We start from the raw sequence: 56,090 nt of genomic DNA, 5'->3' as shown, positions 1-56,090 counted from the left end.
GGGCTGAGCCACATCGACAGCATCCGCACCGAGGTTGGCTCGGGGAAGCAGGAGCCGATCCGGACCGAGACGGTCTCGACGCCGTGCTTGTCCCAGTAGAACTGGGCCAGGTCCTCGCCGAACGCCTTGGACAGGCCGTAGAAGGTGTCGGGCCGGTGCGGGGTGTCGACCGGGACCGGGGGCTCGCCGGGCCGCGGCCGCCGGGTGAAGCCGACGGCGTGGTTGCTGGAGGCGAAGACGACCCGCGGCACGCCCTCCTCGCGCACGGCCTCGTAGAGGTGGTGCAGTCCGGTGATGTTGGCGGCCACGATCGAGTCGAAATCGGCCTCCAGGGAGATTCCGGCGAGATGGACGACGGCGTCGACGCCCCGCACGGCCTCCCGCAGCGCCTCGCGGTCGGCGAGGTCGGCGACGACCGCGTCCGGGGCGCCGGGGACGGGGACCACGTCGAGCGGGCGGAGCGCGTAACCGTGGCCGGGCAGCAGCTCCCGCATCAGGGTGCCGACGCCGCCCGCGGCGCCGGTGAGCAGGACGGTTCGGGGTGCGGGGTTCAAGGAGGACATCTCCGTCCGTAGACCGTATTCACACACATGGATGAGCCGCCACGCTAGGGACTCGGCTCTCGCACCGTCAAGAAGCGAGCCTCCGACGGAAGTTCGTACCGCCACGGATTATTGACCCGCTCTTCCTCTCTGCCTTAGCGTGAGGGTGTTCAAGAATATGGACAGCAGTCAGAATCTTGTACGACAGGGAGTGCCCGTGACCACACCCCCGCTCGCCGACCGGCTCGACGGCCTGCTCTTCTTCCCCGTCACCGCCTTCGGCCCGGACGGCGGCGTCGACCTCGACACCTTCCGCGCCCATGTCCGCGCCGGCATCGACGCGGGCGCGGGCGCGGTCTTCGCCTGCTGCGGCACCGGCGAGTTCCACGCGCTCACCCCCGAGGAGTTCCGCGACTGCGTCGCCGCCGCCGTCGACGAGGCCGCCGGGCGCGTCCCCGTCCTCGCCGGCGCCGGATACGGCACCGCCCTCGCCGTCCGCTACGCCCGGCTCGCCGAGGAGGCCGGCGCCGACGGACTGCTCGCCCTGCCCCCGTACCTCGTCGTCCCCGACCAGGCCGGGCTGCTGCGCCACTACACCGAACTCGCCGCCGCCACCCCGCTGGACGTCATCGTCTACCAGCGCGACAACGCGGTCCTCACCCCCGAGACCGCCGTCGCCCTGGCCCGCACCCCCGGCGTCATCGGCCTCAAGGACGGCCTCGGCGACCTCGACCTCATGCAGCGGATCGTCAGCGCCGTCCGCTCCGCCGGCCTCGACCTGCTCTACTTCAACGGCCTGCCCACCGCCGAACTCACCGGCCTCGCCTACCGCGGCATCGGCATCACCCTCTACTCCTCCGCCGTCTTCTGCTTCGCCCCCGACATCGCCCTCGCCTTCCACCGCGCCCTCGCCACCGGCGACGACACCACCGCGCACCGCCTCATCGACGCCTTCTACCGCCCCCTGGTGGAACTGCGCGGCAAGGGCCGGGGCTACGCCGTCTCCCTCGTCAAGGCGGCGGTCCGGATGAACGGCCTGGACGTCGGCGAGGTCCGGCCCCCGCTGAGCGAGCCGGCCCCGGACCACCTGAAAGAGCTGGCCGCGATCATCGAGCGCGGCCGGGCCGCCCTCGCCCCGGGCGCCGGGGAGACCCGATGAGGGCCGGCGCCTTCCTCTACCCCTGGGACGTCGACGGCGACCCCGACGCCCCCGCCCGCCTCGCCGACCTCGGCCTCGCCCAGGTCACCCTCGCCTCCGCCTACCACTCCACCCGCGCCCTGACCCCGCGTCACCCGCGTCGGCGGATCGTCACGGCGGCGTACGCGGCCGTCCTCTACCCGCCGGACCCGGCCCGCTGGGCCGGCCGCACCCTCGTCCCGTACCCGGCGGGCGACTGGGCCCCGGGCGACGCCTACGCGCGGGCCGCGGACGCGCTCGCGGACACCGGCCTCGCCGTCCATAGCTGGGTGATCCTGGCCCACAACTCCCGCCTCGGCGCCGAGCACCCCGAGACCTCCGTCGTGAACGTCTACGGCGACCGCTACCCCTGGGCGCCCTGCATCGGCCAGGACGCCGTCCGCGCGTATCTGGTGGAGCTCGCGGCGGAGGCGGCGGTCCGGCCGGGCGCGGCCGGCACCGAGCTGGAGTCCTGCGGCTGGTACGGCCTCGCGCACCTCCACGCCCACGACAAGACGGCCGGCGTGCCGCTCGACGACACCGCCCGGTACCTGATGTCGCTGTGCTTCTGCCCGGCCTGCCGGGAGGGCTACGGCCGGCACGGCGCCGACCCCGACGAGCTCGCCGCCGCCGTCCGGGCCGCCCTCGAACCGGTCTGGCGCGGCGCCCCCGCGCTCTGGCGAGGCCGCCTCGCCGACGCGGCCCTCGCCTGGCGCCTCGCGGCCGCCCGCGGCCTCCAGGAGGCCGCCGTCGCCGCCGTACGGGCCGCCGCCTCGCCAGGCTTCCGCGTCCTGCTGCACGCGGACCCGGTCCCGTACCGCTGCGGGGCCGACGTGGGCACCGACCCGGCGCACATCCTGGCGGTCGCGGACGGCGTGGTGACCCCGGCCGCCACCGTGGCCCCCTTCGCCGTCCACGCCCGCGAGCGGACCGTCCTCGCCGCCAACCTCCCCGTCGTCACCGGCATGGGCGGCTCCCCGCACACCCTGGCCGAGGACGCCGCACGGGCCGCCGAGGCGGGCGCCACCGAACTCCGGCTCTACCACGCCGGGCTGGCCTCGGACGCGGACCTGGAGGCCGTACGGAAGGCACTCGGGGCACGGTGACGCGGCGGGGCCGGAAGCGGACCCGGCCGTACGAAGGGCCTCACCGCCCCCTGACGCGGCGGGAGCGGGAGTGGGAGCGGGGGCGGGGGCGGGTGGCGGCCAGGGCCAGCGCCCCGGCCGCCCCGGCGACGCCGACCACCGGCAGCAGCGTCCACACGTCCACCAGGGCCGTCAGACCGGCGCCCAGGCCGAGGGCCACCGCGTTCGGCACGAAGACCAGCGTGCTGGCGGTGCCCGCCGCCCGGCCCACCGCCTCCGCCGGCACGCGGCGCTGGACCGCCGTCATCGTGGCGATCAGGACCCACGGCAGCCCCACCCCGATCAGCCCGCTCGCACCCAGGACCACCACGTCGTACGGCAGCACCCTCGCCGCCGCGCCGACCGCGAACAGAGCAAGCCCGGCCACCGCGAGGGTGCGCTCGGCGACGCGCCGCAGCAGCGGACCCGCCACCAGGCCGGCCGCCACGGACCCCGCGCCCTGGACCGCGTACAGCACGCCCGCGTACGCGGGGGCGTGCCCGAGTCCCCGGTCCACCACCGCGTAGACCGCCGCCCCGTTGAGCCCCGCGAGCAGCATCGTGAAGCCGCCCGCGAGCACCAGCGGGCGCAGCGCCGCCGACGCCCACAGCATCCGGGCGCCGTCGGCCACCGGCGCCCGCCGCCCCGGCACCGGCCGTCCCTCCCGCACCCGCAGCAGCGCGAACACACCCGCCGCCACGGCGAAGGTCGCCGCGTCCAGGAGCGCCACCGGGCCGCCGCCGTACCGGGCGAAGAGCCCCGCCGCCACCAGCGGGGCGACCAGCTTCATGGCCTCGTTGACCGTCATCCGCAGCCCGTTCAGGTCCCCGAGCCGCTCCCGGTCGAGCGCCCCGGCCGCCAGCGCGGCCTCCGCCGCCTCGTGGACCGCGCCCTGCGTGCCGTACAGGACGAGCACCACGAACAGCAGCCACACCCGGTCCGGCCGGTCGACCCACAGCAGCAGCGGCAGCAGCGCGGCCATGGCCAGGTTCACCGCCACGAGCAGGGGGCGCCGGCGCACCCGGTCCACCACCGAACCGAGCAGCGGACCGAGGAGCGCGGGCGCCCACAGGGCGAAGGCGGTCAGCGCCGCCAGACCGTCGGAGCCGGTGAGGGACTTGACCCAGATCCCGGAGACGAGCCACATCGCCGTCGTGCCGAACCCGGACACGAGGACGGCGGTCAGATAGAGAGGAACGCGCATGACCGCAGGCTGGCGTCTGAGGAGGCCCGCCCGGATCGGTCAGGTGCCCTAGAGAACCGTGCGGATTTTTCCGTTCCGCTCGCCCGCGGGCGGGGTCGCCAGCGCGATGCGCCGGTGCGCCCGGCGCAGCATGCGGCGGACGGCGTACGGATGGATCCGGCGCACCACCGCGAAGTAGGCGCGGCCGTAGGTGTTGTGGAGCCGTACCGCCGTCGCCAGGGTGACGCTCTCGTCGTCGACCACCAGCGAGCCGCGGAAGTCGAGGTGGAAGGCGTCCTCGCCGAGCATGAGCTCCGGGCCCTGGGCGCCCCGCTCGGCGAAGGGCAGCACATGGCGCCAGGCCCGCGGGTCGCGGGGCATGCCCGGGGCCAGCGGCAGGCGCCACGCGTCGGTGAAGTCGGGCCGCTCGAACGCCTCGCGGAGCAGGTGGGCCCCCTCCGGGACCGGGACGGCGGTCGGCCGCACCCAGCGCATCCGGTGGGCCAGCATGGCGCGCCGCGAGCGGCGGACCGGCGGGTGGGGCAGGGAGCCGAGGGCGGCCCGCTCGGCGTTGTCGAAGATCTCCTCGACCATCGTGTCGTGCACGGGCTCGATCAGCAGCTTGAAGAGGACGAACGCCCGGAGGGGCATGGTCACGTCGAGGACGTGCGAGATCCGGCACCGGTCGGGACCGAGGGGTTCGACGTCGAGCCGGTGGAAGCCAACGCCCAGGTCGTCGTCGGTGTCGAAGCGGACGGACCGCCCGGGCTCGTAGGCGGCGACGTGATAGCGGACCGGGCCGTGTCCGCCGTCGGCGCCGACGGAGAGGGGCCGGTCGAGGACCATCGCGGGCCAGACCGGGGTGGGGAACAGGGGGTCGTCCGGCGCGGAGAGCCGGTCGAGGAGGGCGCCGACGGTCTCCGCCGGGGCCTCGACGATCCTCTGGTGGACGTTGCGTACCGTGCGCTTTCCGCGCATACCGCACCTCCATACGGGAGCGTATGTTCACCGTACGGTACCGTACGGACATGCGCGAGCACGAGGACCCCCAGGAACGAGAGGCCCGCCGAGAGACCCGCCGGAAGGGCGAGGGAGAGACGGGCGGCGGCACCCGGCGGAACGGGACCCGAGGAGCCGGGGCCGGGGCGGGAGCCGGACGCAAGCGGCTGACCGCCGACGACTGGGCGGACGCCGCCCTCACCGCGCTCGCCGAACGCGGTCTCGCCGGAGTCGCGGTGGAGCCCCTCGCGGCTCGCCTCGGCGCCACCAAGGGCAGCTTCTACTGGCACTTCGCCAACCGGGACGCCCTCGTCGCGGCCGCCCTCGCCCGCTGGGAGGAGCTGTCCACCGAGCGGATCATCACGGCCATGGAGGCGGCCGAACCCGACCCCGCGGCCCGCCTCGGCACCCTCCTGCGCGGCGCGACCGCCTCCGCCGCCGAGGACCCGCTGGAGGTGCGGCTGCTCGCCGCCGTCGACCATCCCGAGGTGGCGGCGGCCCTCGCCCGCGTCACCGAACGCCGGGTCGGCTATCTCGCCCACCTCTTCGAGCTGCTCGGCTTCCCCCCGCCGGAGGCCCGCCGCCGCGGCTTCCTCGCCTACACCAGCTATGTGGGGCACGCCCAACTGGCGCACGCCGTCCCCGGCTCCGTCCCCACGGACCCGGAGTACCTGGCGGCGGTGGCGGACGCTCTGCTCAAGCCGTGACGCGGGCCGCCCGCCGGGACTCGACGCGCAGCGCGACCCCCGTCGCCAGGGCGCCCGCCGCCTCCCACAGGCCCACGCCGAGGAACCCGGCCGGGGCGCGGTCGGTGAGGACCGCGAGGGTGAAGACCGCGAAGGTGAGGAGGCGGAAGGGGACCGTCCAGCGGAAGAAGGCCCTCCAGTCGGCGAGCGCGGCCAGCACGTAGTAGACGCCCATGTTGAGGGCGGCCATCGAGGAGGCGGTCAGGAAGAGCACGGTGTGGTCCCCGGCCGGCCGCTCGGCCCGCGGGACCAGGCCCATCAGCCGGAGCGTCGCGTCCGGCGAGACCAGGCCCACCAGCCCCAGGGCGGCGGCGAGGACACCGAAGACGGCCATCGTCCAGCCGGACGGGGAACGGGGCAGACGGGCGTTCGAGAGCATGCCCCCTGCATATCGTGCGGCGCGCGCCGGCCCGCAACCGACCCCCGCGACCGGCTGCCGGGACCGGCCTCCGGGACCGCAACCGGCCCCCACCTCACCTCACTTCAGCGCGGCCTTCATCATCTTCTGCGCCACCGGCGCCGCGAGGCCGTTGCCGCTGACCTCCGAGCGCGCCGCGCCCGAGTCCTCGATCATCACCGCGACCGCGACCTCCTTTCCGGTCGCCGGGTCCTTCGCGTAGGACGTGAACCAGGCGTACGGCGTCTTGCTGTTGTTCTCGCCGTGCTGGGCCGTGCCGGTCTTGCCGCCGACCTCCACCCCGCCCCCGATCGCCGCGTTGGTGCCGGTGCCCTCCTCGACGACGGTCCGCATCGCGCCGCGCAGTTGCTCCGCCGTCGACGAGGAGACGATCCGCCGGGTGTCGCCGTCCTCGTACGTCCGCAGGGCGTCGCCGTCGGAGTCGACGACCTGCGACACCATGTGCGGGCTCGCCATCAGGCCGTCGTTGGCGAGGGCCGCCGACACCATCGCCATCTGGAGCGGGGTGGCCGTCACGTCGAACTGGCCGATGCCGCTCAGGCCCGTCTGCGCCTTGTCCATGCCGGACGGATACACGCTCGGATACGCCCGCACCGGGACGTCCAGCTCCTTGTCGTTGAAGCCGAACTTCTCGGCCATTGCCTTGACCTTGTCCTGACCGAGATCGACGGCCAGCTTCGCGAAGACGTTGTTGCAGGAGTAGCGCAGGGCGGTGCGGAGGGTGGCGTTCTCGCAGGGCGCGGACGCGTTCTCGTTCCTCAGCACGGTCCGGGTGCCGGGCAGCGTGTACGGGTTCGGGCTGTCGGTGGCCGTGTCCACGGAGCCGTACAGGCCCTCCTCGAGCGCCGCCGCCGCGACCACCAGCTTGAACGTCGAGCCGGGCGGCAGCGGCTGCCGCAGCGCCCGGTTGACCAGCGGCTTGTCCTCGTCCTCGGTGAGCCGGCGCCACTCGTCGCCGTCCGTCAGACCGGCGATCTTCGACGGGTCATACGAGGGCGTCGACACCATGCCGAGGATCCGGCCCGTCTTCGGGTCGATCGCCACGGCGGCGCCCTTCTTCTTTCCGAGGGCCCGGTAGCCGGCCTTCTGCACGGCCGGGTCGATCGTCGTCAGGACCGTGCCCGGCTTCGCCTGCTCGCCGGTGAGCACGGCGAGCGGGTTCTTCAGCCGGGTGTCCGTGCCGTCGAGGACGTCGGCGTAGATGCCCTCGAGCTGGGTCGCCCCGTACGCCTGCGAGCTGTAGCCGGTGACCGCCGCGTAGAGCGCGCCGTCGGTGTAGTCCCGCTTGTACGCGAGGTCGCCGCCCTTCGTCTCCTTCGATCCGGTGACCGGCGAGCCGGCCACGACGATGTTCCCGAGCGGCTGCGCGTACTGCGCGATGGTCTTCCGCCGGTTGTTCTTGTCGTTCGCGAGGGCCTGGCCTTCGTACGCCTGCACCCAGGTGGCCCGCCCGAGCAGGGCGAGCACCAGGAGCAGCGCGAAGACCGAGGCGCGCCTGATCGTCTTGTTCATCCCATATGCGGGACGAGCGGGCCGGCGGCCGGCGTTCCGGATGTGTCCGGTTTCTCAGGGAATCTTCATGTACGGGAGCGGGGGCGGGGGCGGGGGCGGGGGCGGGAGTGGGGGCCGGGGCTGGGGCCGCCCCGGTCCTCAGGCGTTCGGCCGGATGAAGCCCGACTCGTACGCCACGATCACCGCCTGCGTACGGTCCCGGGCGCCGGTCTTCGCGAGGACGGCGGCCACGTGGGTCTTCACGGTCGCCGGGCCGACGCCGAGCAGGCCGGCGATCTCGGCGTTCGTCAGGCCCTTCGCCATGTGCCGCAGCACCTCCGCCTCGCGGTCGGTGAGCCGGGACACCCACGCGGGGGCGGCCGGCGGGTGCCGGCGGGCGTGCTCGGCGGCCAGGCCGCGGACGGCCGCCGGATAGAGCAGCGAGTCGCTGCGGGCCACCAGGCGCACGGCGCCGACCAGCTCCTCCGGCGCCGCCCGCTTGAGCAGGAACCCCGCCGCGCCCACCCGCAGCGCGTCGTACACGTAGGCGTCGTTCTCGAAGGTGGTCACCACCACGATCCGGGGCGCGTCGGGTCCGGCCCCGGACAGGATCCGGCGGGTCGCCTGGATGCCGTCGATCTCGGGCATCCGCACATCCATCAGGACCACATCGGGCCGCAGCTCCCGCACCACCGACACGGCCTCGGCCCCGGTCGCCGCCTCCCCGACCACCTGAAGGCCCGGCTCCGCGTCCAGGATCACGCGCAGCGCGGTACGGACCATGCGCTCGTCGTCCGCGAGCACGATCCTGATGACAGGGGCGGACGGGACGGCCACCGGGCTCGACGGCGCGGGCATCGGGCTCCCCGGCGTGGCCAGGGGGCCGTCCGGCGCGGGCAGCGCATTTTCGGCCGCGGTCGCCGGGCTCCCCTGCGCGGTCATCGGGCACCCCCCGTCGGGCCCACCGGCAGGCGGGCGGACAGCAGCCAGTGGCCGTTCACCGGGCCGGCCTCGGCCGTGCCGCCGAGGAGACGGGCGCGTTCGGTGATGCCGCGCAGGCCGCGGCCGCCGTCCGGGCGGGCGACCGGGGCCGTGCCGGTGAGCGGATTCTCCATGGTGATCTCCAGTTCGTCCCCCGACAGCGCGATCCGCGCCGTCACCGTCTCGCCCCGCGCGTACCGCACGGCGTTGGTGAGTCCCTCCTGCACGATCCGGTACGCCTCGCGCGACACCGCCTCCGGCAGCCCCGTCGGATCGCCCCGCACGGTCAGCTCCACCGCCGACCCCGCGCCCCGCACCAGCGCGTCGAGCGCCTCCAGGCCGGGAGCGGTGAGCTCGCCGTCGTCCTCGCCGCTGCGCAACAGGCCGAGCACGGAGTCGAGTTCGCCGACCGTGCGCCGGGTGGTCTCCTCGATCGCGGTGAGTGCCTCCCGTACGAAGCCGAGGTCCGCATCCGCCTCCGCCTCCGCGTCCGCGTTCGTGCCCGCGCGCGCGTGGAGCACCCGGCGGGCGGCGCCCGCCTGGAGGGTGACGGCGCTCAGCGCGTGGCCCACCGAGTCGTGGAGCTCGCGGGCCAGCCGGTTGCGCACGGCCAGTTCGGCGGCGCGCCGCTCGGCGGCGGCCAGTCGGTCGGCCGGGCTCGGCCCGAGCAGCCGGGGCGCGGCCGCGGCGAGCAGCGCGCCCGTCGCCGCCGCGGCGGCCGCGAGCCCGAGCAGCATCAGCAGCCCCAACGGCAGCCCGGCCCAGGCGAGCCAGGGCCGGTCCAGGTGCCAGAACTGCCCGAGCTCCGAGCCCCGCAGTTCCGCAGAGAACGGCAGTGCGGCCACCGCGAGCGCGAACGGCGGCAGCGCCAGGCTGGCGCCGCTGACCAGGGCGCCCGCGCCGAGGTGGAGCGTGAACCAGCCGGCGGTCCGCGCCTTCGCGTCCCGCCCCCGGGCGGGCCCCTCCGCGAACCGCCCGGGCGCAACCCCGCACAGGGCCCGCGCCGCCGCCACCGACATCGGGCGGGTCAGCGGGAAGAGCGCGGTGAGGGCGGCGAGGGGCAGCCCGACGGCGTACGCGCCGAACTGGACGGCGAGGCTGTTCGTGAACATCGATCCGCTGTCCGTCAACGGCCCCATGACCACCGTGCCCACCAGCCAGTACGGCATGAACACCGCGCCGCCGAGGATCAGATGGAGCCAGCGGCGCCTGGCCCGCTGCCCGAACAGGGCCTCCGCCGCGCGTCTCATGCGGTCCGGCCCCGCCGGTTCAGGACGACGGCCAGGCAGCCCGCCAGCAGGAATCCGGTGATCATCTCGCCAGCGTACGCGGCGGTCATCAGGCCCGTCGGCTCCTTTCCGGGATCGGCGAGCGGCAGCAGCGCGACCAGCGACATGTACGCGCCCCAGCATCCGGTCGCGCCCGAGGACACCCAGGCCAGGGCCATGGTGGTCCGCACCCGAAGGCCGGCCGGGCGGCGCAGGACGAGGGCGAGCGTGGCGACGGCGGCGAGGAGGAGGAAGACGGCACGCACGGCGTCCACGACCGCCCGGTCGGCGTCGTAGGCGCCGGTGAGCTCGGGGGAGAGGCCCCGGGCCATGCCGGCGGCCCACAGGACGTGCAGGGCGGCCGGCGCGAGGGCGAGCACGGAGCCGGCGACGGCGCAGGCCCGCAGGACGGGGCCGCTCGCGCCGGCGGGCAGCTCGCCGAGGCGCCCGCGCCAGACGTGGCCCCAGCGGTCGCGGGCGTACAGGACGAAGAGGATGCCGAGGTTCAGGCCCTGGACGATGAAACCGCCGTAGACGACGGGGAAGACCCAGGCGTCGAGGAAGGGCTCGTCGGGCGGCCCGGCGGAGGCGGAGCCCGGCCCGCCGAGGAGCGCGACGGCCACCTGGGCCGGATAGGCCACCATGATCGGGGCGAGGAGTCCGATCGCCGCCCACACGGGGAAGGCGAGCAGCCAGGCCCGCACCCGCAGCCCCCAGGGCCGGGTGAGGAGCAGCGCGAGCAGGACGACCGCCGCGTCGGCGAGCACGGAGATCCCGTTGACGACCGCCATCATCGCCGGGTGGTCGAGCAGCACGCTGCCCTCGGGGATGCCGACCGTGCTGCCGGCCACCCAGGCGACCTTGAGGCCGATGTACGGCAGGGTGCCGAGGACGGCGAGGACGCGCAAAGTCCGGCGGAGGCGGCTCGCGGGAGCGGGTGCGGACGCGGCGGCCGGGGTGGGAGCGGAAGCGGGTGCGGCGGCCGGTGCGGGGGCGGGGGGAGTGGGGAGGGTCGGTGAGGTCATGCCCCTACGGTCCCGTCCGGACCGGTCCCCGCGCCTCCTGCCGTACGACGAACCGCCTCCGCCGCGCGGGGGAGGCGCCCCGCCCTCAGGGATCAGAGCCGGCGGGTCGCGAGGGTGAGGCGGTCGCGGGCGTCGAACAGGGCGTCCTTGATGAGCTGTTCGTGGCCGGGCGTCAGCCGGGCCACCGGCACCGAGCAGCTCATGGCGTCCCGCGCCGGGGTCCGGTAGGGGATCGCGATGCCGAAGCAGCGCAGCCCCAGGGTGTTCTCCTCGCGGTCCACCGCGTACCCCTGCTCGCGGATGACGTGGAGCTCCTCGATCAGCTTCTCGCGGTCGGTGATCGTGTGCTCGGTGAGCGCCGGCAGGGTCTCCGGGAGCAGCTTGCGGACCTGCTCGTCGCTGTGGGTGGCGAGCAGCGCCTTGCCGAGCGAGGTGGAGTGGGCGGGCAGTCGGCGGCCGACGCGGGTGAAGGGGCGCAGGTAGTGCTGGGACTGGCGGGTCGCCAGATAGACCACGTTGGTGCCGTCGAGCCGCGCCAGGTGGATGGTCTCGGTGGTGTCGTCGGAGAGCCGGTCGAGGGTGGGCCGGGCGGCGGCCACCACCTCGTCGCCGTCGATGTAGGACGTGCCGACGAGCAGCGCCCGCACCCCGATGCCGTACCGGGTGCCGGTCGCGTCGGTCTCCACCCAGCCGAGCTCGACGAGGGTGCGCAGCAGCATGTACAGACTGGACTTGGGATAGCCGACCGCCTCCTGGACGGCGGCGAGCGAGTGCATGCCCGGGCGTCCGGCGAAGTACTCCAGCAACTCCACGGTCCGCACGGCGGACTTGACCTGGGCCCCGCCCGCGTCGTTGGTCGACATCGCCCTCGCCCCTCTCCCCGAACCCTCTTGTGGAGACGGCTGGGCCGTCCATAGAGTCCCTGTCGGGTTCACCTACAAGGACCGTGTTCAGAATAGCGAACAACGTGGGCGAGAGGTGTGGCGTGGCAGCAGAATCAGCCGTGACGGCGGAACCCGTGGCGGAACCAGTGTGGAGCGTGGACCCCCGGACGGGGAAGCCGCGGGAACAGGTCGCGGTCGAGGCCACGGCCGAGGACGTCGACCGGGCCGTACGGGCCGCGCACGCCGTCCGCGGCGCGCTCGCCGACCGCGCCGCCCGCGCCGCGCTGCTGCGCACGGCGGCCGACCTGCTCGACGAGGCGCGGGACCGGGTCATCGAGGCCGCCGACGCCGAGACCGCCCTCGGGACGGCCCGGCTCACCGGCGAACTCGCCCGCACCACGGGCCAGTTGCGCTACTTCGCCGGAATCGTCGACGAGGGCGCCTTCCTCGACGTACGGATCTCCCGGCCCGACCCCACCACCACCCCGCCCACTCCCGACCTGCGGCGCATGAAGATCCCGCTCGGCGTCGTCGCCGTCTACGCCGCCAGCAACTTCCCGCTCGCCTTCTCCGTCCCCGGCGGCGACACCGCCAGCGCGCTGGCCGCCGGCTGCCCCGTCGTGATCAAGGCGCATCCGGACCACCCGGCCACCTCCGAACTCTGCGCCGCGCTGCTGCGCAGGGCCGCGGCCGAGACCGGACTCCCCGAGGACGTCGTCTCCCTGGTCCACGGCTTCGACGCGGGCGTCACCCTGGTCCGCCACCCGCTGGTCGCGGCGGCCGGCTTCACCGGTTCCGTACGCGGCGGGCGGGCGCTCTTCGACGCCGCCGCCGCCCGGCCCGTACCCATCCCCTTCCACGGCGAACTCGGCTCGCTCAACCCGGTGGTGATCACCGAGGCCGCCGCCGAGGAGCGGGCGGAGGAGCTCGGCGCCGGACTCGCCGCGTCCATGACCCTGGGTCAGGGCCAGTTCTGCACCAAGCCCGGCTTCGTCCTGGCGCCCGCGGGCGAGGCCGGCGACCGGTTCACGGCCGCCCTGACGGCCGCCCTGAAGGACGCCGAGCCCGGGGTGATGCTCGACCACGGCATGCGCGGCCACTTCCTCACCGCCACGTACGAGGACACCCTGGAGGACGGCGTCGAGGCCCCCGTCCACCCCGGCCCCGGCGGACCGCACACGGTCGTGCCGGGCTATCTGCTCACCGACGCCGCCCACCTCCTCCAGGGCGGCCGGCACGTCCTCCTCCGGGAGACCTTCGGACCGGTCACCCTGGTCGCCCGCTACACCTCCCGCGAGGAGATCAGCGCCGTCCTCGCCCTGGTCCCCGGCAACCTCACCGCCACCCTCCAGATGGCCGACGAGGACCCCGACGCCCCTTCGCTGCTCGCCGAACTCACCCCGCTCGCCGGCCGCGTCCTGGTCAACGGCTGGCCCACGGGCGTGGCGGTCGCCGACGCCCAGCACCACGGCGGCCCTTACCCGGCCACCACCACCCCGTTCACCTCGGTCGGCGCAACGGCCATCGAACGCTGGCTGCGCCCGGTCGCCTACCAGTCCACCCCACAACACCTGCTGCCGCCGGAACTGCGGGACGACAACCCACTGGGCGTCCCGCGCGCCTGAGGTCCCCGGGGCCGCGCCCGGGCCGGAGCAGCGCTCCGGCCCGCGGCCCGTACCTACACCCGCACCACGATCTTCCCGGTGTGCGCGTTGGACTCCATCAGCCGGTGGGCGTCGGTCATCGACGCCAGCCCGTCGAAGGTCTCGGCGACCACCGGCGCCAGCGAGCCGTCGCGCAGCCCCGAGCCGATGAACCCGGCCATCCGGGCGCGCCCCTCGGCCGTGCGCACCACCGCCCCGTTCGCGTAACCGCGCACCGTCAGCGGCCACTGCATCGGCACCTCGGCCGGCCGCCGGTCCAGCCAGCCGTACAGCACCGCCGTGCCCTCCGGGCGCAGCGCCCCGCCGAGCCGGGCGAAGCCGGGGCCGCCGATCGCGTCGAAGACGAGGTCGGCGCCCCGGCCGGCGGTGATCCCGCGCACCGCGTCGACCAGGTCCTCCTCGTCGGTGACCACCACGTGCGCCGCGCCCAGCTCCCGCAGCCGCTCCCGCTTCGCCCACTCGCGGGTCGCCGCGATCGGCACCGCGCCGACCCGCAGCGCCGTCTGGATCGCGGCCGTGCCGACCCCGCTGGACGCCCCGGTGATCACCACATGGCCGCCGGGCCGCAGCCCGCCCGCCTCCACCATGCCGCCGTACGCCGTCGAGTACGCCAGCCAGGCCGCCGCCCCGGACACCGCGTCCACACCGGTCGGCCGCGGCACCACGTACTCCTCCCGCAGCACCACCCGCTCCGCGTACACCCCGTGCACCCCGAAGTCGAAGTTGGCCGCCGCCATCACCAGATCGCCCGGCGCATACGCGGTGACACCCTCGCCGACCTCCTCCACCACACCCGCCGCCTCGTAGCCGAGCCGCGAACCGGGCAGCGTCGCCGGGTAGTAGTACGTGCCCGAACGGAACAGCGCCTCCGCCCGGTTCACACCGATCGCCTCCACCCGCATCCGCAGCTCGCCGGGCCCCGGCGCCGGAAGCGCGATCTCCTCGACGCTCAGCACCTCCGGTCCGCCGAGCTCGTGGAACAGAACCGCCGTGGTCTTCGTGTCGTTTCCCATGTCCCTGACGCTAGGCGGGCACCGTCGAGACGCTCCATGTCTCTCCGGCTCCCCACCTTGTCCGATCGTCTCGTCCTCGGATGCGAGCGGTGCAAGCAGAGGTGTGAGCGGTGCGAGCGGTACGGTGCCGGACATGGACGTACTGAGCGATGCCATCGCCGCCATGCGCACCGGCCGGCCGCACTCCTCCCGTACCGTCAGATTCGCCCCCTGGGGCTTCCGCTTCCCGCCCAGCAAGGGCGCCGGCTTCCACGTCGTCCTCCAGGGCACCGCCTGGCTGCTGCCGCCGGACGACGCCGCGCCCGTCCGGCTCGGGCCCGGCGACGTCGTCCTGCTCGCCCACGGCACCCGACACGGCCTCGCCGACCGCCCCGACACCCCGCTCGTCGACGCCGTCCCCGCCCCCGACGGCAGGTGGCCCACCGCGCCCGACCGCGGCCCCGTCGGCGCCGAGGAGACCCTGCTCCTGTGCGGCGCCTACCAGTTGAGCCGGGCCCGCGCCCACCCGCTGCTCACCGAACTGCCCCCGTACGTCCACATCCCCGCCCGGGGCGGCGCCCACCCCCGGCTGCGGGCCGCCGTCGAGATGCTCGGCGCCGAACTCGCCGAACCCCAGCCCGGATCCGACGCGATCGTCCCCGCCCTCCTCGACACGCTGCTGCTCTACCTGCTGCGCACCTGGTGGCTGACCGAACGCGCCGACCGCTCCACCGGCTGGTCCGCCGCGCTGAGCGACCCGGCCGTCGCCGCCGCCCTGCGCGCCCTCCACCACGACCCGGCCCGCCCCTGGACGGTGGAGGAGCTCGGCGCCCTCGGCGGCCTCTCCCGCGCCGCCTTCGCCCGCCGCTTCACCGCCCTCGTCGGCCGCCCGCCGCTCGCCTACCTCACCTGGTGGCGGATGACGACCGCCGGCCGGCTCCTGCGCGGCGACGACGACCTGCCGCTGCGCACGGTCGCCCGACGCTCCGGCTACTCCTCCGAGTTCGCCTTCGCCAAGGCGTTCAAGCGGGAGTACGGGGTGGCGCCGGGCCGCTATCGGAGGGCGTCCTGACGGGCGCTCGGGTTGCTACGGCCGTCGTGGCCTCACGCCCGGTGGGCGGGGGAGCCGCGGCGAGCGGCGGGCGTCAGGGCGTCCTGACGGGCGCTCGTGTGGTCATGCCCGGTGGCGGGGGAGTCGCAGCGAGCCGAGGGCCGTCAGGGCGAGCAGGCCCGCGCTGATGAGGAGCGCGTCGCGCAGGGCCCGTTCCACGCCCCCGGCGGCGGCGAGGGAGCCGAAGACCGCGACGGCCAGCGCCCCGGCCGTCTGCCGGACCGCGTTCAGCAGGCCCGCCGCCGTGCCCGCGCGCTCGGCCGGCACGGCCTCCAGCATCGTGGCGATCAGCGGCGGCAGCGCGAAGCCGCAGCCGAGGGCCAGCGGCACGAGCAACAGCGCCTGCGCCACCCGCGGGGTGCCCGCGTCCACCACGAGCAGCCCGAGCAGCCCGGCCACCGCGACGACCTGGCCGACCACGATCGGCAGCCGGGCCCCGTACCGCGCCGCCACCTTCGCCGACAGCACGTTCACCCCCGCCAGCAGCCCCGTCATCGGCAGGAACATCAACCCCGCACCGAGCGCCGACAGGCCCAGGACCTGCTGGAAGAACAGACTGAAGACGAAGATCATGCCGTAGAAGGCGACGGTGTTGGCCGCGCCCGCCGTCACCGCCACGACCACCGGCGTGCGGCGGAACAGATCGAGCGGCACCATCGGATGCCTCCGCCGCGCCTCGATCACCAGGAAGGCGGCGAAGGCGAGCGCCGCGATCCCCAGCGCCCACCCCGCCGGCCGGCCGCCCTCGATCGCCGCGAACGTCAGCGCCGCGAGCGCGACCACGGCCGTGAGCTGACCGGGCAGGTCGAGCGGCGCGAACCGCCGCGGCGAACGGGCCACCCGGGTGAGCAGGCCGAGCGCGAGCAGACCGAGCGGCAGATTCACGAAGAAGATCCCGCGCCAGCTCCACGCCGTGGTCAACGCTCCGCCCACCACCGGGCCGAGCGCCACCGCCACCGTGCCGCCCGCCGCCCACAGCGACACCCCACGGGCCCGCCGCACCGGATCGCCGTACGCCTCCCGTACGAGCGCGAGCGAGGCCGGCAGCATCACCGCCGCGGCGGCGCCCTGCACCGTACGGGCCGCGAGCAGCGCCGGCAGACCGGGGGCCAGACCGCAGGCGGCCGAGGCCAGGGTGAAGGCGACGACCCCCGCCGCGTACGCCCGGCTCGCCCCGATCCGGTCGGCGAGCGCCCCGCTGGACAGCAGCAGCGCGGCGAAGGGCAGCGTGTAGGAGTCGACCACCCAGGGGAGTCCGGTCATCCCGGTCCGCAGGTCGGCGCCGATCGCGGGCAGGGCGACGTTCACCACCGACGTGTCGAGGGTGATGAGCGCGAAGCCCAGCAGGGCGGCGGCGAGCGCGGTGGACGGGTGACGGTGCGGGGCGGCGGAGCCGACGGGCGGCCGGACGAGGTCTGTTGTGCTCATGCGCCCAGCCTGATGATCATCGCGGCCGTACAGTAGTGGCCGGAATGCCATATCCCCGGAGGTTCTGGCCATGACCCCGCTCCGGCGCGTCGCCGTCGTCGCCGCACCGCCCGTCTCGATGTTCAACCTCGCCATCCCCGAGATGCTCTTCGGCAAGGTCGAGATCGACGGCCGCCCCGGCTACGAGACCGTCATCTGTACGCCCGACCCGGGCCCGGTCGCCACCACCGGCGGTCTCGACCTGCACGTCCCGCACTCCCTCGACGCCGTGGACGCCGCCGACACCGTGGTCCTGGCCGGCAGCGGCTCGTACACCGACCCCGATCCGCGCATCCTGGACGCGCTGCGCCGGGCCGCCGCCGACGGCAAGCGGATCGCCTCCATCTGCACCGGCTCCTTCGCGCTCGCCGCCGCCGGGCTCCTCGACGGCCGCGGGGCCACCACCTACTGGGCCTACCGCGAGCTCCTCGCCGAGCGGCACCCGGCCGTCGACCTCCAGGACGACGTCCTCTTCGTGCAGGACGGCCCGCTCCTGACCTCCTCCGGCTACGCCGCCGGCATCGACCTGTGCCTGCACGTCATCCGCACCGACCACGGCGCCGCCGTCGCCAACACCGTGGCCCGGCTCGCCCTCGTCGCACCGGTACGGCCCGGCGGCCAGACCCAGTTCACCCAGACCCCGCTGCCGCCCGAGCGCGGCGTCTCCTTCGCCCGCACGCGCGCGTGGGCCATGGAACACCTCGACGAGCCGCTCACCCTCACCGACCTGGCCCGCCACGCCGGCGTCTCCGTCCGCACCCTCTCCCGCCGCTTCCTCGCCGAGACCGGTGTCAGCCCGCTCCAGTGGCTGCTGCACCAGCGCATCGAGCGCGCCAAGGAGCTCCTGGAGACCACCACCCTCCCGATGGACCTCCTGGCCCACGCCTGCGGCCTCGGCACCGCCGACTCCCTCCGCCGCCACCTCCAGCGCCGAACCGGCCTCACCCCGAGCGCGTACCGGGCCTCCTTCAGCCGCCTCGCCGATATAAACCCGTTCACCCCGTAATCAGCCGTAAAGGTGAGAGATCAGCGAGATCACCCCTTCCTCGTCGCGTGACCAGAAGGATGGTGCGCGGGATGGATCTTCCTCCACCCCCACGCACGCACGCGAACACAGGGAGCTTGTTTTGGCCGCGGAGCAGAACATCGAGCAGCAGGTAGGAAGCCTGGTCCTCCAGGCGGAGGTCTCGTCCGTATCCCCCCTGCCGTACCCGGTGCCGAACGCGGACGAGGAGTGGGACCTGCCCTACGGATTCGCGAGGGTCTACTACGCCGAGGGCTTCCGGGGCGTCCGGCGGCCGGTCGTCATGGCCGACGGGTTCAACCTGGGCCCGAGCGACCTGACCGCGTTCTACGCCGGACTCGACCGGGACCACTCGCTGATCACCAAGATGCGTCAGCGGGGCAGGACGGTCATCCTGGTCGGCTTCCAGGACCGCACCGCCTCCATCCTCCGCAACGCCGAGACCGCGCAGGCGGCCATCATGCGCACCATCGCCGAGCAGCTCGGAGACGACCGGCTGGCCGTCGGCGGCTTCAGCATGGGCGGCCTGGTCACGCGCTACGCCCTCGCCCGCATGGAATACCAGCGCATGGACCACCGGACCGCGCTGTACTTCTCCTACGACACCCCGCACCGCGGCGCCGTGATCCCCATCGGGATCCAGGCATTCGCCCACTTCATCCCCACCCTGCCGGGGCAGCAGAACGACTTCGCCCGGCAGATCGACAGCCCCGCCGCGCGGGAGATGCTGTTCCGCCACTACGACAGCGACACCGGCACGGTCCAGGAGGACCCGCTGCGTACGGAGTTCCTGCGCCGGCTTCAGGAGGTCGGCGGCTGGCCCCGGATCCCGCGCCTCATCGGCGTCGCCAACGGCACCGGCGACGGCACGGGCGTCGCCGTCCGGCCCGGCGAGATGGCCCTGAAGTCGACCGGTGCCGTCGTCTTCCCCGGCACCACGTTCTTCACCCAGGCCACCGGCGACGGCGTCACCGTCGCCGAACTGAAGCGACTGCTGCCACCCGCCTCGAAGACCGTCACGACCGACGGCCTCCCCGAACTCGACGGCGCCCCCGGCGGCACCCTCGACTCCTACGGCATCATCGCCAAGGCCCTGGAGGAGAAGGGCGGCAAGACCGACCTCCGCCACCCCACCGTCTGCTTCGTCCCCTCCGTCAGCGCCGTCGCCGTCCGCGACATCGGCAACCAGGACGACCTCTACGTCAAGATCGACGGCCTCGCCCCCGACGAGAGCGAGCTGGACGACTTCATCTGCTCCTCCGAAACCACCGCCCACACCGCCATCACCGCCGACCTCTGCGAATGGCTCCTGGACCGGCTCCCGAACTGACCCGCACTCCCCGTGAGTGACGGACATCCCTACAGCAGCGAAAGGCGAGAGCGGTGCAAGCGAACGTCGGAGATCAGATCCTCATGACCGACCGGGTCGGTCGGCACGAGACCGTCGAAGTAGTGGACGTGCGCGGAACGAACGGCGCCCCTCCCTACCTCGTGCGCTGGCCGGACGGCCGGGAAGCACTCGTCCACCCCGGCCCGGACGCGGAAGTCATCGCGGCGGATTAGCGCCCCGTCGTCCCTGCGGCCGTAGCCCTCTCACGACCCCCGCGCCATGCGGGGGTCGTTCGTATGCGATACGCGCGGGGTTCGTAACTCGCCGCGCCCCATCAGCCTCCGCCGCCTCACGCCGGGGCACGGCGGCGGAATGAATCCGGCGGGCGGGGCGTTCCCGCCTCGGATACAGCCCGCCACCCCCGTCGAGGAGAGAAGCCCCCCATGCGCGTCGAGATCTGGAGCGACATCGCTTGCGCGTGAACCAACGGAACCACAGGTTATCGCAGGGCCGTTGACCTGCGGGGATGAACGCACGAAAGCCCCGCCCATGCGGCCCGAGGGCGACCGCAAGGACGGGGCGTGGATGGTCCTACAGGGCAGCGCTCAAGGCTTCGCAGACTTCGGCGCTTGTCGGCCGGTCGGCGGGCGAGCGGCTGAGCATGTGAGGGATGAGCGACCCCAGCACCCCCGGCACGTTCACCGGTCGGTGGGGGCCCGCCACGATGGCTTGCCGCTGGACCTCGCGGGGTGCGTCGTCCGGGTAGGCGACGTGGCGCCACCCTGTCGCGCTGATGAACAACGCCGCTCCCAGCGCGTACACATCGGCTTCCCGCGTCGGCGTGGCCGTGCTCGTTTCCAGGACGCTCGCGGAGATCTCCGGCGCTTCGTAGTGGACGAGACATCCCCGATATGGGAAGTCATAGCGACGGGGAACCTTGCCGCCGCCCTGAGCGAGGGCGAGATCAATCAGGAACGTTCCGGCGGAACGCCCGATGATGAAGTGAGCCGGCTGAACGTCCCCGTGGACCCAACCCTTCTCGTGCAGGGCGGCCAGGGCGACGGCGCACGACAGTGCTTCGCCGAGATCCGGTGTGGGCGCGTCTGTCGTCGCGATTCGGTGCGGCTCCCATAGCTCGTAAAGGCTGTCGCCCTTCCGCCACGGCTGAGCGCTCCACGTGCCGCGTTCCCATTCCCCGCTGAGGATGCGTTCCTGGGTGAGCTGCCGAAGAATCGCAGCTTCGCGGGCGGGGGCAAGTGCGGTCCACGCGTGGGTTTTGGTGGGATAGCCCACCTTCACCGCGTACGGGCCAAGGTCGGTCTTGACCTCCCAGACGGTAGACCCGCGCCGGTTGAGAACGAGCCGCTTGTTCCCGGGATTCAGGAGCAGTAGCGCGCCCTCGGGCGGTTCGTATGGTCCTTCGGAACTCATGCGTTCACCTCCAACGGCGGAGCCGACCCCCGAACGTCGGGAGTCGGCTCCGCTCATTTCACGGGCCGGAGAGTACCGGCGGTCAGACGGCCCGGTAGTCGCGTCCGCAGTCCGAGTCGCACTGCGCGGCGTTCTCACCGTTCACGGTCCACAGGTCGTCCATGACCATGAGCCCGTTGGCCTTGATCGCGTGGGCCGTCGCCTGGACCTCCTCCAGGACCCGGCCCCCGCCGCCGGGGCGCGGGTTGTGCTCCAGGAAGCGGCCCGCGTGCTTGTGGCAGAACTCGCGGTAGTCGGCGGTGTGCAGGATGAACGCGTGCAGCGCGCCGTCCACGTCGTCGCTCGGGACCATCTTGACCGTGGCCGTGCCGACCGTGGCGAGGAACGCCAACGCCTGGTCGGTGGCACGCTCCGCCTTCGCCTGGTCGTAGCCGAAGTGCGTCACGGTGAACTCGGCGATGCTGTCGAACAGCGCCGAGTCGACCAGCGCGCGGCCGGTGCGAAGGTCATTTGCGGTAGCCGTCATGGCTGTTTCCTCCTGTTGGGTGTGGAGTACTGCACTTGCAACCCGCTCGTCCTTGCCGTCACTCGACGGGCGGGAGTGGTGCCCGCTCTCCTCCCGGACGGAAGACGGGGGAACCTCCGGTGTGAGTTCACGGGAGGAGAGCGGAGTTCGTGGGTTGCGCTGTGAGCCGGCCGCCTACGCGGCGAGCCCCGCACAGCGCGTGCGGTGGAGCTTGGCGAGGGCGGCAAGCTGGCGCTTCTCGCGGTCGGTGGCGGGGCGCACCCGGGTCCAGGGGGACGACCAGGCGTAGCCGGTCGGCCGGATGAGGCGAACGATCCCGCCGGGGGCGAACCCGGCGACGACGCCCACCATGTCGTGCGAGGACTCGTACACCTTGAGCCCGACAACGAGACCGGTGTTCCCGTACGGCTTGGGCCGACGATTCACCAGGCCCGGGGTCCGTACTCGCGGCTGCGCCGATTCGCTTCCGCCACGCGTTCCGTAAGCGCGTCCGACTGCCGCGCCGGGGACATCTCTGCCGGGTCGGCTTCCCATTCCCTACCCCCATTCAGAGGGCGAAGCTGGTAGCGCGGGCCGACGTGGCCCATCACGCGCCCCACACGGCCCGTTCTCGTGTCCTGGACGACTTCTCCCGGCTCCCACACCCGCGGGTGCTCGCGCGGGCTCTCAGGTGTGTTCACGGCGCCCCTTCCGCTCCAACCCGTCACGCACCCGGAGCAGTACGGGCCGCGTGGGCGACACGTAGCCGCTCCGGGGCACCCACTCCGGCGCGAGTCGCCAGAACCCGCCCGCCTGTATCAGGGCGGCCAACTCGTCCACGTCTTCGGTCTCGCGGGCGGGCTTGTGATCCATGTCCGGGGTCCTTCGCTGTGGCGTCGTCCCTTGCGGTGATCTCTGCTCGCACTAGGCAACCGCGCGACTACGCCCGGCGGTACGGTTGCAACAGGGGCAGGACTTAAGAGCTTTAAGCGGCTTCACAGCGCGGGGAGTTGAGGACCGGTGGCCAACCCGGAACCGAATGCGGGGCTTGAGCGGCTGTACCGGGAAACCGGGTGGACGCTGCGGCGGTTCGCGCAGGAGATCAACCGCTTGGGGACAGAGCGAGGGACGCCCCTCCGATACCGAGAGCCTTCGGTGCATCAGTGGCTCAAGGGGCACATGCCCAAAGAGGACGTGCGCCCGCTCATCCTGGAAGCCCTTGCCCGCAAGCTGCGGCGCCCGGTGACGAACAGCGAGGCCGGGTTCCCTGCGACTTCCGCCGATCAGCAGCCCGCCCACCCCAGTACGGTGGAGGGGCTGTTAGACCTGGGGAGGCAAGATATGGACCCGTCCCGCCGGAGCATCCTCGGCGTCGGCCTCTTCTCTGTTGCGCTGACCATTCCCAACTGGCCTGATGTCGTCGGCAGAATGGAAGCTGTCCAAAAGGGCGACGTCCAGCGCATTGGGATGGCCGATGTCCAGACCGTTTCCGCGATGACTGAGCGCATCTCTGAGCTTGACGACCAATTCGGGGGGCGCACTGCCCGGCCCATGGCTGCCGCATTCCTGGTGAACACAGCAGCTCCGTATCTGCGGATGGAAGCCCCGGAATCCGTCCGCAAAGCGATGATGAGTGCGGTCTCGGATCTCTGTTACCTCACGGGCTATATGGCGGTGGACGAGGGGCTTCATGGTCTGGCGCAGAAGTATTACCTAAAGGCCCTTGAACTCGCCGGAGCGTCCGAGGATCACTTGACGTTCTGCACCACCCTGCGAGGGATGAGCGTTCAAGCAGTCGACTTGGGGCACGGCGCGCAGGCAATGCGCCTCGCGGACGCTGCGGCGGCTGCCTCACCGCAAGCCGGCCCGCGAATGCGCGCCTTTCTCGCCGGGCAGCAAGCCCATGCGGCAGCGCAGACCGGGGCCCGCGTCCAGGCGCAGCGCTACCTGCGAGAAGCCGAAGTGGCCATGGAAAAGGCGGAGTCGCAGTCCAAGGCTTTCGGCTCGTACGACCCGTCGTCGCTCCTGTACCACACGAGTCAAGTCCGGTACGAATTGGGAGACATCGCCGGATCAATCGAAGCCATGGAACAGTCCGACCGAATTCGGCAGAGCGTCTACCGCCGTGCCAGGGTCCGGCATCGCTGCACTCTCGCCGAGAGGCAGCTAGAGCTAGGCCACCTTGAAGCCGCGTGCCAGACGTGGACGCTCGCTCTAGAGGACTACCCCAGTCTTCAATCCGGAAGGGCGGACGAGCGGATCAAGACCATGCACAGCAGGATTCGTCCTTTTATGAAAAACCACGCGGCCCGGGACCTGTTTGAGCGGGCTCGATTGGTGACTCCGGCGCGACTGCTCCCGCGGTAGAAATAGCCGATTTAGGGAATGGGTGCCCCACAGAAATGGCCTAATGAGCCATCAGAGTTTTTTGCCTCCCTGCCGATCTGCTGGCGGGAGAGAGGGGAGTACCCCCCTGGTCGGCGTCACCAGCGGCGAGGCGGGACACGCTCGGCTGCCCATCCGCCCGGTTGGCGTTTCGCGGTCTCGCGGTTGTGGCACGTCGAGCACAGCGGACGCAGACGAGAGAACGCGTCCGGATCGGCGACACCCCGAGCGACCAGCGAACGGCGCGACTCCGGGAAGTGGTCCGCCACCGTGGCCGTGCGACCGCACAGCAGGCACCACGGATGCCGGTACAGGAACGCGCGTCGGATGCGCTGCCACCGTGTGGTGTAGCCCCGCTCTGCACTCGTCCCACGCTGCCGCTCGGCCTCACGCTCATGGGCCGGACAACGGCCACCGCGAGCGGTCAGTTCGGGGCACCCGGGAACCGAGCACGGGGGGCGGGGTCTACGTGGCAAAACGTCACCTCCAGGGCGGCGCATTGTCCAGAACGTCAAAGTTCAGGGGCGCGCTTCTATACACATACGCAGCGTGACAAAGGGGCGGCGGGTGGTGCTTCACTGTGGGCATGGATGCGAAAACCAAGACACGCCCCGCGCTTGAACTCCGCGTGGGCGGACTGCACTTGACCGTGCAGCACATACCCGGTTGGCTCGTCGCGCTGATCACGGCCAGTGGCGGGGCAGCGCTCACGTGGTGGACTCAGCGCTAGGCCACCCGTCCCCCGAACTCGGTGCGGGTCTTGAGCCCGTGACACTCGTGGCACAGCACTTGAACGTTGCTGTCCACGTCCTCACCACCGAGAGACAGCGGGCGCACGTGGTCCACGTCCACCCCGTCCGCGGGGAAGTCGCCTAGGCACCAGTCGCACCAGGCCGAGCCCCGTTCCTGCACTCGCTGGCGGAGCCTCGCGGCAGCGTCTCGGCGGTTCGCGCGTCGTCGGCCCCGTGCTCGCCGGCTGCGGACAGTCGGGCGTCCCTCGTACGCGGTGTGGCGAGTCTTGCAGCGGCCCCGATGGGTCGCGGGCTCCGTGCAGTCGATACAGCGCATGTGCGCCCCCTCGATGTTGTCGGCCTGGTCGTCGTTGTTGCGTGCCCGCCCCCGGACTCGAACCGGGAACCTTCGCGGTCTAAGTGCCTGCCTTCGGTCTGCGGCGATGCTGAACCCGCCCGGCACCGCCCTCCGCGGGGCAGAGAAAGCGCCCGCAGCCAAAAGGGGGAACCCCATTCGGGTGACTCGGCGGGCGTTGATCAACATGTGGTGCAGCGAAAGCGGTTGACTGTCTCTGCCTTCCAACCACAAGGAGGAAATCCATGCTCGGCAGGACCATGCTGGCTGCCACCGCGCTCGCTCTCACAGCGCTTACCGCGCCCGCCGCACAACCTGAACCGCCAGGTTCCGATGGAGACTTGCGTCTGACCAACGAGTCCCCGGCGAGCGCTGAGGTCAAAGCGGGCCAGCGGGTAATCGTCAGCCTCACGCCGACCGAAGCTGACGGACTGAGGTTCACGTACAGTGCCCCCGAAAGCACCGATCAGGCTGTACTGGCGCCAGACCGCGAGGGCGAGGCCACTAACCAGTTCAACGCTGTCACCGCCGGGACGGCCGATCTCACGGCGGTAGTCACCTGCGAGCCGGTCGATGAAGCGCACCAGTGCCCCGCACAAGTCGACCCGTGGACCGTCACGGTCACCGTCCAGGAGCCGTCCCCGCAGCCCTAGAACCTGCCCTCCGAGAACCCCGCGTAAGGAGCATGCGAAGCTCTGCGTCCCTCGGAGTAGCCCGAGGACCGGTCTGCCGATGCTGCGTGCCCGCCCCCCCGGACTCGAACCGGGAACACCGCTGGTCTGGGCCCGCGTGCCTCTGCCGATTGGGCTAGGCGGGCTGGTGGTACTGCGTGCCCACCCCGGGACTCGAACCCGGAACTCTGCGGCCGATATCCCGGGCGAGCCGGGCCGGTACCGCGCACCTCTACCGATTGGGGCAGATGGGCGTGGTGTCGTCCTGGCGCTCATAGACGCATCGGAACGACGTGGGGACCGCACGCGCTTACAACCCCTTTCGGCGCCCTGGTCAAGGGCGGTTACTCATGGGCGGTGCGGTCCCCGCGCTCTGCCACACGACCCCCGCGGCCACCCCGGTAACGCGGGGTGCGTGGTGCACGGGCAGAGCTGAGCGGTGTCAAGGTGTCGGCTGTGACCCCGGTTTCTCTTCTCTCTTATTTTTTCTATGTGTTTTAAAAAAGTGTCGAAACTCGACACTCGCAACACCTTTTCGCCTCGCTGTAGGGCCGCCTGCTGAAGGCGAGCCGGCGAGCGAGGCCCGAGCGCCCGTGTGCGGGCAGCAGAAAGCCCCGGCGGTCCGCGAGGGACTACCGGGGCGGGTCTGCTCAGATAGAGGGACGCCCTGACTGTCGATCAGGGGGCGTTCCTTGGGGCGGGGTGTTCGGCGGGGAGATGGGTGTCCCGTCGGGTAGCCGTGGCGTCACGTCCACTATCAGGGCGTGACCAGGCCGTGCCGGGTCACGCATCCGGTGAGCGCCCCGCGGCATCACCGTCCCCGTTTCCTCGCTGGGGGGAAGTAGTGGACCAGATGGGCCGACCGTCCGCGTCGCGCGGGAAGTACGGGTAGTCCCCATCGGGGCCGGGGTCGAGAGCGTCAACGGCCACTGTCGGTCCCGTTGAGCACGTAGGCTTCGCGCTGCTCGTCCAGTACCGCAGAGAACTGCGCCCCCAGCGCTGCCGCCTGGTTCTCGACGGCCCGCTGAATCTCGTCCAGGATCTCGGCGTCGTGCCAACGCTGCTCAGGTACTGTCACAACCTCGCCAAGCGCCCTTTGGGCCCGCTGCGCCTCGGTGATGACGTGGCCCCGCTTGTAACGGGCGGAGCGGTACTCGACGTACGCCGCGAACCACGGTTCGGCGGAAAGAGCCTCCATGAACCGCGCATGCGCGTCCTCACCGGAGTTCGCGGCTTCGTCTGCCCGCTTCCGCCAAGTAGCGGACACCTCGCGGTTGTACGCGCTCTCTCGCTCTTTGCGGCGCGCCGCTTCTGCCTCCTGCGCGGCGTTCAACTGCGCCTGCGCCTCAGCCAGCGGGCCCGAAAGCTTCTCGGCCTGTGCCCGCAGCTTCGCCACTCGCTCTGCCGCCTTCTCGATCTCAGTAGCCATGCTCACTTACCCCCGTTGGTCACGTCGCGGCCGTGCTCTGCGGCCAACTTCTTATCGTGCTCGTAGTAGCCGAGACTCATCAGCGCAGTCGGGCTCATCTGATCGAACAGCGCAGGGTTAGAGCCCTTCATGGCCGCAAGTTCTTCCATGCGGGCGTCCCACTTCCAGGACTCGGCGCGATTTCGATCCTTGTCACGGCGTCCGTTATGGAATTGGGTGCGTCGTAGGTATTCATTCATGGGTTCATCCTTAGAGTGGGTGATTGTGAGGAAGTTGCAGTTGGTGCGGTTATGCAGCGATGCGTGCGGCTCGGCTCTTTACGACGTGCGCCAGGGCGGCGTCTAGCGGCTTCTCATTCGTCGCTGTGTCGATCCATGAGATGGAGAGTCGTTCGTCGATCAGCGTGCGGTCCCCACGCCCCTTCGGCGGGCTAAGGACCATCTTCTTGATCGCCGCCCGAAGTAGTGCCCGCTGGCCGCTCGGCCCGGCGTTTTCCCACAGGTGAGTCAATGCCTTCGGTTCCATGAGGGTGCTGAGGTCGGCATCCTTTGTCAGTTCCTTCAACTCCGATTTCATCGCGGCAATCTGGGCTGAGAGTTCTCCGCGAAGCGCTTCGTAGCGTGACTCATCCATACCTCCGCCGAGAAAGTACTCTTTCTGGAGCTTGAGTTCCCGTGACGATGCATTTTCCAGTGCTGCCGTCACCTCCTGCTTTCGCTTTTCCTTGGCGGGGTCCTTGTAGTCCAGCCACTTCCGTGCAATTGCGTGGATCACGTCAGACTCCGGAGAGAGGCTGAGTATGTGTGTCTCCCACAAGCCGGATACGGCACGGTCGATTCGCGCTCGGTCTGTCGACATCCCCTTGCAGGAGGACGCTCCTTCTCGTTGACGGGCTTGGCAACGATAGTTCACTCCACCGTTTTCCATCGGCCCCTTGCAATGGCCACACCTCAGAATGTCTGTGAGGATGGCGACGATTTCGCGCTTCCCTCGTGACCGATCTCCGATGGAGGTTCCAGGTTGGGCGCGCTCCGCAAGGATTTGATTGATCTTGATGTGCTCGGCGAATGTAACGACTCCCTGCCCGCACGAAATGGGGTGCCCGTTTTTATCCAACAACGGCGTTCCGCCACGGTGGTACTTGTCCAGTTCGTTACCGTGTTCGTCGCGCATCTTTTCACGGTTGGGAACCAGGCCGGCCCATGCGACGGAATGGGCAAGGCTGATGATTCCCGAATCCGTCCACTTGCGGCCATGCCGGGTCCGTAGACCCTCGCTGTTCAGCTTGTTAGCGATCCACGCCGGAGTGAGGCGGTTGAGCAGATAAACGGCGATGCGTCGGGCGGTAGGGTATTCCTTCGGGAGATGGAATAGTTTCCCGGAACCTTTGGGGGAGTGGAGGCCGTACGGTGCAACTCCTCCGTTCCACTTCCCTTCCATTTTGTTCGCAAGGACGCTCAGCTTGGCGAACTGCGAGATATCTGCCGCTTGCTCTCTTGCTTGCTCAGAGAGAATGGCCAAGACCATACGAGACTTGGACGAGTCGATGCGCTCGGCCACGACGTAGATGCGGGCCTTCCTGGTGTCGAACTCGTCAAGCAAGAGGCCGACCTGTCCCATTCCGCGTCGTGAGAGGCGGCTAGTCTTATAGACCGACAGTGTCTTTGAGAGGCCCGCTACCACGGCAGCGGTGGCTTTCTCGAACTCTTCCCGGCGGACGCTTGCTTTGCTCGCGCTGCGCTGCTCAAACCACACGTGCCGAACCTTCTTGTTCTCGCTGCGCGTGTGATAACACATTTCTCGAACCTGCTGCCGAAGTGCGGCAAGAGTGTCCTTCTTCTTACTCCGCCGCAAGTACAGCTCCACCAGGTCGATGGGGTCGCCCGTGGCGGGCTCCCACAACCCCAGCTCGCGCAGTTCGTCGTCCTCGAACCCGAGCGCGCGCAGCGTGGGAAGGTCTTCGCGTTCCATGGCCATCCGTTCGCCGAAGGTGACCACCTCCTGAGACTGCGGCGTCGTGCGGTTGCCCCCCGAGTAGGGACCAAAGGTGTTCCGCCTCGCTGTGTGGAGCGGGGGCACCTCTGCCCTCGGTGGCTCGTAGAGAGCGGGAGTTCCTTCCTGCCGTCCATAGGGACCGAAGGTTTCCCAAGGGCTGTGGGGACCAAGGCCGCCTCCCTGTTGTTGCAGGAGGGCGGAGGTTTCCGTCGCGCACGTTTCCGCAGGTCAGGCGTGGTATTGCTCCGTTCGTCCACGCCTGTCCCTGGTGCTACATCGGCAAGGCCCGCTTCGAGAAGGGGCTCGCCGACTTCGCGCACCGGGGGGAGATCGAGGTCGTGCATCGGTCGTTCGAGCTCGACCCGGGGCGGGCGAAGGGGGAGACGGGGCCGGTTCTGGAGATGTTGGCGAAGAAGTACGGGCGGACGCTGGAGGAGGCCCGGGCCATGGAGGCGCATGTGGCCTCCAACGCGCGGGCGGAGGGGCTGGGGTATCGGACCGAGGGGCGCGAGCACGGGAACACCTTCGACGTCCACCGTCTGCTGCACCTGGCGAAGGAGCGCGGCCGGCAGAACGAGTTGCTGGATCTGGCCTACCGGGCCAACTTCGCCGAGGAGCGCTCGGTCTACGACGCCGAGACCCTGGTGACGCTCGCCGTGGAGGCCGGGCTCGACGAGGCCGAGGCGCGGGCGGTGCTCGCCGACGAGACCGCGTACGCCGAGGCGGTACGGGCCGACGAGCGCGAGGCGGCCGAGCTGGGCGCCAACGGCGTGCCGTTCTTCGTCCTCGACCGGAAGTACGGGATCTCCGGCGGCCAGCCCGCCGAGGTCTTCACCCAGGCCCTGGAGCAGGCGTGGCAGGGCCGCACCCTGCAGCCGGTCGGCGGGGACGCCGACGCCTGCGGGATCGACGGCAGCGGCTGCTGAGCGCCGCGCCGGGCGGAGTACTTCACCGCGCGGGTGTATCGAGCTCGTATGTGCTGAGCTGGCTCTATAAGGAGATCTTTGAGGGAGGACGCAAGGATGCGTGATTGACTTGGAGGTGTCGGGGATCCAGGCTGTGGCCATGGAATCTCTGGAAGCCACGGACACCCTGGAGCCCCTGGGCGGCGCCGAGTTCGCGCCCACGCGGACCTACCTCAACACCTCCGCCTGCGCCCTGCTGCCGCGCCGCACGATCAAGGCCGTCACCCTCCTCGCCGAGGAGACCGCCGCCGGGCGGCCCGACGGCGCGGGCAGCTTCGACGTCGTCGACGAGGCCCGGGCGGCCTTCGCCCGGCTCGCGCATGTCGCCCCCGAGCGGGTCGCCGTCGGCAGCTCGGTCTCCGTCCACGTCGGCATGGTGGCGCAGTCGATGCCGGCCGGGGCCGAGATCCTCTTCCCCGAGGGCGACTTCTCCTCCCTCATCACCCCCTTCACCGTCCGCGGCGACCTGAAGACCCGCTTCGTGCCGCTGGAGCGGCTCGCCGAGTCCGTCCGGCCGGAGACCGCGCTCGTCGCCTTCTCCGCCGTGCAGTCGGCGGACGGCCGCACGGCCGACTTCGCGGCGATCCGCGCCGCCGCGGCGGCGCACGGCGCCCGCACCCTGCTCGACGCGACCCAGTCGGCCGGCTGGCTGCCGCTGTACGCGGGGGAGTGGGACTACACCGTGTCCGGCGGCTACAAGTACCTGCTCTGCCCGCGCGGCGCGTCCTTCCTCACCGTCACCGAAGAGGCGCAGGACGCGCTGGTGCCCATCCACGCCGGCTGGGTCACCGGCGAGGAGCTGTGGGTCAACAGCTACGGCCCCGTGCGCGAACTGGCCCGCTCGGCGCGCCGGTTCGACGAGCCCGCCGCCTTCCTGTCGTACCACGGCGCGGCCCGCTCGCTCGCCCTCTTGGAGGAGGTCGGCGTCGAGCGCATCGAGGCCCACAACAAGGCCCTCGCCGCCCGCTTCCGGGCCGGGGTCGCCGCGCTCGGCCACGCCCCGGTGTGGGACGACTCGACGGTCGTCGGCGTCCCGGGCCTCGGTGACCGCAGCGCCGCCCTGCGCGAGGCGGGCGTCCTGCTCTCGGCCCGCGCCGGCAATCTGCGGGCCTCCTTCCACCTGTACAACTCCACCGCGGACGTGGACCGCGCCCTGGAGGTCCTGGCGGGCTGACCGGAGCGCGCCGACCTCGGAGCGGGCCGACCCGGGAGCGGCCGACTCCGAGCGGGCGGGCCCCGACCGGCTGCCCCCAAAGCCGCCACGCCATCCACGCCGTCCGCGCCGGCTACGCCCCGCCCGCCTGCGGCGCGCAGACGCCCGCCTCCTCGCCCGCCTCGTGGCAGAGGTTCTCCTCCAGGCGGCCGAGCAGGCGGACGAGGTCGGCGCGTTCGGCCGGGGTGAGGCCGGTCAGGGAGTCCTCCTCCAGGCGCGACCACGCCTCCTCGACGCGGGCCCGCAGGGCCTCGCCGTCCTCCGTCGCCTCGACGAGCACGGCCCGCCGGTCGGCCGGATCGGGGCGGCGGCGGACGTGGCCGCACTGCTCCAGGCGCTGGAGCATCTTCGTCACCGTCGACGGGTCGAGCCCGAGCGACTGGATCAGCGCGGACTGGCGCACCGGCCCGCAGTCCCACAGAGCCATCATCAGGAACTCCTGCCCCGGGTAGAGGCCCAGCTCCCGCAGGCGCCGCCCGGCCGCGATCCGGTGCAGCCGGGCCACCCGCGACAGGGCGTAGCTCAGCGGGCCGCCGCGGGCGGCGGACGGCAGGTCCTCCGCCGGGGCGCTGCAGACGGGGTCGTTCTCGGGCATACGAGGCTCCTCGGAAGGTTGTGGTCCCAGATTAGCTTGGTCGGCCAATCAATGCGCTACAGTGGCTCGCACGGAGATAGTTGGCCGACCACATAAATCTGTGAGGGGACCGTCATGACCATCGCCTTCAGCCCCATCGACCTCGCCGGCACGCGCCTCGCCAACCGCATCGCCATGGCGCCCATGACCCGCAGCCGGGCCGACCGCGTCCGCCGCACCCCCGGGCCCGCGACCGCCGAGTACTACGCCCAGCGCGCGTCGGCCGGACTGATCGTCACCGAGGGCATCCAGCCGGTCCCCGAGGGCCAGGGCTACCCCGACACCCCCGGCCTGCACAGCCGCGAGCAGATCGCCGCCTGGCGCGAGGTCACCGACGCCGTCCACGAGCGCGGCGGAAAGATCTACGCCCAGCTCATGCACGCCGGCCGGATCAGCCACCCCGACCTCCTCGACGGTGACCTCCACCCCCTCGCCCCCTCGGCCGTCACGCCGGCCGGCCAGCTCTTCGCCGGCAGCGGCCTCATCGACTTCGTCGCCCCGCGCGAGCTCACCCGCGACCAGATCCACGAGGCGATCGCCGGCTTCGCCGCCGCCGCGCGCAACGCCGTCGAGGCCGGCTTCGACGGCGTCGAGATCCACGGCGCCAACGGCTACCTGGTCCACCAGTTCCTGGCCACCGGCTCCAACCGGCGCACCGACGAGTGGGGCGGCCCGGTGGAGAACCGGATCCGCTTCGCCGTCGAGGTCGCCCGCGCCGTCGCAGACGAGATCGGCCCCGAGCGCACCGGGATCCGGCTCTCCCCGGCCAACCCGTACAACGACATCACCGAGACCGACACCGAGGAGACCTACACCCGCCTCGTCGACGCCCTCGAACCGCTCGGCCTCGCCTACCTCCACGTCAGCGAGGCGCAGCCCGGACTGCGCGACCTCACCCTCGACCTGCGCAAGCGGTTCTCCGGCACCTTCATCCTCAACCCGGCCACCGAAGGGCCGACCGGTCCCGAGTCCCTGGCCCTGATCGAGGACGGCACCGCCGATCTCGTCGCGTTCGGCGCGCTGTTCCTCGCCAACCCCGACCTGCCCGCCCGTCTGAAGGCCGGCGGCCCGTACAACAACCCGGACCCGGCCACCTTCTTCGGCGGCGACCACCGCGGCTACACCGACTACCCGACGCTGTAACAGGGCCAGGGACCCGGGGCGGGCCGGGGACTCGGGCCGAGGCCAGGGCCAGGGCCGGGGCAGGGCCGAGCGCCGGCTCAGCGGTCGAGCGGCTTGTGCGCGCTCTCCGGCAGCCGCAGATACACCAGCGAGGAGACCAGGCACAGGGCCACCACGTACCAGGGGAACAGCCCCGGGTGGCCCAGTTCCTTCGCTATCGTGCCCACGTACGGGGCCGTGCCGCCGAAGAGCGCGACCGTCAGCGAGTACGGGAACCCGATGCCGGCAGCCCGTACGCGCGCGGGGAAGATCTCCGCGTTCACGGCGGCCGAGATCGAGGTGAAGCCGGTCAGCAGCACCATGCCCGCGCACTGCACCAGGAGCAGGGTGAGGAACGAGCCGTCGAGCGCGCGCAGCAGCGGCACGGCGAGCACCGCGAACCCGAGCCCGAAGAACAACAGCGACGGCTTGCGCCCGAAGCGGTCGGACAGCAGACCGCCGACCGGCTGGAGCAGCGTGAAGAACGCCAGCGACAGCGTCCCCGCGAGCAGCGCGTCCTCCTTCGCGATGCCGGTGTTGAGCTCGGCGTACGTCGGCAGGTACGAGGTCCACGTGTAGTACGCCAGGGTGCCGCCGGCCGTGATGCCGCAGATCAGCAGCGAGGCGCGGGGGTGGTGGCGCAGGGCGTCGAAGAGACCCGGGCGGGCGGCCTCGGCCCGGTCCGCGCTGCGGGTCTCCTCGGCGCCGCGCCGGATCCAGAAGCCCGCGAGGCTGAGGACCGCGCCCAGCAGGAACGGCACCCGCCAGCCCCAGCCGTTCATGGCCTCGTCGGACAGCGACGCCACGAGCAGCGCGGCCACCCCCGAGGCGGCGAGCTGGCCGATCGAGGTGGAGACGTACTGGAAGGAGGAGAACAGACCGCGCCGGCCCGGCCCGGCGGACTCCACGAGGAAGGTGGTGGAGGCGGCGAACTCCCCTCCCACCGACAGACCTTGGAGCAGCCGGGCGGCCACGAGCACGAGCGGGGCGACGACCCCGGCGGCGGCGTAGGTGGGGGTGAGCCCGACGAGCAGGCTGCTGCCGCCCATCAGCAGGATGGTGACGGTGAGCGCGGTGCGCCGGCCGTGCCGGTCGGCGACCGCCCCCATGAGCAGTCCGCCGACCGGGCGCATGAAGAAGCCGACGGCGAAGACGGCGAAGGTGGAGAGCAGCGGGACGAGGGAGTTCCCCGTCCCGGGCGGGAACACCTGCCGGGCGAGATAGGCGGCGAGGAAGGTGTACGCGTACCAGTCGTACCACTCGACCGCGTTGCCGACCGAGGCGGCCAGCAACTGCCGTAACGGGCGGCGGGGAGGGGCGGTGGCGGCGGGTGCGGGTACCGGGGCGGAGGTGACGGAAGGGGAGGGCGGTGTTTCTGACATGATCACGATCTGCCCACGGAAAACACCGCCTACGCCCGCGCTTCCTCAGGGCCCCACGCCTCCATGACCGCCCGCCCCGCGCTCCCTCAGGGCCTCACGCCTGCGTGGAGCACGCGCCCCGCTGCGCGTCAGCGCCCCGCGCCTCCGTCACCGTCCGCCCTCCGGCGCGTCAGCGCCCGTACGCCTCCGTGATCGCCCGGCCCGCGGCCTCCAGGTCCACCGGGCGGCCGGTCTCCGCCAGGGCCGCGCCCAGCGCCGCGAGCGAGGACCGCACCGCGCCCGACGTGGCGTCCACCCCGTAGTGGTTCACCCGGATCATCTCCTTCGCCAGCGCCCCGCCGCCCGCGATCAGCGGCAGCGACGGGTCCGCGGCCAGCGCCTTCGCCACCAGCTCCGAGGCGTCCACCCCGGCCGGGGACCGCAGCGTCGTCGCGACCGGCGCCGCGTCCCGCGCCTCGTGGACGTACGGCTCCAGGCCGCCGCCCAGCGCGAGCGCACCCGCGCGGGTCGCCGCCGCGGCCGCGGCGTGCCGGGCCATCAGCGCGTCCAGGCCCTCCGCCTCGATCCGCTCCAGACACGCCTCCAGGGCCAGCATCTCCAACTGCGCCGGGGCGTGCAGCAGTGCCTTGCGGCCGCCGTCGATCCACCGCTCCTTCCAGTCCAGGAGGGAGAGGTACGAGCGGCGCGGCGCGGCCGGGTTGGCGGCGAAGCGCTCCCAGGCCCGCGCGCTCACCGACACCGCCGAGACGCCCGCCGGGCCGCCCATCGCCTTCTGCGCGCCGATGATGCACAGGTCGACGCCCCACGCGTCCGGCAGCACCGGCTCGGCGCCGATCGACGCCACCGCGTCCAGGTAGAACAGCGCGTCGTGCGCCCGCACCACCTCGCCGATCTCCGCGACCGGATTGGTGTTGCCGGTCGCCGCCTCCGCGTGCACCAGCGACACGAAGTCGATCTCCGGGTGCTCCTCGAAGGCCCGTGCCACCTGCTCGGCGGTCACCGCCGTGTGGAACGGCACCTCCAGGTCGACCACCGTCGCACCGCAGTCCCGCAGCCAGTCGCCGAAGGTCTGCCCGTACGGCCCGGTGACGATGTTCAGCGCGGTCGAACCGGGCCGCGCCCCGCTGCGGATGCAGCCCTCCAGCGGCAGCAGCGCCTCGCCCTGGGTGATCACCACGTCCTGCTCGGTGCGGAGCAGCGCGGCGACCCGGCGCTCGATCGACGCGAACTGCGCGGCGGTCAGCGGGGCCAGGTCCAGAAGCGGATGTGTCACGGTCACGGCGGTGCCTTCTTCGAATCGCATACAGAGGTACGGGTGGAGCTCCGGGCCAGCGTAACGGGGCACCCTCGTAGAGTGCCGGTATGAGCGATGACGCGGTGCTGCATGTGAAGGGGCGGGTGCTCGTCGGCCCGGAGGACGTACGGGACGAACTGTGGTGCGTCGACGGGCGGATCACGTTCGAGAGGCCGGTCGGGCTCGCCGGCGAGGCCCTCACCGTCGAGGGCTGGGCGCTGCCCGGCCTGGTCGACGCCCACTGCCACGTCGGCCTCGACAAGCACGGCCCCGTCGACGAGATCACCGCCGAGAAGCAGGCGCTGACCGACCGGGACGCCGGCACCCTGCTCATCCGCGACGCCGGCTCGCCCTCCGACACCCGCTGGATCGACGACCGCGAGGACCTGCCGAAGATCATCCGGGCCGGGCGGCACATCGCCCGCACCCGCCGCTACATCCGCAACTACGCCCACGAGATCGAGCCCGACGAGCTGGTCGCCTACGTCGGACGCGAGGCGCGGCGCGGCGACGGCTGGGTCAAGCTGGTCGGCGACTGGATCGACCGCGACCTGGGCGATCTGGCCCCCACCTGGCCCCGCGCCGAGGTCGAGGCGGCCATCGCCGAGGCCCACCGGCTCGGCGCCCGCGTCACCGCGCACTGCTTCGCCGAGGACTCGCTGCGCGACCTGGTCGAGGCCGGCATCGACTGCATCGAGCACGCCACCGGCCTCACCGAGGACACCATCCCGCTCTTCGCCGAGCGCGGCGTCGCCATCGTGCCCACCCTGGTCAACATCGCGACCTTCCCGCACCTCGCGGACGGCGGCGAGCAGAAGTTCCCGCGCTGGTCGGCGCACATGCGCAGGCTCCACGAGCGCCGTTACGACACGGTCCGCGCCGCCTGGGACGCGGGCATCCCGGTCTTCGTCGGCACCGACGCGGGCGGCTCCCTCCCGCACGGCCTGGTCGCCGCCGAGGTCGAGGAGCTCACCAAGGCCGGCATCCCGGCCCTGGACGCCCTGTCCGCCACCACCTGGCGGGCCCGCTCCTGGCTGGGCCGCCCCGCCCTGGAGGAGGGCGCCCCGGCCGACCTCGTCGTCTACGGCGAGGACCCGCGCGCGGACGTCCGGGTCCTCGCGGCGCCCCGCCGCGTGATCGTCAACGGCCGCGTGATCGGCTAGTTCCCGCCCCTCGGCCCCTCGGACCGGGTGAAGAAGGCCAGACGCGCCTTCTTCTCCGGGATGAAGACCTCCGGCAGGTCCACCTCCGGCAGCACGACCTCCGGACCCAGCTCGAAGCCGGCCCGCACGAGCCGGGCGATCGCCTTCTCGTTGGCGGCGTCCGGCTCGCCGACGATCCGGGTGCGGCCGGTCAGCGCGAAGTCGATCAGGGCCGTCAGGAGCCCCTGGGTGAAGCCCCGCTCCGGCGCGACCGACGGCCCGACGAACAGGTGCACGCCGATGTCACCGGGCCGCACCTCGTAGCACTCGGAGACCCGGTCGGCCTCCGGGTCGTACGTCTGGAAGAGCGCGACCGGCACGTCGTCGCGGTGCACCAGGTAGCCGTGGTGGGTGGTCAGCGAGTCGAGGTGCGCGTAGATCTCCCGTACCTGCTCGACGGTGGTGCCAGCCATGCCCCAGAAGCGGCCGCGCTCCTCGTTCACCCAGGCGTGGAGGAGCGGGGCGTCGCGCTCGGGGTCGACGCGGTCGATCCGGACGGTGCCGAAGCCCTCGACGGTCTGGACGTGCTCGGTTCTGCTCATGCTGATTCCTTGGTGAGGTGGTTCCAGTCGGTGGTGACGGGGGCGAGTTCGCCCCGCAGCCACAGGGGGAGCTGATCGCGGTGGTGCGGGTCGCCGGCCACCCCGGAGGCGCCGAACGGCACGACCCACAGGCTCCGGTCGCGGTCCGCCAGGTCCCACACGTAGCGGGCGGCCGAGGCGCGGGCGCTGCGGTCGGTGAAGCCGGGCACGCTGGAGGTGGACAGCACGCAGTCGTGGTCGCCGCCGAGCCCCGGCCACTGCGCGTCGTCCTCGTCCGGCAGGGCCTGCCAGGGCGCGAGACGGTGCGTCACACCCCACGCGGGCGGGGTGCGGCCGGCCGCGACCTCCGCGCCGATCTCCTCCAGCGCCTCCCGGACGATCCGCTCCACGTCCCCGGCCGGCACCGGCCCCGAGACGAGCAGCGTCTCCAGGGCGAACGCGACCCGCGGGCCGAGCGCGAGCCAGGGCTGGAACAGCGCGGGATACGGGGCCGGTTCACGCAGCTCCGCGAACGCCTCGTGCCCGGCCATCCGCCGGACGACCGCGCCGCGCACCGCCGCGTACAGGCCCGCGTCGGTGCTGTCCGCCGCCATCCGCCGGTCCCAGCCGATCAGCCGGTCACGGACCGCGAGGGCAGCGGGGGAGAGGCCGTCGTCCCCGGCCTTCCGCACCGCGTCGAGGAGACGGCGGGCGGACGGATTGTCGGTGTCGGTGTGGACGGCGGCCGTCGCGGCCGGCGTCCAGGACGCGGAGCCCTCGAGCAGCGCGGCGATCCGCTCCGCCCGGTGCGGCGGCGCGAACTCGACGCCCAGCGGCGCGGCGAGCCCCCGCGCGTTGGCCATGACCGCGTAGCCGTCCACCTCGGCCCGCGGCAACTTCCGGGCCTCCGGCCCCCACCCGTGACCGGTCTCCCAGGCGGGTACGACCCCGAGCTGCTGGGCGCGGTCCCGTACGGGCACATGGCCGGCGACCCGGTGCAGCAGCCCGCCGTCCACGTCGGCGGCCTGCACGACGTTCACCGGCTCGACCCACCGGTCGAGCGCCCGGTCCACGTCCTCGACACAGCGCGCCCGCAGCAGCGCCGGCAGCACCGAGAACCCCAGCTCGCCGGTGACCCGCGGCGGATAGCGCAGGCTGACGGCCTCCCACTCGCCGCCCTCGCCCACCGCGTCGCCCTCGCCGCTCTCGGCACTCTCGCCGCCCCGCGTCCCGCCGTCCCCGCCTCCCGGCGTGGCCTCGCCGCTCTCGACGCCGTCGCCGCTCTCCGGACCGGCGCCCGCCGCACCCGTGCCTGCCGCACCCGTGCCCCCCGCGGGGCCGCCCTCCGCGCCGATGATCACGGGCCCGCGGGCGGTCTCGATCACCTCGATCGCGACCGGCTCGGGCAGGTCCCGCACATGGATGGTCTCCGTGTGCGCGGTGGCCGGCTCCCAGCCGTCCGGGCCGAGCGCCTCGACGCGGCCGTCCGGGAGGCGGCGGAGGCGTTCGCCGTAGAGGTCCTGGTAGTCGGCCATCGCGTTGGTGATGGCCCAGGCGACCCGGCCGGTGTGGCCGAAGTGGGCGAGGCCGGGCACGCCGGGCACGGCCAGGCCCAGGACGTCGTAGTCGGGGCAGGACAGGCGGATCTGCTGGTAGACGCCGGGCGCCTCGATGAAGCGGTGCGGGTCGCCCGCGACGATCGGCGCGCCGCTCGCGGTCCGCGCGCCGGAGACCACCCAGCCGTTGGAGCCGGCCGTGCCGGGACCGTCCGTGGCGAACAGCTCCGTCCACTCCTCGCCGAGCCGCCGCGCGACCCGGTCCCGCCACAGCTTGGTCGGGAAACCGGCGAAGAGGATGTGGGTGGACAGCCACACGGCGAGCGGCGTCCACGGCTCCCAGCGCCCCGGCTCCAGTCCGGTCGCGGCGAACTCGGGCGCCCGCCGGGCCCCCTCCGCCAGGCCCTCGTCGACCCCGTCCACGTACGCCCCGAGCCACGCCGCCGTCTCCGGGTCGAGCCGGTCGTGGCAGCGGCGCGCGGTGTCGGCCAGCCTGGCCTGCCGGGCGAAGGTGTCCCAGCCGGTCTCCGCCGCGCCGAGGAACGCGGCCGTCGTGCCCTGCGCCCGGTGCCGCTCGACCTCGAGCTGCCAGGCACGGTCCCGGGCGGTCACGAGGCCCTGGGCACGGGCCAGTTCGAGGCTGTCGGCGGCACGCAGATGCGGGACGCCGAAGGCGTCCCGGAAGACCTCGATGCTCACTGCGTACGACCCCGATCCGCTCGTCGTTTCTTAGGTTAGGCTGACCTAAATTAATCTACAGGACGCAGGGTGAGGGGATCACGGTGGGTCGTACGGGCCACGGCTGGGAGGGCGTCGTCCTCAAGCTCTTCCGGGGCAGGGACTTCACGTTCACGGTGACCGGCGCCGAGCAGGTCACCGAGCACTACCGCCGGGTGCGGTTCACCGACGGGGGACTGCTCGCCGCCGCCGGCGTCCACCCCACCATGTGGGTGCGCCTCTGGTTCGACCACGACGGCAAGCCGCACCAGCGCGCCTACACCCTCGTCGACCCGGACCCCGAGACCGGCACCTTCGCCCTCGAATTCGCCCTCCACGACGGCGCCGCCAGCCGCTGGGCCCGCACCTGCGCCCCCGGCGACACCATCGAGGCCACCCTCCAGGGCACCGGCTTCACCGCACCCGACCCGGCGCCCGGGCGGCTCCTGCTCATCGGCGACGCCGCCTCGCTGCCCGCGGTCAACTCCCTCCTCGACGCCTTCCCCGGCACCCCCGCCACCCTCTTCTTCGAGACCGTCCACGCCTCCGACGAGGACCTGCCGCTGCGCCTCGACGACACCCTGCACGAGGTGCGCCGGGTGCCGCGCCAAGGCGCCGGCGCGGCCCTGGTCACCCGGGTCAGGCAGGAGCTGCCCGCGCTCGTGGCCGCGAGCCCCGACCCGTACGTCTGGATCGCCTGCGACACCGCCACCACCCGCACCCTCGCCGCGTACGTCCGCAAGGAACTCGCCCTGCCCAAGGACCGGGTGCACGCGCTCGGCTACTGGCGGCCCACGCGGGAGGGCGCGGCGACCCGCGCCGCGGGTTGACGAACCGTTACTCCCTCGCCGTGCGCGTCGTTCTCACCCTCACCCGGTGGGCGTCTTCGTGCCCGCGCACCCCGTGACGTACGGGGCGCGCGGGCACGCCTGTGCCGAAAGATTCGAATACAGACACGGAAACCACCCTTTGGAGTGAACTCACGCCGGGTGCCCTCCCGTTCACCCACAGTGCGTAAAGATTCCGGTGTCTCGAGTCGCCGACGCCGCACCGACCCACAGTCCCCGTGGCGAGCGGCCGGCGACGCCATGTCTCCTGTGGGGGTTCCACCACCGTGAACAGCAACACCTTCCGCCTGCCCGCACGCCGCACCGCCGCCGCGGCCACCGTCGCCGCGCTCGCCGTCGGACCCCTGGTCCTCGCGGCCGGTGCCGCCCACGCCACGGGCGGCACCGGGAACGGCGGAGGCAAGGGCGGCGAAGGCCGCGCCACCGCCGTCGTCCTGCGCACCGGCCTCGACGTCAACCTCCTGAACAAGGCCGTGACCGTGCCGGTGCGCGCCTCGCTCAACGAGGTCGAGGCCCCGGCCAGCGCCGAGAAGACCGCGCTCAGCGTGACCGTGCAGGGGGCCGAGGGCGGACAGCCCGTCGACATCCTGAAGGCGGACGTCGCCACCGCCGAGGCGACCGTGGAGGGGAACACGGCCAAGGGGCACGTCCACCTCGCCAAGGCCCGCGTCCACGTCCCCGGCCTGCCCCTGCTGTCCCTCGTCGAGCTGGAGAAGGTCACCGCCAAGGCCGTCTGCGAGGCCGGCAAGCGGCCCGTCGCCGCGGCCAACCTGCTCGGCCACGTCACCGTCCTCGGCAAGAAGACCACCCTGTCGACCGGCGGACAGACCAAGGTGACCGTGCCCGGCGTCGGCGAGGTCGTCCTCGACCTCTCCCGCACCTCCACCACCTCCCGCACCGCCGCCGCCACCGCCCTCGAACTGACGGTGGAGGTCAACCCGCTCAAGCTCAACGTCGCCGAGGTCTCCGGCAAGGTCACCCTCGCCGAGGCCACCTGCGTCACCCCGGCCGGCACCAGGCCGACCGAGCGGCCGACCGAACAGCCCAGCGAGCGGCCCTCGCAGCAGCCGTCCGCCCAGCCCAGCCGCGACACCGGCGTGCAGACCCAGAACGGCGGCACCACCCCCACCCAGAACCTCGCCGAGACCGGCGGCAGCTCCACGACCCCGTACCTGGCCGGCGGCGCGGTGCTGCTCCTCGGCGTGGGCGGCGGCGCGCTCCTCCTGGCCCGCGGCCGGGCCCGCGCCCGCGGCTGACCGGCCCGAGGGGGAAGAAAAAAGGGGGGCGAAGGGGGTGGGGCCGGCGGCCCGGCACCACCCCCTTCGCGCGTGTCCGTGCCGCCCTGTGCCCCCGCCCGCGCGGGGGCGCCGCGCTCAGCCCAGCAGCAACAGCGCCTGGTCCAGAGCCTGCAGGAAGCGGTTCGTCGTCACCCGGTCCCGCACCGCGAGCCGCAGCCAGTTCCGGTCGAGCCCGGGGAAGGTGTCACCGCGCCGGGCCGCGAAGCCGAGCGCCCGCAGCCGGTCCCGCACCGCGTCCGCGCCCTCGATGCGGACGAGCACGAACGGGGCCTCCGCCGCCGCGACCACCCGCACCTCGTCGAACTCCGCGAGCCCCGCCAGCAGATGCGCCCGCTCCACCCCGATCCGGTGCGCCGCGTCCTCCGCCTCCGCGAGCGCCGCCCGCGACATGCACGCCTCCGCCGCCACCAGCGCCGGCGTCGACACCGGCCACAACGGCTGGACGCGCTCCAGCGCCTCGATCGTCTCCGGCCCGGCCAGCACATAGCCGATCCGCAGCCCGGCCAGACCCCAGGTCTTCGTCAGGCTCCGCAGCACCACCAGACCCGGCACGTCCGTCCGCGAGGCCAGCGACTCCCGCTCGCCCGGCACCGCGTCCATGAACGCCTCGTCGACCACCAGCGTCCGCCCCGGGCGGGCCAGGGACGCGATCGCGGCGGCCGGATGCAGCACGGACGTCGGGTTCGTCGGATTGCCGATCACCACCAGATCCGCGTCCTCCGGCACCGCCGCCGGATCGAGCCGGAAACCGTCCTCCTCGCGCAGCAGCACCCGCTCCACCTCGTGGCCGGCGTCCCGCAGCGCGGCCTCCGGCTCGGTGAACTGCGGATGCACCACCACCGGCCGCCGCACCGGCAGCGCCCGCGCCAGCAGCACGAACGCCTCCGCCGCACCGGCCGTCAGCAGCACCCGCCGAGGCGGGAGATCATGCCGCGCGGCCACGGCCGCCCGCGCCACCCGGCCGTCCGGATAGGCCGCCAGACCGGTGAGCGAGTCGGCGATGCGGGCCCGCAGCCACTCCGGCGGCGTGTTCGTCCGCACATTGACCGCGAGGTCGATCAGCTTCTCGTCCCGCACCTCGGCGTCGCCGTGGTGTCTCAGATCGTGCGCGTCAGCAGATGTAGGAATGTCCATGGCCGCCGTCGTGTGGGGGGTGGGGATGGGGATGGTGCACGTGGGGGGAGAGGCGAGCTTGCCAGCGATGTACCCGTGGGTCGAGGGCAACAACCGTGTGGTGTACGCAACTTCGTTCGGACAAAGCGGTACGGAACGGGCGATAGCGCAAGTGACGCGCCGCGTCTTCCGCTTCGGCACCACCAGCACCGCCCCCGGCCCCGCCGCGCGCAGCGCCGCCGCCTCCGCCACCGACCCCGTACCCGTCGCCGCCCGCGCGGCCGCCGAAGGATGCGGTACGGCCACCCCCGCGAGCTCCTCGCTCCCGAACGCCCGCACCGGCACCCCGAGCCGCGCCGCCGCCGCCACGAGCCCCGGCTCCGCCGCCCGCGCGTCCAGCGTCGCCAGCGCCACCACGTCCCCCGCGGTCAGCCCCGCCTCCCGCAGGGCCGCCCCGACCAGACCCAGCACCTCCTCCGCCGTGACCCCCGACCGGGCGCCGACCCCGGCCACCACCGCCGAGCCGACGTGCGCAGGGGCACCGCCATCCGATAGCAAAGGCCCATGGCTGTCGTCGTCGCGCTCGGCGCGTTCCTCATGACGCTGTTCGGCGGCTGGACGGCCCAGCGCGTCACCGACCGCCGCCACCTCGTCCTCGGCCTCGCCGGCGGACTCATGCTCGGCGTCGTCGGACTCGACCTGCTGCCCGAGGCCCTGGAGGCCGCGAGCACCCCCGTCTTCGGCGTCCCCGAGGCCCTGCTGCTCTTCGCCGGCGGCTTCCTCTTCGCCCACGTGGTGGAACGCCTCCTCGCCGTCCGCCAAGCCGCGCACGGGGCGGAGGCCGCAGACAAGGTCCCCCAGGTCGGACTCACCGCCGCCGCGGCCATGGTGCTGCACAGCCTCATGGACGGCATCGCCCTCGGCGCCGCCTTCCAGGTCGGCGGCGGCATGGGCGCCACCGTCGCCGTCGCCGTCATCACCCACGACTTCGCCGACGGCTTCAACACCTACACCCTCACCAGCCTCTACGGGAACGCCCGCCGCAGAGCCGTCGCCATGCTCGTCGCCGACGCCCTCGCCCCGATCGCCGGCGCCGCCTCCACCCTGCTGTTCACCCTTCCGGAGGAACTGCTCGGCTGCTATCTCGGCTTCTTCGGCGGTGCCCTGCTCTACCTCGCGGCCGCCGAGATCCTCCCCGAGGCCCACCACGCACACCCCGCCCGCACCACCCTGCTGTGCACGGTCGCGGGCGTGGCCTTCATCTGGCTCGTGGTAGGCCTGTCCGGCGGCTGAGCTCACGCGACCGGCCCGCCCGCGCAGTGCTCCACGAACCGCACGGCGGCCCCCGGAGCCCCCGCCCAGTGCGTGTGCACATAACTCGCGTGCACCCCGCCCCGTACGAAGCCCTCCACCCGGCGCTCCGGCTGCCGCAGCCCCCAGGCCGCCCGCTCACCCGCGCCCGGCTCGATCACCGTCCGGTGGAACTCGTGCCCCCGCATCCGCGTCCCCGACGCCGCCAGCACGCTGTCGCTCACCGCCACCGCGTCCCGATAACCCAGCGTCAGCCGCTCCGACATGCGCGCGTCGGCGTCGAGCACCCCGCACATCGGCCGCCCGTCCAGCGACCGCGCCAGATACAGCAGCCCGGCGCACTCGGCCGCGACCGGCGCCCCCGCCGCGGCCAACTCCGCCACCGCCTCGCGCAGCGGCTCGTTGGCCGACAGCTCCTCCCCGTACACCTCCGGAAAACCGCCGCCGATGACGAGCCCGCTCGTCCCCTCGGGCAGCCGCTCGTCCCGCAGCGGATCGAAGGTGACGACCTCCGCGCCCGCCGCCGTCAGCAGCTCCGCGTGCTCCGCGTACGAGAACGTGAACGCCGCACCACCGGCGACGGCGACCCGCGGCGCCACGCCGGCCGGCGCCCGCCCCACGGCCTCCCGCGCCGACCACGGCGCGCAGCCCAGCTCCGGCGCCGACCGCGCCAGCGCCAGCAGCGCGTCCAGGTCACAGCCCGCCCGCACCTGCTCCGCCTGCGCCGCCACCGCCGCCACGGCCTGCGCCTGCCGCTCCGCCACCGGCACCAGACCCAGATGCCGCGACGGCGTCGCCACCGCGGGCGCCCGCCGCAGCACGCCGAGCACCGGCACACCCGACTCCTCCAGCGCCTCCCGCAGCAGCGCCTCGTGCCGGTCGGTGGCCACCTTGTTCAGGATCACCCCGCCGAGCCGCACCTGCGGATCCCACGACGCGAAGCCGTGCACCAGCGCCGCCACCGACCGCGACTGCGACGAGGCGTCCACGACCAGCACCACCGGCGCCCGCAGCAGCTTCGCCACCTGCGCGGTCGACGCCAGCTCGCCCTGGCCCGCCGCCCCGTCGTACAAACCCATGACGCCCTCGACGACCGCCAGGTCACAGCCCCGCGCCCCGTGCGCGAAGAGCGGCGCGACCAGCTCCGTACCGCACATGTACGCGTCGAGATTGCGGCCCGGGCGCCCCGTCGCCAGCGCGTGGTAGCCCGGATCGATGTAGTCCGGACCCACCTTGTGCGGGGAGACCGCCAGACCACGGCCGGCGAACGCGGCCATCAGGCCCGTCGCGACCGTGGTCTTGCCCGCGCCCGAGGACGGCGCGGCGATGACGAGACGTGCTACCACTCGATGCCCCGCTGGCCCTTCTGACCCGCGTCCATCGGGTGCTTCACCTTCGACATGTCCGTCACCAGGTCCGCGAAGTCCATCAGCTCCTGAGGGGCGTTGCGGCCGGTGATGACCACGTGCTGCTGCCCCGGACGGTTCCGCAGCACCTCCACCACCTCGGCGGTGTCGATCCACCCCCAGTGCAGCAGATACGCGAACTCGTCCAGGACGTAGAACTTGTACCGCTCCTCGGCGAGATCCCGCTTGACCTGCTCCCAGCCCTCGCGCGCCTTGTCCTCGTGCGACTGCTCGCCCTCGGCCACCTCGCGCTGGATCCAGGACCAGCCCTCGCCCATCTTGTTCCAGACGACCGTGCCGCCCTTGCCGGTCTCACCCAGCGCCTTCAGCGCGTTCTCCTCGCCGACCCGCCACTTGGCGGACTTGACGAACTGGAACACCCCGATCGGCCAGCCCTGGTTCCAGGCGCGCAGCGCCATGCCGAAGGCGGCGGTCGACTTCCCCTTCCCGACGCCCGTGTGCACCATCACCAGCGCCCGGTTACGACGCTGACGGGTCGTCAGTCCGTCGTCCGGCACGACGGTCGGCTGTCCCTGCGGCACTATGCGGCCCTCCTCGTAGAGCTGTTGCCTTGTACGTTCCTGACGAGCCCGGCGATCGAATCGGCGCGCAGCTCGTCCAGCGTCACCGCCGTCCCGCCCAGATCACGGGCGAGGCTCCCGGCGAGACCCAGCCGCACCGGCCCGGTCTCGCAGTCCACCACCACCGCGGCCGTGCCCTCGGCGGCGTGCAGCCGCGCGGCACGCGCGGCGAGCCCCACCGGGTCCTTGCCGCCGCCGGTCGCCCGGCCGTCGGTCACCACCACGAGCAGCGGGCGCCGCGACGGGTCCCGAAGGCGCTCCACCCGCAGCACGTCATGCGCCTTCAGCAGCCCCGCCGACAGCGGAGTGCGCCCACCCGTCGGCAACTGCTCCAGACGGGCCGCGGCGGCGTCCACGGAAGACGTCGGCGGCAGCGCGACCTCCGCGTCCCGGCCACGGAACGTCACCAGGCCCACCTTGTCGCGCCGCTGGTACGCGTCGAGCAGCAGCGACAGCACCGCGCCCTTGACCGCGCTCATCCGCTGCCGCGCCGCCATCGACCCCGAGGCGTCCACCACGAACAGGACCAGGTTGCCCTCCCGGCCCTCCCGCGTCGCCTGCCGCAGATCGTCCCGGCGCACCACGAGACCCGGCCCGCTGCGGCCCCGCGCCTTCTGGTGCGGGGCGGCGGCCTGGACCGTCGCCGCCAGGTGCAGCTTCGTCAGCGCGCCCCGGGGCCGGGTGGCACCGGTCGTCCTGCCGTGCGCGGTCCTGGCCCGGGAACGGCGCCCGGCGGCACCCTCGCCGAGACCGGGCACGCTCAGCATCTTCGTACGGAACGGCTCACCGGCCTTCACCGCGGCACGCTCACCGGGTCCCGAGCCGCCGCCCTGCGGGGCCGATGTCGGTGCCGGGGACTCCTCCGGCGCCGCGCCGTCGCGCTCGGCCGCCGGCCCCTCGCCCTGCGGCGGGATCCCGCCACCGCCACCGCCACCGCCGCCCCCCGGGCCGCCGTCACCGGGACCGTCGGGCTCCGGGTCCTCGTCCGGCTCCTCGCCCTTGAACTGCTCCAGGGTCTCGTCGAGCTTGTCCTCGTCCAGACCGGGCGCGTCGAACGGTGCCCGGCGCCGGCGGTGCGGCAGCGCGAGGAGCGCGGCCTGCCGCACGTCGTCGGAGGTCACCTCCGTGCGCCCCGCCCACGCGGCGAGCGCGGTCGCGGTCCGCGCCATCACGATGTCGGCGCGCATGCCGTCCACCTCGAACGCGGCGCAGGTCGCGACGATCTGGAGCAGCGCCGCGTCCCCGAGGACCACCTGCGGCAGCAACTCCCGCGCGGCGACGATCCGTTCGCGCAGCGCCGCCTCCTCGCCCGCCCAGCGCGCGGCGAAGCCCGCCGGGTCGTCCTCGAACGCGAGCCGCCGCCGGACGACCTCCACCCGCTGCTCGGGCTCACGGGAGGCGGCCACCTCCACGGTCAGCCCGAACCGGTCGAGAAGCTGCGGCCGCAGCTCGCCCTCCTCGGGGTTCATGGTCCCGACGAGCAGGAAACGGGCCGCGTGCCGTACGGAGACGCCCTCGCGCTCGACGTGGGAGGCGCCCATGGCGGCGGCGTCGAGAAGGAGGTCAACGAGGTGGTCGTGCAGGAGATTTACCTCGTCGACGTACAGGATCCCCCGGTGCGCCTGCGCCAGCAGTCCGGGCTCGAAAGCCTTCACACCCTCGGCCAGCGCCTTCTCGATGTCGAGGGCGCCGACGAGCCGGTCCTCGGACGCGCCGACAGGCAGCTCGACCAGGCGCGTCGGGCGAGAGACGCCCGTTCCGGGCTCGTGCGGCCCGTCGGGGCACTCCGCGTCGGGCGCCTCCGGGGCGCACGAAAAGCGGCAGTCCGCGACGACGTCCAACGAGGGCAATAGGGCCGAAAGGCTCCGTACAAGCGTCGACTTGGCCGTCCCCTTCTCACCTCGGACCAGCACACCGCCGATGCCTGGCGAGATCGCGTTGAGCAGCAGGCTCAACCGCATGTCGTCCATACCGACGACCGCGGTGAACGGGTAGTGAGCGGAGGCCATAGACCGGTACCCCTTTCGAGGGAACTGCTGCGGTGGGAAGTGTCTGTGGGGCCGTGTCGGGCCAAGGTGATGCGGTGCTCCCCGCGCACGCGGGGATGGTCCCCCGTTGGACGCACCTGGGCTGGAAGAGGACAAGTGCTCCCCGCACCCGCGGGGATACCGCCGTCGGCGACCTCACGGCGCACCCGGCGGCACGAACGGCAGCCCCTCCGGCGCGCCCTTCTCGATCAGGCGGAGCAGCGCGTCCGCGTCCGCGTGCTCTTCGATCAGGTCGCCGAGGCGGTCGAGCTGCTCCTCGCGGAGCGCACCGAAGGAGGTGTCCGGGGCCGGGACGAAGGCGCGCCCGGCGGCCGCGGCGACCTCGCGGAGGAAGGCGCGGCGGAAGCCGTCGCTCTCCAGGGAGCCGTGCCAGTGGGTGCCCCACACGGCACCGACGCGGCAGCCGTCGAGGAACGGCTCGCCGCCCAGGACCTCGGCCACGCCGTGGTGGATCTCGTACCCCTCGACGGGCTCACCGAGGGCTTCGCCCACCGGCCTGGCGAGGGTCTTCTCGGGCGCGAACCGCACCCGTACCGGCAGCAGCCCGAGCCCGTCGACGGCGCCCGCCTTCGACTCGACCTCGTCGTCGATGTGTTCGCCGAGGGCCTGGAAGCCGCCGCAGATGCCGAGGACCGGCCGCCCCTCGGCGGCCCGCCGGGCCAGCGCGTCGGCGAGGCCGCGCTCCCGCAGCCAGGCCAGCGCCTTCACCGTCCCGCGGGTGCCGGGGACGACGACCAGGTCGGCGTCGACGAGCTCCTCGGGGCGGTCGACGAACCGCACCACGACCCCCGGTTCGGCGGCGAGCGCGTCCACGTCCGTGAAGTTGGACATCAGCGGTACGGCGCAGACGGCGACCCGCAGCACGTCCGCGCCGAGCGGCGGCGCCACGACGGACTCGCGGACCGCGCCCCGCAGCGAGACCCGCAGGCCGTCCTCCTCGTCGATGCCGAGCCCGTGCGCGTACGGCAGGACGCCGAAGGTCCGGCGGCCGGTCAGGTCGTGGAGCATGTCGAGGCCCGGTTCGAGCAGGGTGACGTCGCCCCGGAACTTGTTCACCAGATAGCCGGCGACCAGCGCCTGGTCCTCGGGCGCCAGCAGCGCCGTCGTCCCGAAGAACTGGGCGAAGACCCCGCCCCGGTCGATGTCGCCGACCACCACGACGGGCAGCTTCGCCGCCCGCGCGATGCCCATGTTCACGATGTCGGTGCGCCGCAGGTTGATCTCGGCGGGGCTGCCCGCGCCTTCGCAGATCACCGCGTCGTACGTGCTGCGCAGCTCCTCCAGGCAGGCGAGGACCGGCTCGAACAGCTCCTTCTGCCGGCCCCCGTGGTAGCCGCGGGCGCTCAGCTCGCCCACCGGCCTGCCCATGAGCACGACCTGGCTGGAGCGGTCGCTGCCCGGCTTGAGCAGCACCGGGTTCATCAGGGCGGTCGGCTCGACCCGGGCGGCCTGGGCCTGCATGGCCTGCGCCCGCCCGATCTCGGCGCCCTCCCTGGTGACGAAGGAGTTCAGGGACATGTTCTGGCCCTTGAACGGCGCCACCTTCATGCCCTGCCGGACCAGCCACCGGCAGATGCCGGCCGTGACGACGCTCTTGCCCGCGTCGGACGTGGTCCCGGCGACGAGCAGCCCCCCGCCCCTCATGCGTACCTCCGCTTCACCGCGTTCGTCAGGATCCGGCCGCCCACGCAGGCGGCCAGGGTCAGCCAGGTCACCCGGCGGGACAGCCGGACCGCCCGGTCGATGTCGGCCACCTCGACGGCCCGCCCCTCCCCGTTGAGCACGGGCCGGTGTTCGACGCGTCCGCCGTACGACAGGGTCCCGCCGAGCCGTACGCCCAGGGCGCCCGCGAAGGACGCCTCCACCGGGCCCGCGTTGGGGCTGGGGTGCTTCCCGGCGTCGGCCCGCCAGGCCCGCAGCGCGCCCCGGGGGTTCCCGCCCGCGGCGGTGGCGAGGACGGCGGTGAGCCGGGCCCCTGGCCAGCCGGCCAGGTCGTCGAGGCGGGCGGAGGCCCAGCCGAAGCGCCGGTAGCGGGGCGACTTGTGGCCGACCATCGCGTCGAGGGTGTTGACCGCCCGGAAGCCGAGCAGGCCGGGCACGCCCGCGACGGCTCCCCAGAAGAGGGCGCCCACGACGGCGTCCGAGGTGTTCTCGGCGACCGACTCGACGACCGCGCGGGCCATCGCGGGCCCGTCCAGGGACTGCGGGTCGCGGCCGCAGAGATGGGGCAGCCGCTCGCGGGCCACCTCCAGGTCGCCGGCGGCGAGCGCGCCGCCGATCGCGCGGGCCTCCCGGCCCAGGGTCGTACCGCCGACGACCGCCCACACGGAGGCGGCGGTCAGGGCGACGGAGGCGGCGTGGCTGCCGCGGACCGTCCGGGCGGCGAGGGCGCCGAGGGCCACGGTGGTGCCGGCGCAGACGGCGGTGTGCAGGGCGCCGCGTCCGCGGTGGTCGCGGTGGAGGCGCTGCTCGACCGCGGCGGCGGCCCGGCCGAAGGCGGCGACGGGGTGGCCGCGGCGGGGGTCGCCGACGAGCAGATCGACGGCGAGGCCGGCGGCCGCTCCGTAGGCGTAGACACGGGTGGTGCGGGGAAGTCTGGGGCCGCGGCCGGGCATGGCGCTGTTGTCCTCACTCAGGGTCCGCGCCCTGGATCGACGTGACCGGCGGCGAGAGTTCCTGGCTCCCGGCCCCTCGGGGCCGGTCACAGTGGCGGGACCGCGCCGGAATCGCACCGGGCTTCCTCTCCATTGCCGCCGTACTGGCCTCGGCAGTCCACCACGCCCCCCGAACAGCCGTCAACTCACCCTTGACCTGCGACGGGTCACTGTGCGAAGCACCACAAACACGGCGGCCGGGCGGCCCGCACACGAGGCGCGGACCGCCCGGCCGTCAGGTCGTCCGGTTGTCCGGTCGTCGGCTCAGGCGACGATCAGATAGATGCCGTACGCCACGGCGGCGGCGCACAGGGCGAAGCAGGCGTAGGCGCCGGTGCGGGCCAGGGCGGCGGAGCCTCCCTGGGCGGCGGCCTGCTCCTGCTTGGAGAGGCCGACGATGCCGAGGGTGAAGAGGGCCACGAGGGCGACGGTCGCCACGAGGCTGACTCCGAAGACGGAGCCGAGAGCTGCCCAGTCGATCTTCATGCGTGTGCTTCCTGTTCCTCTTGCTCAGACCGTGGCCGGGGCCGGGGGAGCGGTCGGGTCCGCCGTGCCGGGGGCGGGGATGGTGGCCTTCAGGCCCTCGTCCGTGACGGCGGCGACGGAGCCGGCCGGCGGCGGGGTGACGGCCGCGATGGCGGTGGTGACCACGCCGGCGGGCTCGGCCTCGGTCTCGACGTCGTTGACGTTGGTGTGGTCGACCACCTGGCGGCGGGAGATCAGCCAGATCGCGAGGCAGGAGGCGACCAGGAAGGCGGCGACGGTGTAGACGCCCCAGTCGCCCTGGCGGGCCACGTACTCGGCACCGGCTCCGACCAGACCGGCGGCCGGCAGGGTCAGGCCCCAGGCGACGAACATCCGGGTGGCGGTCGACCAGCGGACGACGCCGCCCTTGCGGCCCAGGCCCGCGCCCATGACGGCGCCGGAGCAGGAGTGCGTGGTCGAGAGGGAGAAGCCCAGGTTGGAGGAGGCGAGGATGACCGTGGCCGCGCTGGTCTGGGCGGCGAAGCCCTGCTGCGGCTGGAGGTCGGTGAGGCCCTTGCCCATGGTGCGGATGATGCGCCAGCCGCCGAGGTAGGTGCCGAGCGCGATCGCGACACCGGCGGAGACGATGACCCAGACCGGCGGGTTGGAGCCGGGCGCGAGGGTGCCGCCGGCGACCAGGGCGAGGGTGATGATGCCCATGGTCTTCTGCGCGTCGTTGGTGCCGTGGGCGAGGGAGACGAGACCGGCGGAGGCGATCTGGCCGGCCCGGTAGCCCTTCGCGGTCGTCTTGGCGTCCGCGTTCCGGTCGAGGCGGTACGTCAGGCGGGCGGCGATCATCGCGGCCACACCGGCGACCAGCGGGGCGGCGATCGCGGGGAGGAGCACCTTGGTGACGACGACGCCGCCGTTGACGCCGCTGAGGCCGATCGAGGCGACGGTCGCGCCGATGAGGCCGCCCATCAGGGCGTGGGAGGAGCTGGAGGGGAGTCCGACCAGCCAGGTCACCAGGTTCCAGAGGATCGCGCCGACGAGGGCGGCCAGGATGACTTCGGGCTGGATGCCTTCCTCGTTGACGAGTCCCTTGGAGATCGTGTTGGCGACCTCCACCGACAGGAACGCGCCGACCAGGTTCAGCACGGCGGACATGGCCACCGCCGTCTTGGGCTTGAGGGCACCGGTCGAGATGGTCGTGGCCATCGCGTTGGCGGTGTCGTGGAAACCGTTCGTGAAATCGAACACGAGAGCTGTCACGACCACAATGGCGAGCAGCAGCGTGATGTGTTCCATTTACCCAGGCAATCGTTTGACGTCAGTGGCTCGACGAACGTAGGCAACCTGGGTGAACGGAAGGTGAACTGGGCCGGGCGGCATGGTGACCCGAACCGGTGCCGGGAGATTCCGCTTCCGCCCTCCGCGGGCCCCTGTCCACGATGCGGTCACCGTGCGACCCCGGGTAATCCGCACGGTTCCGGCGCGCGGCCGAGCTGTGCCGCTTCCGCCGCTCCCGTCCCGTATCGCCCCGTGGACACGTCAGCCGCACGGAGGACCCCGGCGAGGAGACCCACGTCACTCGAAGGAAGGGCCGCCCGGTGGCACGGCGGGGCCCCGCTGCGGACACTGGGAGCGTGCGCCCGGCTACAGCGACGGCAGCGGCCGTCACCACAGTGATCGGTCTCGGCGCGGCCGCGGTGGCGGCCGGCCGGTACGCCAGCGACGCCGCCCTCGGGGTGCCGTCCGGACGCCCCTTCCCCGGAGACCCCAGACTCACCGTGCACGCCACGGGGCCCGGCCGGATCACCCTCACCCGCAGCCTCGCCTCCCTGCGCCCCGGCACGTACGGGATCGAGGCCGAGGGCCTGCACGCCGTCGTCGGCCCCGTCCTCGACCGGGTGCCGCACACCGCCGACACGGTGGTGCGCCGGCTCGAACGGGTCGAGCTCGGCGCCCTCGCCCCCGGCGACCGGGTCCGCCTCACCCCCCAGCTCCACCGCGGCACCCCCGAGACCGCCCTCGGCCTGCCCTACGAGGAGGTCGAGATCCCCGGCGAACTCGGCGGGCTGCCCGCCTGGGTCGTGCCCGGCGCGCGCGCCACCTGGGTGATCGCCCTGCACGGCCTCGGCACCACCCGGGAGCACCCGCTCAACCTGCTCCCCTTCTTCCACCGCCGGCAGATCCCCGTCCTCGTCCCGGCCTACCGGGGCGACCTCGGCGCGCCCGCCGCGCCCGACGGGCTCGCCCACCTCGGCGACTCCGAGTGGCGCGACGTCGACGCCGCCGTCCGCTACGCCGTCCGCCGCGGCGCCGCGAACGTCGTCCTGCACGGCTGGGGCACCGGTGCCGCGATGGCCCTGCACGCCGCCGCGAGCTCCGGGATGCGCGACCGGATCCGCGGCCTCGTCCTCGACTCCCCGGTCCTGGACTGGGAGGCCACCCTGCGCAACCTGGCCTCCGCCCGCCGCGTCCCCGGCCCCCTGCTCCCGCTCGCCGTCCGCGCCGCCCAGGGCAGGACCGGCCTCCACGGCGACCGCCTCCAGGAGGCCGCCGACCCCCGCGCCCTGCGCGTCCCGGTGCTGGTCCTCCACGGCCCCGACGACACCCTCGCCCCCTGGGACCGCTCCCGGCGCCTCGCCGAGCTCCGCCCCGACCTGGTCACCCTCACCCCGGTCCTTGAGGCGCCGCACGCCGCGATGTGGAACGCCGACCCGCTGCGCTACGAAGAGGCCCTCCGCCGCTTCCTCACCCCCCTGGTCTGAGGCCCGGCTCCCACGCCCCGCCGGATGCCGCGACGGACGCCGCGACGGGCGCCGCGACGGGCGCCGCGTCGGAACGCCGGGCCGGCGGCCGGGCCGGGGGTGAACGGAGGCCGGACGGGGCCCCGGTGCGGCGAAGGCGGCGCCGCCGCCCCGGCGTTCCGGATTCCGATTGGGCTTTCGGGCCGTCAGCGGGAAGACTGCCTCCGTGACGTCTCGAAAGCCCGATGAACCATTGGCGCGCAACTCCAGACTCCGACTCGTCCGTCCGCGGTCCCTCGCCACCGCGCGAAGGGCCGTGACGAACCGGCGCACCCGCCCGGCGCCCCGGCCCCCCGAGGGAACCCCGCCCCGGGCGGAACTCGCCCGGCAGGCACGGGCGGTCCTGGCCGACGCCGTGCGGATCGCCCGGTGGGCCGCCGTCGAGCGGCAGGCCGAGACGGCACCCCCCGACGGGGAACGGGCCGCCGACGCCCTGGATCTGACCCCCGCACAGGTCAGGACCGGCTGGGACCGGGCCCGGCTCGCCGGACTCGTCGAACTGCACGGCGACACCGCCCGCCCCGGCTGGCGGCTCCAGGCATGGGACCGGGACGACTCCGCCGTGCTGCGCGGCTGGGTCGCCCTCTTCGACGCCTGGTCGCTGGCGCACCCCGCCCCCGAGGACGTGGCGCCCGGCGCCGTCGCCGAGGTCGTCGAGGCCGTCCCCCAGGTCCTCTCCCTGCTCCAGCTCTCCGCCGGACCCGTCGCCGTGGCCGGCCTGCTCGACCTGCTGGGCCAGCGCGTCGACGAACTCCGCGAGGAGCGCTGCGAGGTCCCGGCCCCCGGCGCCGCCGTCGAGCCGACGGCACCCGCCGCCGAGGGTCTGCCCGCCCTGCTCGACTGGGCCCTGGAGGGCCTCGCCGCCGTCGGCGCCCTCACCCTCGGCACGGGCCCGGACGGCCGCCACGCCACCCTCACCCCCCTCGGCAACTGGGCCGTGTGGGTCAAGCTGGAGCAGATCTGCGTCGCCGCCCAGAGCCCGGCCGGCAACATCGAGCAGTCCGCCGAGGACATGCTCCGCGGCTGCGCCCGGCTCAGCCCCGGCCCGGCCCGCGACGAGTACCGGGCCTGGCTCGCCGCCCGCACCCTCTCCAGCGCCGTCGCCGAGCTGCTCGCCGTCGCCCGCGGCGAGGACGCCCTGCTGCGCGGCCTCGCCTTCGAGGCCCTCCGCGTCGTCGGCGCCCCCGCCGAGCCCGAGGTCAGGGCCGCCCTCACGGAACCCTCGCTCCGGCCGTACGCCCTGCTCTGGCTCGCCGAGTACGAGGGCGCCGACCCGGACGACGCCCCCGAGGTGCTCACCCGCGAGGAGGCCACCTGGCTCTGGGTGGACACCGCCGCGGCCGTCGCCGACCACGGCGAGAGCGCCCTGCTCGTGCGCCACCTCGACTCCGCCGTCCAGGGCACCGTCCCCGCCCTGCTCGACGAGGTCCGGGCCGTCGGCCACCCCCGCACCGTCCAGGTCCTGGTCGCCCTCGCCGCCGCCCACCCCGACCCGGCCCTGGCCAAGGCGGTCCGCAGGGCCGCCTTCCAGGTCCACACGGGCGGCGCCTGACGGGGCGGGGTTTCACCGGCGCGGGCCCGGCCCTGCGGACCGCCCCTGCCCGGTCCGCAGGGCCCACCTCCGCGAAACTCATGGGAACGAGTGATCGACTCCCGAATAGAATGCGTCGCCCTGAGCCTCCCTGTGCCGTCCACAGGGGCAGGGCCCACACATTCCTTGGGGGGAATCCGCATGTCACCTCTGCCCATGGGCAGACGGCCGCGGACCAGAAAAGCCGGCAGCCGCGGCCGTACGCCGCTCGCGCTCGTCGCCCTGGTCCTCACCGTCCTCGCCTCCCTGATCGGCGGCGCCGCCACGGCCGCCGCCGTCACCGCACCGGCCACGACCGCCTCGCCCGCGGCACCGCACACCGCGCCCCGGACACCGCAGGCCCCCGCGACGAAGCAGGGCCCCGCGTCCCCGTCCGCCGAGGCGGCCCG

52 protein-coding genes, 2 tRNA genes and 1 riboswitch (2 of these 55 cut by a window edge) are annotated in these 56,090 nt (G+C 73.1%); of the genes, 20 read left to right on the top strand and 34 right to left on the bottom strand.

Annotated features, from left to right (window positions below):
- A protein-coding gene (locus ABZ135_RS04520; protein ID WP_356691688.1) for an NAD(P)-dependent oxidoreductase crosses the window boundary here: on the bottom strand, positions 1-563 show its 5' portion. The gene continues 259 nt to the left of window position 1, outside the view; 563 of the gene's 822 nt are visible here — the first part of the coding sequence; its start codon is at positions 561-563; its stop codon lies off the left edge, out of view.
- A 196-nt stretch (positions 564-759) separates the two neighbouring features.
- On the opposite strand from ABZ135_RS04520, the gene ABZ135_RS04515 reads away from it, so the two are divergent.
- Both ABZ135_RS04515 and ABZ135_RS04510 read left to right on the top strand, forming a co-directional pair.
- Entirely contained in the window at positions 760-1,701 is a 942-nt protein-coding gene (locus tag ABZ135_RS04515) for a 5-dehydro-4-deoxyglucarate dehydratase (RefSeq protein ID WP_356691686.1), read from the top strand.
- Positions 1,698-2,825: a hypothetical protein gene (locus tag ABZ135_RS04510; protein WP_356691684.1), complete on the top strand. Its 1,128-nt coding sequence runs from the start codon at positions 1,698-1,700 to the stop codon at positions 2,823-2,825. Before ABZ135_RS04515 ends, ABZ135_RS04510 begins: the two co-directional genes overlap by 4 nt.
- Positions 2,826-2,865: 40 nt before the next feature.
- Here the strand turns inward: ABZ135_RS04510 and ABZ135_RS04505 are convergent, their stop codons facing one another.
- Together ABZ135_RS04505 and ABZ135_RS04500 are read right to left on the bottom strand one after the other, a co-directional pair.
- Positions 2,866-4,047: an MFS transporter gene (locus tag ABZ135_RS04505; RefSeq protein ID WP_356691682.1), complete on the bottom strand. Its 1,182-nt coding sequence runs from the start codon at positions 4,045-4,047 to the stop codon at positions 2,866-2,868.
- A gap of 48 nt (positions 4,048-4,095) precedes the next feature.
- Positions 4,096-5,004, bottom strand: coding sequence for a DUF2867 domain-containing protein (locus ABZ135_RS04500; protein ID WP_356691680.1), 909 nt, complete (start codon positions 5,002-5,004; stop codon positions 4,096-4,098).
- A gap of 50 nt (positions 5,005-5,054) precedes the next feature.
- Between ABZ135_RS04500 and ABZ135_RS04495 the strand changes: the two genes are divergently transcribed.
- Entirely contained in the window at positions 5,055-5,732 is a 678-nt protein-coding gene (locus ABZ135_RS04495; protein WP_356691678.1) for a TetR/AcrR family transcriptional regulator, read from the top strand.
- Here the strand turns inward: ABZ135_RS04495 and ABZ135_RS04490 are convergent.
- From ABZ135_RS04490 to ABZ135_RS04465, 6 genes are all read right to left on the bottom strand, one after another.
- Complete coding sequence (locus tag ABZ135_RS04490) at positions 5,722-6,150, bottom strand: hypothetical protein (RefSeq protein WP_356691676.1); 429 nt, start codon at positions 6,148-6,150, stop codon at positions 5,722-5,724. The two genes, ABZ135_RS04495 and ABZ135_RS04490, sit on opposite strands and share 11 nt — an antisense overlap.
- A gap of 99 nt (positions 6,151-6,249) precedes the next feature.
- Entirely contained in the window at positions 6,250-7,701 is a 1,452-nt protein-coding gene (locus ABZ135_RS04485; protein WP_356691674.1) for a penicillin-binding transpeptidase domain-containing protein, read from the bottom strand.
- A 138-nt stretch (positions 7,702-7,839) separates the two neighbouring features.
- A complete protein-coding gene (locus ABZ135_RS04480) occupies positions 7,840-8,538 on the bottom strand; it encodes a response regulator transcription factor (RefSeq protein WP_356691907.1) in 699 nt (232 codons plus the stop codon).
- Positions 8,539-8,618: 80 nt separating this feature from the next.
- A complete protein-coding gene (locus ABZ135_RS04475; protein WP_356691672.1) occupies positions 8,619-9,911 on the bottom strand; it encodes a histidine kinase in 1,293 nt (430 codons plus the stop codon).
- Positions 9,908-10,954, bottom strand: coding sequence for a hypothetical protein (locus tag ABZ135_RS04470; protein WP_356691670.1), 1,047 nt, complete (start codon positions 10,952-10,954; stop codon positions 9,908-9,910). The genes ABZ135_RS04475 and ABZ135_RS04470 overlap by 4 nt, the downstream gene beginning before the upstream one ends.
- A gap of 92 nt (positions 10,955-11,046) precedes the next feature.
- Complete coding sequence (locus ABZ135_RS04465) at positions 11,047-11,817, bottom strand: IclR family transcriptional regulator (protein WP_356691668.1); 771 nt, start codon at positions 11,815-11,817, stop codon at positions 11,047-11,049.
- Between the two features lie 155 nt (positions 11,818-11,972).
- Between ABZ135_RS04465 and ABZ135_RS04460 the strand changes: the two genes are divergently transcribed.
- Complete coding sequence (locus tag ABZ135_RS04460) at positions 11,973-13,463, top strand: aldehyde dehydrogenase (NADP(+)) (RefSeq protein WP_356691666.1); 1,491 nt, start codon at positions 11,973-11,975, stop codon at positions 13,461-13,463.
- Positions 13,464-13,516: 53 nt separating this feature from the next.
- On the opposite strand, the gene ABZ135_RS04455 is transcribed toward ABZ135_RS04460, so the two are convergent.
- A complete protein-coding gene (locus tag ABZ135_RS04455) occupies positions 13,517-14,515 on the bottom strand; it encodes a zinc-dependent alcohol dehydrogenase family protein (protein WP_356691664.1) in 999 nt (332 codons plus the stop codon).
- Between the two features lie 133 nt (positions 14,516-14,648).
- On the opposite strand from ABZ135_RS04455, the gene ABZ135_RS04450 reads away from it, so the two are divergent.
- Positions 14,649-15,566: an AraC family transcriptional regulator gene (locus ABZ135_RS04450; protein ID WP_356691662.1), complete on the top strand. Its 918-nt coding sequence runs from the start codon at positions 14,649-14,651 to the stop codon at positions 15,564-15,566.
- Between the two features lie 102 nt (positions 15,567-15,668).
- On the opposite strand, the gene ABZ135_RS04445 is transcribed toward ABZ135_RS04450, so the two are convergent.
- The gene (locus ABZ135_RS04445) at positions 15,669-17,033 is read right to left on the bottom strand and encodes an MFS transporter (protein WP_356691660.1); all 1,365 of its coding nucleotides are present in this window, start codon (positions 17,031-17,033) and stop codon (positions 15,669-15,671) included.
- A 70-nt stretch (positions 17,034-17,103) separates the two neighbouring features.
- Between ABZ135_RS04445 and ABZ135_RS04440 the strand changes: the two genes are divergently transcribed.
- The 3 genes from ABZ135_RS04440 to ABZ135_RS04430 all read left to right on the top strand — a co-directional run bounded on the left by ABZ135_RS04440 (position 17,104) and on the right by ABZ135_RS04430 (position 19,659).
- On the top strand, positions 17,104-18,078 hold the full coding sequence (locus ABZ135_RS04440; protein WP_356691658.1) for a helix-turn-helix domain-containing protein: 975 nt from the start codon (positions 17,104-17,106) through the stop codon (positions 18,076-18,078).
- Between the two features lie 121 nt (positions 18,079-18,199).
- Entirely contained in the window at positions 18,200-19,426 is a 1,227-nt protein-coding gene (locus ABZ135_RS04435) for a hypothetical protein (RefSeq protein WP_356691656.1), read from the top strand.
- Positions 19,427-19,479: 53 nt separating this feature from the next.
- On the top strand, positions 19,480-19,659 hold the full coding sequence (locus tag ABZ135_RS04430) for a DUF1918 domain-containing protein (RefSeq protein WP_356691654.1): 180 nt from the start codon (positions 19,480-19,482) through the stop codon (positions 19,657-19,659).
- A gap of 358 nt (positions 19,660-20,017) precedes the next feature.
- Here the strand turns inward: ABZ135_RS04430 and ABZ135_RS04425 are convergent, their stop codons facing one another.
- From ABZ135_RS04425 to ABZ135_RS04410, 4 genes are all read right to left on the bottom strand, one after another.
- Positions 20,018-20,857: a protein kinase gene (locus ABZ135_RS04425; protein WP_356691652.1), complete on the bottom strand. Its 840-nt coding sequence runs from the start codon at positions 20,855-20,857 to the stop codon at positions 20,018-20,020.
- Between the two features lie 82 nt (positions 20,858-20,939).
- On the bottom strand, positions 20,940-21,383 hold the full coding sequence (locus tag ABZ135_RS04420; RefSeq protein ID WP_356691650.1) for a hypothetical protein: 444 nt from the start codon (positions 21,381-21,383) through the stop codon (positions 20,940-20,942).
- Positions 21,384-21,557: 174 nt separating this feature from the next.
- Positions 21,558-21,809 (bottom strand): hypothetical protein, encoded by a 252-nt coding sequence (locus tag ABZ135_RS04415; protein ID WP_356691648.1) that lies wholly within the window; start codon positions 21,807-21,809, stop codon positions 21,558-21,560.
- Between the two features lie 240 nt (positions 21,810-22,049).
- Positions 22,050-22,235, bottom strand: coding sequence for a hypothetical protein (locus tag ABZ135_RS04410; RefSeq protein ID WP_356691646.1), 186 nt, complete (start codon positions 22,233-22,235; stop codon positions 22,050-22,052).
- Positions 22,236-22,382: 147 nt separating this feature from the next.
- Between ABZ135_RS04410 and ABZ135_RS04405 the strand changes: the two genes are divergently transcribed.
- The gene (locus ABZ135_RS04405; RefSeq protein ID WP_356691644.1) at positions 22,383-23,729 is read left to right on the top strand and encodes a tetratricopeptide repeat protein; all 1,347 of its coding nucleotides are present in this window, start codon (positions 22,383-22,385) and stop codon (positions 23,727-23,729) included.
- 744 nt (positions 23,730-24,473) lie between these two features.
- On the opposite strand, the gene ABZ135_RS04400 is transcribed toward ABZ135_RS04405, so the two are convergent.
- Positions 24,474-24,815 carry an HNH endonuclease signature motif containing protein gene (locus ABZ135_RS04400; RefSeq protein WP_356691642.1) on the bottom strand — a complete coding sequence of 114 codons (342 nt, stop codon included), beginning with the start codon at positions 24,813-24,815 and terminating at the stop codon, positions 24,474-24,476.
- 263 nt (positions 24,816-25,078) lie between these two features.
- On the opposite strand from ABZ135_RS04400, the gene ABZ135_RS04395 reads away from it, so the two are divergent.
- A complete protein-coding gene (locus tag ABZ135_RS04395; protein ID WP_356691640.1) occupies positions 25,079-25,486 on the top strand; it encodes a hypothetical protein in 408 nt (135 codons plus the stop codon).
- Positions 25,487-25,573: 87 nt separating this feature from the next.
- On the opposite strand, the gene ABZ135_RS04390 is transcribed toward ABZ135_RS04395, so the two are convergent.
- From ABZ135_RS04390 to ABZ135_RS04370, 5 genes are all read right to left on the bottom strand, one after another.
- Positions 25,574-25,650, bottom strand: a tRNA-Trp gene (locus ABZ135_RS04390).
- 13 nt (positions 25,651-25,663) lie between these two features.
- Positions 25,664-25,758 (bottom strand) — tRNA-OTHER (locus tag ABZ135_RS04385).
- A 665-nt stretch (positions 25,759-26,423) separates the two neighbouring features.
- Positions 26,424-26,933, bottom strand: coding sequence for a hypothetical protein (locus ABZ135_RS04380; protein ID WP_356691638.1), 510 nt, complete (start codon positions 26,931-26,933; stop codon positions 26,424-26,426).
- 2 nt (positions 26,934-26,935) lie between these two features.
- Complete coding sequence (locus ABZ135_RS04375) at positions 26,936-27,172, bottom strand: hypothetical protein (protein ID WP_356691636.1); 237 nt, start codon at positions 27,170-27,172, stop codon at positions 26,936-26,938.
- 49 nt (positions 27,173-27,221) lie between these two features.
- The gene (locus ABZ135_RS04370) at positions 27,222-28,931 is read right to left on the bottom strand and encodes a recombinase family protein (RefSeq protein ID WP_356691634.1); all 1,710 of its coding nucleotides are present in this window, start codon (positions 28,929-28,931) and stop codon (positions 27,222-27,224) included.
- A 236-nt stretch (positions 28,932-29,167) separates the two neighbouring features.
- On the opposite strand from ABZ135_RS04370, the gene ABZ135_RS04365 reads away from it, so the two are divergent.
- Together ABZ135_RS04365 and ABZ135_RS04360 are read left to right on the top strand one after the other, a co-directional pair.
- Positions 29,168-29,854: a DsbA family oxidoreductase gene (locus ABZ135_RS04365; protein WP_356691905.1), complete on the top strand. Its 687-nt coding sequence runs from the start codon at positions 29,168-29,170 to the stop codon at positions 29,852-29,854.
- Between the two features lie 139 nt (positions 29,855-29,993).
- Positions 29,994-31,067, top strand: a complete 1,074-nt coding sequence (locus ABZ135_RS04360) for an aminotransferase class V-fold PLP-dependent enzyme (protein WP_356691632.1) — start codon at positions 29,994-29,996, stop codon at positions 31,065-31,067.
- 112 nt (positions 31,068-31,179) lie between these two features.
- Here ABZ135_RS04360 and ABZ135_RS04355 read toward each other — a convergent pair whose 3' ends face one another.
- Positions 31,180-31,701, bottom strand: coding sequence for a MarR family winged helix-turn-helix transcriptional regulator (locus ABZ135_RS04355; protein WP_356691630.1), 522 nt, complete (start codon positions 31,699-31,701; stop codon positions 31,180-31,182).
- A 114-nt stretch (positions 31,702-31,815) separates the two neighbouring features.
- Between ABZ135_RS04355 and ABZ135_RS04350 the strand changes: the two genes are divergently transcribed.
- Positions 31,816-32,883, top strand: a complete 1,068-nt coding sequence (locus ABZ135_RS04350) for an alkene reductase (protein ID WP_356691628.1) — start codon at positions 31,816-31,818, stop codon at positions 32,881-32,883.
- Positions 32,884-32,960: 77 nt separating this feature from the next.
- On the opposite strand, the gene ABZ135_RS04345 is transcribed toward ABZ135_RS04350, so the two are convergent.
- On the bottom strand, positions 32,961-34,283 hold the full coding sequence (locus ABZ135_RS04345) for an MFS transporter (protein ID WP_356691627.1): 1,323 nt from the start codon (positions 34,281-34,283) through the stop codon (positions 32,961-32,963).
- Positions 34,284-34,452: 169 nt separating this feature from the next.
- Positions 34,453-35,556 carry an aminotransferase class V-fold PLP-dependent enzyme gene (locus ABZ135_RS04340; protein ID WP_356691903.1) on the bottom strand — a complete coding sequence of 368 codons (1,104 nt, stop codon included), beginning with the start codon at positions 35,554-35,556 and terminating at the stop codon, positions 34,453-34,455.
- Positions 35,557-35,645: 89 nt separating this feature from the next.
- Here ABZ135_RS04340 and ABZ135_RS04335 point away from each other — a divergent pair, with 89 nt between their 5' ends.
- Entirely contained in the window at positions 35,646-36,740 is a 1,095-nt protein-coding gene (locus ABZ135_RS04335) for an amidohydrolase family protein (RefSeq protein ID WP_356691625.1), read from the top strand.
- Here the strand turns inward: ABZ135_RS04335 and ABZ135_RS04330 are convergent.
- Together ABZ135_RS04330 and ABZ135_RS04325 are read right to left on the bottom strand one after the other, a co-directional pair.
- Positions 36,737-37,321: a GNAT family N-acetyltransferase gene (locus ABZ135_RS04330; RefSeq protein ID WP_356691623.1), complete on the bottom strand. Its 585-nt coding sequence runs from the start codon at positions 37,319-37,321 to the stop codon at positions 36,737-36,739. The genes ABZ135_RS04335 and ABZ135_RS04330 overlap by 4 nt on opposite strands.
- Positions 37,318-39,555, bottom strand: coding sequence for a penicillin acylase family protein (locus ABZ135_RS04325; RefSeq protein WP_356691621.1), 2,238 nt, complete (start codon positions 39,553-39,555; stop codon positions 37,318-37,320). The genes ABZ135_RS04330 and ABZ135_RS04325 overlap by 4 nt, the downstream gene beginning before the upstream one ends.
- Before the next feature lie 83 nt (positions 39,556-39,638).
- Between ABZ135_RS04325 and ABZ135_RS04320 the strand changes: the two genes are divergently transcribed.
- Entirely contained in the window at positions 39,639-40,403 is a 765-nt protein-coding gene (locus ABZ135_RS04320; RefSeq protein WP_356691619.1) for a siderophore-interacting protein, read from the top strand.
- Positions 40,404-40,687: 284 nt separating this feature from the next.
- Positions 40,688-41,677, top strand: a complete 990-nt coding sequence (locus tag ABZ135_RS04315; protein WP_356691617.1) for an SCO1860 family LAETG-anchored protein — start codon at positions 40,688-40,690, stop codon at positions 41,675-41,677.
- Between the two features lie 117 nt (positions 41,678-41,794).
- Here ABZ135_RS04315 and cobC read toward each other — a convergent pair whose 3' ends face one another.
- Entirely contained in the window at positions 41,795-43,345 is a 1,551-nt protein-coding gene (cobC, locus tag ABZ135_RS04310; protein WP_356691615.1) for an Rv2231c family pyridoxal phosphate-dependent protein CobC, read from the bottom strand.
- 51 nt (positions 43,346-43,396) lie between these two features.
- Here cobC and ABZ135_RS04305 point away from each other — a divergent pair, with 51 nt between their 5' ends.
- Positions 43,397-44,125, top strand: coding sequence for a ZIP family metal transporter (locus ABZ135_RS04305; RefSeq protein ID WP_356691613.1), 729 nt, complete (start codon positions 43,397-43,399; stop codon positions 44,123-44,125).
- A 2-nt stretch (positions 44,126-44,127) separates the two neighbouring features.
- On the opposite strand, the gene ABZ135_RS04300 is transcribed toward ABZ135_RS04305, so the two are convergent.
- The 7 genes from ABZ135_RS04300 to ABZ135_RS04270 all read right to left on the bottom strand — a co-directional run bounded on the left by ABZ135_RS04300 (position 44,128) and on the right by ABZ135_RS04270 (position 52,605).
- Positions 44,128-45,489 carry a cobyrinate a,c-diamide synthase gene (locus tag ABZ135_RS04300; protein WP_356691611.1) on the bottom strand — a complete coding sequence of 454 codons (1,362 nt, stop codon included), beginning with the start codon at positions 45,487-45,489 and terminating at the stop codon, positions 44,128-44,130.
- Positions 45,483-46,091, bottom strand: a complete 609-nt coding sequence (cobO, locus tag ABZ135_RS04295; RefSeq protein WP_356691609.1) for a cob(I)yrinic acid a,c-diamide adenosyltransferase — start codon at positions 46,089-46,091, stop codon at positions 45,483-45,485. Before cobO ends, ABZ135_RS04300 begins: the two co-directional genes overlap by 7 nt.
- Entirely contained in the window at positions 46,091-48,139 is a 2,049-nt protein-coding gene (locus ABZ135_RS04290) for a putative cobaltochelatase (RefSeq protein ID WP_356691607.1), read from the bottom strand. The genes cobO and ABZ135_RS04290 overlap by 1 nt, the downstream gene beginning before the upstream one ends.
- Positions 48,140-48,313: 174 nt before the next feature.
- Positions 48,314-49,822: a cobyric acid synthase gene (locus tag ABZ135_RS04285; protein ID WP_356691605.1), complete on the bottom strand. Its 1,509-nt coding sequence runs from the start codon at positions 49,820-49,822 to the stop codon at positions 48,314-48,316.
- Positions 49,819-50,793, bottom strand: coding sequence for a cobalamin biosynthesis protein (locus ABZ135_RS04280; RefSeq protein ID WP_356691603.1), 975 nt, complete (start codon positions 50,791-50,793; stop codon positions 49,819-49,821). The genes ABZ135_RS04285 and ABZ135_RS04280 overlap by 4 nt, the downstream gene beginning before the upstream one ends.
- A gap of 55 nt (positions 50,794-50,848) precedes the next feature.
- A riboswitch (cobalamin riboswitch) is annotated at positions 50,849-50,922 on the bottom strand.
- Positions 50,923-51,096: 174 nt separating this feature from the next.
- On the bottom strand, positions 51,097-51,318 hold the full coding sequence (locus ABZ135_RS04275; protein WP_356691601.1) for a hypothetical protein: 222 nt from the start codon (positions 51,316-51,318) through the stop codon (positions 51,097-51,099).
- A 24-nt stretch (positions 51,319-51,342) separates the two neighbouring features.
- Entirely contained in the window at positions 51,343-52,605 is a 1,263-nt protein-coding gene (locus ABZ135_RS04270) for an inorganic phosphate transporter (protein WP_356691599.1), read from the bottom strand.
- A 338-nt stretch (positions 52,606-52,943) separates the two neighbouring features.
- On the opposite strand from ABZ135_RS04270, the gene ABZ135_RS04265 reads away from it, so the two are divergent.
- The 3 genes from ABZ135_RS04265 to ABZ135_RS04255 all read left to right on the top strand — a co-directional run.
- Complete coding sequence (locus tag ABZ135_RS04265) at positions 52,944-54,071, top strand: alpha/beta hydrolase (protein ID WP_356691597.1); 1,128 nt, start codon at positions 52,944-52,946, stop codon at positions 54,069-54,071.
- A gap of 295 nt (positions 54,072-54,366) precedes the next feature.
- On the top strand, positions 54,367-55,662 hold the full coding sequence (locus tag ABZ135_RS04260; RefSeq protein WP_356691595.1) for a hypothetical protein: 1,296 nt from the start codon (positions 54,367-54,369) through the stop codon (positions 55,660-55,662).
- A gap of 180 nt (positions 55,663-55,842) precedes the next feature.
- Positions 55,843-56,090, top strand: the beginning of a protein-coding gene (locus ABZ135_RS04255; RefSeq protein WP_356691593.1) for a hypothetical protein. Its footprint extends 3,724 nt past the window's final position; the window shows 248 of its 3,972 coding nt (coding positions 1-248); it begins with the start codon at positions 55,843-55,845; its stop codon lies beyond the right edge, outside the window.

This window comes from Streptomyces sp. NPDC006339 (genome assembly GCF_040612775.1).
Classification (GTDB): Bacteria; Actinomycetota; Actinomycetes; order Streptomycetales; family Streptomycetaceae; genus Streptomyces.
Note: the sequence above shows the minus strand (reverse complement) of the source record. Positions and strands in the feature narration are given on the sequence as shown.

Bases quoted from the DNA above. Each gene is read 5' to 3' on its own strand.
- ABZ135_RS04510 (WP_356691684.1), top strand. From the start codon at position 1,698: ATGAGGGCCGGCGCCTTCCTCTACCCCTGGGACGTCGACGGCGACCCC.
- ABZ135_RS04505 (WP_356691682.1), bottom strand. From the start codon at position 4,047: ATGCGCGTTCCTCTCTATCTGACCGCCGTCCTCGTGTCCGGGTTCGGC.
- ABZ135_RS04500 (WP_356691680.1), bottom strand. From the start codon at position 5,004: ATGCGCGGAAAGCGCACGGTACGCAACGTCCACCAGAGGATCGTCGAG.
- ABZ135_RS04495 (WP_356691678.1), top strand. From the start codon at position 5,055: ATGCGCGAGCACGAGGACCCCCAGGAACGAGAGGCCCGCCGAGAGACC.
- ABZ135_RS04490 (WP_356691676.1), bottom strand. From the start codon at position 6,150: ATGCTCTCGAACGCCCGTCTGCCCCGTTCCCCGTCCGGCTGGACGATG.
- ABZ135_RS04485 (WP_356691674.1), bottom strand. From the start codon at position 7,701: ATGAACAAGACGATCAGGCGCGCCTCGGTCTTCGCGCTGCTCCTGGTG.
- ABZ135_RS04480 (WP_356691907.1), bottom strand. From the start codon at position 8,538: ATGCCCGCGCCGTCGAGCCCGGTGGCCGTCCCGTCCGCCCCTGTCATC.
- ABZ135_RS04475 (WP_356691672.1), bottom strand. From the start codon at position 9,911: ATGAGACGCGCGGCGGAGGCCCTGTTCGGGCAGCGGGCCAGGCGCCGC.
- ABZ135_RS04470 (WP_356691670.1), bottom strand. From the start codon at position 10,954: ATGACCTCACCGACCCTCCCCACTCCCCCCGCCCCCGCACCGGCCGCC.
- ABZ135_RS04465 (WP_356691668.1), bottom strand. From the start codon at position 11,817: ATGTCGACCAACGACGCGGGCGGGGCCCAGGTCAAGTCCGCCGTGCGG.
- ABZ135_RS04455 (WP_356691664.1), bottom strand. From the start codon at position 14,515: ATGGGAAACGACACGAAGACCACGGCGGTTCTGTTCCACGAGCTCGGC.
- ABZ135_RS04450 (WP_356691662.1), top strand. From the start codon at position 14,649: ATGGACGTACTGAGCGATGCCATCGCCGCCATGCGCACCGGCCGGCCG.
- ABZ135_RS04445 (WP_356691660.1), bottom strand. From the start codon at position 17,033: ATGAGCACAACAGACCTCGTCCGGCCGCCCGTCGGCTCCGCCGCCCCG.
- ABZ135_RS04440 (WP_356691658.1), top strand. From the start codon at position 17,104: ATGACCCCGCTCCGGCGCGTCGCCGTCGTCGCCGCACCGCCCGTCTCG.
- ABZ135_RS04425 (WP_356691652.1), bottom strand. From the start codon at position 20,857: ATGAGTTCCGAAGGACCATACGAACCGCCCGAGGGCGCGCTACTGCTC.
- ABZ135_RS04420 (WP_356691650.1), bottom strand. From the start codon at position 21,383: ATGACGGCTACCGCAAATGACCTTCGCACCGGCCGCGCGCTGGTCGAC.
- ABZ135_RS04410 (WP_356691646.1), bottom strand. From the start codon at position 22,235: ATGGATCACAAGCCCGCCCGCGAGACCGAAGACGTGGACGAGTTGGCC.
- ABZ135_RS04400 (WP_356691642.1), bottom strand. From the start codon at position 24,815: ATGCGCTGTATCGACTGCACGGAGCCCGCGACCCATCGGGGCCGCTGC.
- ABZ135_RS04395 (WP_356691640.1), top strand. From the start codon at position 25,079: ATGCTCGGCAGGACCATGCTGGCTGCCACCGCGCTCGCTCTCACAGCG.
- ABZ135_RS04380 (WP_356691638.1), bottom strand. From the start codon at position 26,933: ATGGCTACTGAGATCGAGAAGGCGGCAGAGCGAGTGGCGAAGCTGCGG.
- ABZ135_RS04375 (WP_356691636.1), bottom strand. From the start codon at position 27,172: ATGAATGAATACCTACGACGCACCCAATTCCATAACGGACGCCGTGAC.
- ABZ135_RS04360 (WP_356691632.1), top strand. From the start codon at position 29,994: ATGGAATCTCTGGAAGCCACGGACACCCTGGAGCCCCTGGGCGGCGCC.
- ABZ135_RS04355 (WP_356691630.1), bottom strand. From the start codon at position 31,701: ATGCCCGAGAACGACCCCGTCTGCAGCGCCCCGGCGGAGGACCTGCCG.
- ABZ135_RS04350 (WP_356691628.1), top strand. From the start codon at position 31,816: ATGACCATCGCCTTCAGCCCCATCGACCTCGCCGGCACGCGCCTCGCC.
- ABZ135_RS04345 (WP_356691627.1), bottom strand. From the start codon at position 34,283: ATGTCAGAAACACCGCCCTCCCCTTCCGTCACCTCCGCCCCGGTACCC.
- ABZ135_RS04335 (WP_356691625.1), top strand. From the start codon at position 35,646: ATGAGCGATGACGCGGTGCTGCATGTGAAGGGGCGGGTGCTCGTCGGC.
- ABZ135_RS04330 (WP_356691623.1), bottom strand. From the start codon at position 37,321: ATGAGCAGAACCGAGCACGTCCAGACCGTCGAGGGCTTCGGCACCGTC.
- ABZ135_RS04305 (WP_356691613.1), top strand. From the start codon at position 43,397: ATGGCTGTCGTCGTCGCGCTCGGCGCGTTCCTCATGACGCTGTTCGGC.
- ABZ135_RS04290 (WP_356691607.1), bottom strand. From the start codon at position 48,139: ATGGCCTCCGCTCACTACCCGTTCACCGCGGTCGTCGGTATGGACGAC.
- ABZ135_RS04285 (WP_356691605.1), bottom strand. From the start codon at position 49,822: ATGAGGGGCGGGGGGCTGCTCGTCGCCGGGACCACGTCCGACGCGGGC.
- ABZ135_RS04280 (WP_356691603.1), bottom strand. From the start codon at position 50,793: ATGCCCGGCCGCGGCCCCAGACTTCCCCGCACCACCCGTGTCTACGCC.
- ABZ135_RS04275 (WP_356691601.1), bottom strand. From the start codon at position 51,318: ATGAAGATCGACTGGGCAGCTCTCGGCTCCGTCTTCGGAGTCAGCCTC.
- ABZ135_RS04270 (WP_356691599.1), bottom strand. From the start codon at position 52,605: ATGGAACACATCACGCTGCTGCTCGCCATTGTGGTCGTGACAGCTCTC.